This is a genomic window from Actinokineospora spheciospongiae (assembly GCF_000564855.1).
Classification (GTDB): domain Bacteria; phylum Actinomycetota; class Actinomycetes; order Mycobacteriales; family Pseudonocardiaceae; genus Actinokineospora; species Actinokineospora spheciospongiae.
Map to the genome: position 1 here is coordinate 56,654 of NZ_AYXG01000103.1, position 57,061 is coordinate 113,714.

55 protein-coding genes (2 of these 55 cut by a window edge) are annotated in these 57,061 nt (G+C 73.6%); 34 read left to right on the plus strand and 21 right to left on the minus strand.

The window, feature by feature from the left end; genetic code table 11:
• The 9 genes from UO65_RS14760 to UO65_RS14800 form a co-directional block, all read left to right on the plus strand.
• Positions 1–413, plus strand: the 3' portion of a protein-coding gene (locus UO65_RS14760) for a hypothetical protein (protein ID WP_035282942.1). It extends 151 nt beyond the left edge of the window; only the last 413 of its 564 coding nucleotides appear in the window; its start codon lies off the left edge, out of view; the stop codon is at positions 411–413.
• Between the two features lie 109 nt (positions 414–522).
• A complete protein-coding gene (locus UO65_RS14765) occupies positions 523–1,008 on the plus strand; it encodes an Asp23/Gls24 family envelope stress response protein (protein WP_035282943.1) in 486 nt (161 codons plus the stop codon).
• A gap of 5 nt (positions 1,009–1,013) precedes the next feature.
• A complete protein-coding gene (locus tag UO65_RS14770; RefSeq protein WP_035283035.1) occupies positions 1,014–1,310 on the plus strand; it encodes a hypothetical protein in 297 nt (98 codons plus the stop codon).
• A complete protein-coding gene (locus UO65_RS14775; protein WP_035282944.1) occupies positions 1,307–1,561 on the plus strand; it encodes a hypothetical protein in 255 nt (84 codons plus the stop codon). The genes UO65_RS14770 and UO65_RS14775 overlap by 4 nt, the downstream gene beginning before the upstream one ends.
• Before the next feature lie 24 nt (positions 1,562–1,585).
• Entirely contained in the window at positions 1,586–1,765 is a 180-nt protein-coding gene (locus UO65_RS14780; RefSeq protein WP_035282946.1) for a hypothetical protein, read from the plus strand.
• The gene (locus UO65_RS14785) at positions 1,762–2,097 is read left to right on the plus strand and encodes an Asp23/Gls24 family envelope stress response protein (protein ID WP_035282947.1); all 336 of its coding nucleotides are present in this window, start codon (positions 1,762–1,764) and stop codon (positions 2,095–2,097) included. The genes UO65_RS14780 and UO65_RS14785 overlap by 4 nt, the downstream gene beginning before the upstream one ends.
• A 4-nt stretch (positions 2,098–2,101) precedes the next feature.
• The gene (locus UO65_RS14790; protein ID WP_035282948.1) at positions 2,102–2,638 is read left to right on the plus strand and encodes a DUF6286 domain-containing protein; all 537 of its coding nucleotides are present in this window, start codon (positions 2,102–2,104) and stop codon (positions 2,636–2,638) included.
• 34 nt (positions 2,639–2,672) lie between these two features.
• Positions 2,673–3,269 (plus strand): hypothetical protein, encoded by a 597-nt coding sequence (locus UO65_RS14795; RefSeq protein WP_035282949.1) that lies wholly within the window; start codon positions 2,673–2,675, stop codon positions 3,267–3,269.
• Positions 3,270–3,288: 19 nt separating this feature from the next.
• Positions 3,289–4,389 carry an ATP-dependent DNA ligase gene (locus UO65_RS14800; RefSeq protein ID WP_035282950.1) on the plus strand — a complete coding sequence of 367 codons (1,101 nt, stop codon included), beginning with the start codon at positions 3,289–3,291 and terminating at the stop codon, positions 4,387–4,389.
• Positions 4,390–4,465: 76 nt separating this feature from the next.
• Here UO65_RS14800 and UO65_RS14805 read toward each other — a convergent pair whose 3' ends face one another.
• Positions 4,466–5,296: an SDR family NAD(P)-dependent oxidoreductase gene (locus tag UO65_RS14805; protein ID WP_035282951.1), complete on the minus strand. Its 831-nt coding sequence runs from the start codon at positions 5,294–5,296 to the stop codon at positions 4,466–4,468.
• A 58-nt stretch (positions 5,297–5,354) separates the two neighbouring features.
• Between UO65_RS14805 and UO65_RS14810 the strand changes: the two genes are divergently transcribed.
• A complete protein-coding gene (locus tag UO65_RS14810; RefSeq protein WP_035282953.1) occupies positions 5,355–6,011 on the plus strand; it encodes a TetR/AcrR family transcriptional regulator in 657 nt (218 codons plus the stop codon).
• Positions 6,012–6,065: 54 nt separating this feature from the next.
• On the opposite strand, the gene UO65_RS14815 is transcribed toward UO65_RS14810, so the two are convergent.
• Positions 6,066–6,977 (minus strand): EamA family transporter, encoded by a 912-nt coding sequence (locus tag UO65_RS14815; RefSeq protein WP_035282954.1) that lies wholly within the window; start codon positions 6,975–6,977, stop codon positions 6,066–6,068.
• 136 nt (positions 6,978–7,113) lie between these two features.
• Here UO65_RS14815 and UO65_RS14820 point away from each other — a divergent pair, with 136 nt between their 5' ends.
• Complete coding sequence (locus UO65_RS14820) at positions 7,114–8,646, plus strand: alpha/beta fold hydrolase (protein WP_052021183.1); 1,533 nt, start codon at positions 7,114–7,116, stop codon at positions 8,644–8,646.
• A gap of 182 nt (positions 8,647–8,828) precedes the next feature.
• Positions 8,829–9,068 carry a hypothetical protein gene (locus UO65_RS14825; RefSeq protein ID WP_233427582.1) on the plus strand — a complete coding sequence of 80 codons (240 nt, stop codon included), beginning with the start codon at positions 8,829–8,831 and terminating at the stop codon, positions 9,066–9,068.
• Here UO65_RS14825 and UO65_RS14830 read toward each other — a convergent pair.
• Entirely contained in the window at positions 9,065–9,877 is an 813-nt protein-coding gene (locus UO65_RS14830; protein ID WP_035282959.1) for an endonuclease/exonuclease/phosphatase family protein, read from the minus strand. The two genes, UO65_RS14825 and UO65_RS14830, sit on opposite strands and share 4 nt — an antisense overlap.
• Before the next feature lie 42 nt (positions 9,878–9,919).
• Positions 9,920–10,129, minus strand: coding sequence for a hypothetical protein (locus UO65_RS14835; RefSeq protein ID WP_035282961.1), 210 nt, complete (start codon positions 10,127–10,129; stop codon positions 9,920–9,922).
• Positions 10,130–10,260: 131 nt separating this feature from the next.
• On the opposite strand from UO65_RS14835, the gene UO65_RS14840 reads away from it, so the two are divergent.
• The gene (locus UO65_RS14840; protein ID WP_219994455.1) at positions 10,261–10,953 is read left to right on the plus strand and encodes a DUF6319 family protein; all 693 of its coding nucleotides are present in this window, start codon (positions 10,261–10,263) and stop codon (positions 10,951–10,953) included.
• A 24-nt stretch (positions 10,954–10,977) separates the two neighbouring features.
• Here UO65_RS14840 and ligD read toward each other — a convergent pair whose 3' ends face one another.
• Positions 10,978–12,030: a non-homologous end-joining DNA ligase gene (gene ligD / locus UO65_RS14845; protein WP_035282963.1), complete on the minus strand. Its 1,053-nt coding sequence runs from the start codon at positions 12,028–12,030 to the stop codon at positions 10,978–10,980.
• Between the two features lie 163 nt (positions 12,031–12,193).
• Between ligD and hisS the strand changes: the two genes are divergently transcribed.
• From hisS to UO65_RS14885, 8 genes are all read left to right on the plus strand, one after another.
• A complete protein-coding gene (gene hisS / locus UO65_RS14850) occupies positions 12,194–13,459 on the plus strand; it encodes a histidine--tRNA ligase (RefSeq protein ID WP_035283037.1) in 1,266 nt (421 codons plus the stop codon).
• Between the two features lie 35 nt (positions 13,460–13,494).
• A complete protein-coding gene (locus UO65_RS14855; RefSeq protein ID WP_035282965.1) occupies positions 13,495–13,836 on the plus strand; it encodes a hypothetical protein in 342 nt (113 codons plus the stop codon).
• Positions 13,837–13,887: 51 nt separating this feature from the next.
• Positions 13,888–14,322 (plus strand): peptide-methionine (R)-S-oxide reductase MsrB, encoded by a 435-nt coding sequence (msrB, locus tag UO65_RS14860; protein ID WP_035283038.1) that lies wholly within the window; start codon positions 13,888–13,890, stop codon positions 14,320–14,322.
• A 255-nt stretch (positions 14,323–14,577) separates the two neighbouring features.
• On the plus strand, positions 14,578–15,525 hold the full coding sequence (locus UO65_RS14865) for a TIGR04222 domain-containing membrane protein (RefSeq protein WP_035282967.1): 948 nt from the start codon (positions 14,578–14,580) through the stop codon (positions 15,523–15,525).
• 36 nt (positions 15,526–15,561) lie between these two features.
• A complete protein-coding gene (locus UO65_RS14870; protein WP_035283039.1) occupies positions 15,562–16,362 on the plus strand; it encodes an MbnB/TglH/ChrH family RiPP precursor modification enzyme in 801 nt (266 codons plus the stop codon).
• Complete coding sequence (locus UO65_RS14875; RefSeq protein WP_035282969.1) at positions 16,359–16,688, plus strand: hypothetical protein; 330 nt, start codon at positions 16,359–16,361, stop codon at positions 16,686–16,688. The genes UO65_RS14870 and UO65_RS14875 overlap by 4 nt, the downstream gene beginning before the upstream one ends.
• Positions 16,689–16,814: 126 nt before the next feature.
• Complete coding sequence (locus UO65_RS14880) at positions 16,815–17,285, plus strand: hypothetical protein (protein WP_035282971.1); 471 nt, start codon at positions 16,815–16,817, stop codon at positions 17,283–17,285.
• A gap of 142 nt (positions 17,286–17,427) precedes the next feature.
• Positions 17,428–20,595 carry a S8 family peptidase gene (locus tag UO65_RS14885; protein ID WP_035282973.1) on the plus strand — a complete coding sequence of 1,056 codons (3,168 nt, stop codon included), beginning with the start codon at positions 17,428–17,430 and terminating at the stop codon, positions 20,593–20,595.
• A gap of 51 nt (positions 20,596–20,646) precedes the next feature.
• Here the strand turns inward: UO65_RS14885 and UO65_RS14890 are convergent, their stop codons facing one another.
• From UO65_RS14890 to UO65_RS14905, 4 genes are all read right to left on the minus strand, one after another.
• Entirely contained in the window at positions 20,647–21,900 is a 1,254-nt protein-coding gene (locus tag UO65_RS14890) for a CoA transferase (RefSeq protein WP_035282975.1), read from the minus strand.
• The gene (hemQ, locus tag UO65_RS14895; protein ID WP_035282977.1) at positions 21,897–22,589 is read right to left on the minus strand and encodes a hydrogen peroxide-dependent heme synthase; all 693 of its coding nucleotides are present in this window, start codon (positions 22,587–22,589) and stop codon (positions 21,897–21,899) included. The genes UO65_RS14890 and hemQ overlap by 4 nt, the downstream gene beginning before the upstream one ends.
• Before the next feature lie 67 nt (positions 22,590–22,656).
• Complete coding sequence (locus tag UO65_RS14900; RefSeq protein ID WP_035282979.1) at positions 22,657–23,895, minus strand: helix-turn-helix domain-containing protein; 1,239 nt, start codon at positions 23,893–23,895, stop codon at positions 22,657–22,659.
• A gap of 1,030 nt (positions 23,896–24,925) precedes the next feature.
• Positions 24,926–25,663, minus strand: a complete 738-nt coding sequence (locus UO65_RS14905; RefSeq protein ID WP_035282981.1) for a maleylpyruvate isomerase family mycothiol-dependent enzyme — start codon at positions 25,661–25,663, stop codon at positions 24,926–24,928.
• A gap of 41 nt (positions 25,664–25,704) precedes the next feature.
• Between UO65_RS14905 and UO65_RS14910 the strand changes: the two genes are divergently transcribed.
• On the plus strand, positions 25,705–26,640 hold the full coding sequence (locus tag UO65_RS14910; protein WP_035282983.1) for a MerR family transcriptional regulator: 936 nt from the start codon (positions 25,705–25,707) through the stop codon (positions 26,638–26,640).
• A gap of 182 nt (positions 26,641–26,822) precedes the next feature.
• Here UO65_RS14910 and hemG read toward each other — a convergent pair whose 3' ends face one another.
• Positions 26,823–28,295, minus strand: coding sequence for a protoporphyrinogen oxidase (hemG, locus tag UO65_RS14915; protein ID WP_052021186.1), 1,473 nt, complete (start codon positions 28,293–28,295; stop codon positions 26,823–26,825).
• Between the two features lie 4 nt (positions 28,296–28,299).
• Positions 28,300–29,394 (minus strand): uroporphyrinogen decarboxylase, encoded by a 1,095-nt coding sequence (hemE, locus tag UO65_RS14920; protein WP_035283040.1) that lies wholly within the window; start codon positions 29,392–29,394, stop codon positions 28,300–28,302.
• Positions 29,395–29,668: 274 nt separating this feature from the next.
• Here hemE and UO65_RS14925 point away from each other — a divergent pair, with 274 nt between their 5' ends.
• A complete protein-coding gene (locus tag UO65_RS14925; RefSeq protein ID WP_035282985.1) occupies positions 29,669–30,232 on the plus strand; it encodes a DUF3000 domain-containing protein in 564 nt (187 codons plus the stop codon).
• A gap of 19 nt (positions 30,233–30,251) precedes the next feature.
• Here UO65_RS14925 and UO65_RS14930 read toward each other — a convergent pair whose 3' ends face one another.
• The 3 genes from UO65_RS14930 to UO65_RS14940 form a co-directional block, all read right to left on the minus strand.
• The gene (locus tag UO65_RS14930; RefSeq protein ID WP_035282986.1) at positions 30,252–31,256 is read right to left on the minus strand and encodes an asparaginase domain-containing protein; all 1,005 of its coding nucleotides are present in this window, start codon (positions 31,254–31,256) and stop codon (positions 30,252–30,254) included.
• Positions 31,257–31,370: 114 nt separating this feature from the next.
• Positions 31,371–33,788, minus strand: coding sequence for a M14 family zinc carboxypeptidase (locus UO65_RS14935; RefSeq protein ID WP_411431360.1), 2,418 nt, complete (start codon positions 33,786–33,788; stop codon positions 31,371–31,373).
• Positions 33,789–34,019: 231 nt separating this feature from the next.
• Complete coding sequence (locus tag UO65_RS14940) at positions 34,020–35,186, minus strand: dipeptidase (protein ID WP_084175595.1); 1,167 nt, start codon at positions 35,184–35,186, stop codon at positions 34,020–34,022.
• 242 nt (positions 35,187–35,428) lie between these two features.
• Here UO65_RS14940 and UO65_RS14945 point away from each other — a divergent pair, with 242 nt between their 5' ends.
• The 3 genes from UO65_RS14945 (at position 35,429) to UO65_RS14955 (ending at position 38,735) form a co-directional block, all read left to right on the plus strand.
• The gene (locus UO65_RS14945; RefSeq protein WP_035282988.1) at positions 35,429–36,145 is read left to right on the plus strand and encodes a response regulator; all 717 of its coding nucleotides are present in this window, start codon (positions 35,429–35,431) and stop codon (positions 36,143–36,145) included.
• 165 nt (positions 36,146–36,310) lie between these two features.
• Positions 36,311–37,555, plus strand: coding sequence for an HRDC domain-containing protein (locus UO65_RS14950; RefSeq protein ID WP_035282989.1), 1,245 nt, complete (start codon positions 36,311–36,313; stop codon positions 37,553–37,555).
• A gap of 4 nt (positions 37,556–37,559) precedes the next feature.
• Entirely contained in the window at positions 37,560–38,735 is a 1,176-nt protein-coding gene (locus UO65_RS14955) for a cytochrome P450 family protein (protein WP_035282990.1), read from the plus strand.
• Positions 38,736–38,751: 16 nt separating this feature from the next.
• Here the strand turns inward: UO65_RS14955 and UO65_RS14960 are convergent, their stop codons facing one another.
• On the minus strand, positions 38,752–39,225 hold the full coding sequence (locus tag UO65_RS14960) for a nitroreductase family deazaflavin-dependent oxidoreductase (RefSeq protein ID WP_035282991.1): 474 nt from the start codon (positions 39,223–39,225) through the stop codon (positions 38,752–38,754).
• 128 nt (positions 39,226–39,353) lie between these two features.
• Here UO65_RS14960 and UO65_RS14965 point away from each other — a divergent pair, with 128 nt between their 5' ends.
• The 3 genes from UO65_RS14965 to UO65_RS14975 all read left to right on the plus strand — a co-directional run bounded on the left by UO65_RS14965 (position 39,354) and on the right by UO65_RS14975 (position 43,463).
• Positions 39,354–40,055 carry a TetR/AcrR family transcriptional regulator gene (locus UO65_RS14965; RefSeq protein ID WP_035282992.1) on the plus strand — a complete coding sequence of 234 codons (702 nt, stop codon included), beginning with the start codon at positions 39,354–39,356 and terminating at the stop codon, positions 40,053–40,055.
• 70 nt (positions 40,056–40,125) lie between these two features.
• Positions 40,126–41,355, plus strand: a complete 1,230-nt coding sequence (locus UO65_RS14970) for a thiolase family protein (protein WP_052021187.1) — start codon at positions 40,126–40,128, stop codon at positions 41,353–41,355.
• Positions 41,355–43,463, plus strand: a complete 2,109-nt coding sequence (locus UO65_RS14975; RefSeq protein WP_035282993.1) for a 3-hydroxyacyl-CoA dehydrogenase NAD-binding domain-containing protein — start codon at positions 41,355–41,357, stop codon at positions 43,461–43,463. The genes UO65_RS14970 and UO65_RS14975 overlap by 1 nt, the downstream gene beginning before the upstream one ends.
• A 59-nt stretch (positions 43,464–43,522) precedes the next feature.
• On the opposite strand, the gene UO65_RS14980 is transcribed toward UO65_RS14975, so the two are convergent.
• Positions 43,523–44,368 (minus strand): alpha/beta fold hydrolase, encoded by an 846-nt coding sequence (locus UO65_RS14980; RefSeq protein ID WP_035282994.1) that lies wholly within the window; start codon positions 44,366–44,368, stop codon positions 43,523–43,525.
• An 80-nt stretch (positions 44,369–44,448) separates the two neighbouring features.
• Between UO65_RS14980 and UO65_RS14985 the strand changes: the two genes are divergently transcribed.
• Genes UO65_RS14985 through UO65_RS14995 form a run of 3 tightly spaced genes read left to right on the plus strand, consistent with a single transcriptional unit; the run spans position 44,449 to position 46,346 of the window.
• Positions 44,449–45,051, plus strand: coding sequence for a TetR/AcrR family transcriptional regulator (locus UO65_RS14985; RefSeq protein WP_035282995.1), 603 nt, complete (start codon positions 44,449–44,451; stop codon positions 45,049–45,051).
• A gap of 54 nt (positions 45,052–45,105) precedes the next feature.
• Positions 45,106–45,972: a DUF72 domain-containing protein gene (locus UO65_RS14990; RefSeq protein WP_035282996.1), complete on the plus strand. Its 867-nt coding sequence runs from the start codon at positions 45,106–45,108 to the stop codon at positions 45,970–45,972.
• Positions 45,972–46,346, plus strand: coding sequence for an HNH endonuclease (locus tag UO65_RS14995; protein ID WP_035282998.1), 375 nt, complete (start codon positions 45,972–45,974; stop codon positions 46,344–46,346). The genes UO65_RS14990 and UO65_RS14995 overlap by 1 nt, the downstream gene beginning before the upstream one ends.
• A 3-nt stretch (positions 46,347–46,349) precedes the next feature.
• Here UO65_RS14995 and UO65_RS15000 read toward each other — a convergent pair whose 3' ends face one another.
• Positions 46,350–47,477 carry a sensor histidine kinase gene (locus UO65_RS15000; protein ID WP_035282999.1) on the minus strand — a complete coding sequence of 376 codons (1,128 nt, stop codon included), beginning with the start codon at positions 47,475–47,477 and terminating at the stop codon, positions 46,350–46,352.
• Positions 47,474–48,154: a response regulator transcription factor gene (locus UO65_RS15005; protein WP_035283000.1), complete on the minus strand. Its 681-nt coding sequence runs from the start codon at positions 48,152–48,154 to the stop codon at positions 47,474–47,476. Before UO65_RS15005 ends, UO65_RS15000 begins: the two co-directional genes overlap by 4 nt.
• Positions 48,155–48,198: 44 nt before the next feature.
• Here UO65_RS15005 and UO65_RS15010 point away from each other — a divergent pair, with 44 nt between their 5' ends.
• A complete protein-coding gene (locus UO65_RS15010) occupies positions 48,199–48,861 on the plus strand; it encodes a class II aldolase/adducin family protein (RefSeq protein WP_035283001.1) in 663 nt (220 codons plus the stop codon).
• Between the two features lie 52 nt (positions 48,862–48,913).
• Here UO65_RS15010 and UO65_RS15015 read toward each other — a convergent pair whose 3' ends face one another.
• From UO65_RS15015 to UO65_RS35830, 3 genes are all read right to left on the minus strand, one after another.
• Positions 48,914–49,174 carry a hypothetical protein gene (locus UO65_RS15015; protein WP_035283002.1) on the minus strand — a complete coding sequence of 87 codons (261 nt, stop codon included), beginning with the start codon at positions 49,172–49,174 and terminating at the stop codon, positions 48,914–48,916.
• An 82-nt stretch (positions 49,175–49,256) separates the two neighbouring features.
• A complete protein-coding gene (dxs, locus tag UO65_RS15020) occupies positions 49,257–51,176 on the minus strand; it encodes a 1-deoxy-D-xylulose-5-phosphate synthase (RefSeq protein WP_035283003.1) in 1,920 nt (639 codons plus the stop codon).
• A 219-nt stretch (positions 51,177–51,395) separates the two neighbouring features.
• A complete protein-coding gene (locus tag UO65_RS35830; protein WP_152552103.1) occupies positions 51,396–51,746 on the minus strand; it encodes a hypothetical protein in 351 nt (116 codons plus the stop codon).
• 3,183 nt (positions 51,747–54,929) lie between these two features.
• Here UO65_RS35830 and UO65_RS33345 point away from each other — a divergent pair.
• On the plus strand, positions 54,930–57,061 hold the 5' portion of the coding sequence (locus UO65_RS33345) for a hypothetical protein (RefSeq protein WP_052021189.1). The gene runs 1,198 nt beyond the window's last position; only the first 2,132 of its 3,330 coding nucleotides appear in the window; it begins with the start codon at positions 54,930–54,932; its stop codon lies beyond the right edge, outside the window.

The window sequence follows — 57,061 nt, forward strand, 5'->3', positions numbered from 1 at the left end:
CGGAGGACGACTGGGCGCGGGTGCGCGCGGCGGCCGCCGTGCCGCTGCCCACCCCGCCGGGGCTGGCCGAGCGGGCGCTGGCCGCGGTGCGGGCGGTGCGCGGTGCGGGCGGCGTCGTGGAGGTGGACCAGGAGGGCGGGGCGCTGCGGGTGTCCGAGCGGGTCGTCGCCCTGGCGGCTCGGGCGGCGGCCGCGGAGTACCTGGCGGACACGGGCGGCGGGCACCTGCGGTCCGTCACCACCGGACCCGGGACCGTCGAGTTGGGACTGGCCGTCCGGTTCGGCACGGCCATCGATCCGCTCGCCGAGCGGCTGCGCGCCCACGTCCTGGCGAGCCTGGCCCCGCACCTGGGTGAGCGGGTGCCGGTGGTCGACGTCCGGGTGGTCGATGTGACCCATCCCCCATCCGGGTGACTTGGCGAGAGTTGTCGGCGGGTGCGGGCATCTGACTGAGTGCACGGCCCCGAACGCAGCAGCGTCAGGGGCGGTGAGCCCTCAGCCCATTCGGAAGGAACTGCCGACGATGGCAACCACGAACCCGATCAAGCCCGACCAGGCCGCCGACACCTCCCCCGCCACCCGCACCGGCGTGGCCCCGGCCCGCCTGGCCGACGACCAGTCGCACGGCAAGACCACCATCGCCTCCAACGTGGTGCAGAAGATCGCGGGCATGGCGGCCCGCGAGGTGTCCGGTGTGTACGCGATGGGCGGCGGGGTCTCCCGGGCCTTCGGCGCGATCCGCGAGCGCATCCCCGGCGCGGGCACCGTGTCCACCTCCGGGGTGTCGGTGGAGGTCGGCGAGAAGCAGGCCGCGATCGACCTCGACATCGTCGTGGAGTACGGCGCGGGCATCGTCGAGCTGGCGCGGGCGGTGCGCCGCAACGTGATCACCGCCGTGGAGCGGATGACCGGCCTGGAGGTCATCGAGGTCAACATCTCGGTCAACGACATCCACCTGCCGGACGAGAACGGCGACGACGAGGCGCCCACCACGTCCCGAGTGGAGTGACGACCGTGGACCCGGCGGCCTCCCCCGGCGCGCTGGCCGACGCCATCGGCGCGGCCGTGCTGGCCGACCCCGCGGTGCTGCGGCTCGACGGCGGCGCGTTCGGCGCCGTCGCCACTGCGCTGCCCGGGCGGCGGGTCGTCGGTGTCCGGGTCGGCGCCCCCGGGGACCCGATCGAGGTTTCCGTGGTGCTGGCCCTGGGCACCACCGTCCCGGCCGCCGCCGCGCGGGTGCGCGGCGCGGTCCGGGCGCTGGCCGGGCCGGTCCCGGTCGACGTCCACGTCAGCGACGTGGACGTGCCGTGACCGACCCGCGCGAGCGGGCTGCCCGGCGCGAGTTCGTCCGCCGCGCCCACCCGGACGTCGGCGGCGACCACGACGAGTTCGTCACCGGACTGGCCCGCCTGCGGGCCGCCGCGGCCGATCAGTCCGATCCGGACGGTCGCAGGTGGGACGGTCCGGTCGTCGGGGACACCCGACCGGGTGGCGTGCGCGGTCTGACCGACCGGGTGCGCCGCTGGCACAGCAGGCGCTTCCGCAAACCCCGGGTCCGCTGACCCGCCAGGAACGAGTAGGGACACATGAACGCGACCCAGACCGGCATCTTCGCCGGCCTCATCCTGGGCCTGGCCGCCTCGCAGGGCTTCCTGGCCTTCGTCATCACCCTGGCCATCGGCTTCGTCGGCCTGGTCGTCGGCCGGATTGTCGACGGCGAACTGGACCTGTCCGACATGTTCGGCGGCCGGGGCAGGGACAGGTGATCGAGGTGGACGACCGGGGCACGCTGAGCATCGACCCGGTCGTGGTGCGCAAGATCGCCGAGCACGCGGCCGACGCCGCCCCCGGCACCACGGCGGTCAAGCGCAAGCTCATCGGCTCGCACGGCGCCACCGCCACCGTCGACGGCACCGGGGACACCGTGTCGCTGCGGGTGGACCTGGCGCTGCACTACCCCGCGGCGGTGCGCCAGGTCGTGGCGGACGTGCGCGCCGCGGTCACCGGGGAGGTCGAGCGGATCACCTCCTACCGGGTGCTCGGAGTGGACGTCACCGTCTCCGCGCTGCTGCCCGAGATCCGCGCGCGAGTGGAGTGAGGCAGTGCGCGTCTTCGTCCGAATCCTGAGCCTCCTGCTCGGCCTGGCCCTGGCCGCCGCGGGAGCACTGCTGGCCCTGGAGGTCGGCTGGACCTGGGCCCGTCCGGTGGACGGCCCGCTGCTGGTCCCCTGGCCCGCCTGGCGCGACCGGCTGGCCGGGCTGACCTGGCAGGACACCGAGGTCAGGGTCACCGCCTGGGTGGTCGCCGGGGCCGGTCTGGTGCTGCTGCTGGTGGCGCTGACCGCCCGGCGCAAGGACGTCGAACTGCTCGACCCGACCCCCGGCGTCACCGTCCGCACCTCACCGCGCTCGCTCGCCCGGATCGTCGGGACGCGGGTGCGCGCCGAGGAGAACGTCAGCGGCGCCTCCGTCACCGCCACCGCGCGCAAGGTGCGGGTGCGGGCGAGCAGCGGCCTGGAGTCCGAGGAGCAGTTGCGGCCCCGGTTGCAGGAGGTCGTGCGCACCACCCTTGAGGACCTGCCGCTGACCCGCAGGCCCCGGGTCAGCGTCGTCGTCGACTCGCCCCGGGACCGCTCGTGACCGCCCACCGCCCCGACCCACACCGGGAACGCCCATGAAATCGCCGTCCGTCGCCGCCCTGGCCCGCTCCTACCGCGCCGAGCGGGTCGTCACCGCGCTGATCGGCCTGCTGGCGCTGCTCGCGGGCGCCACCGCCCTGGTGGTGGGCCAGGGGTGGCTGGGGTCGTTCCGCGCGGTGCGGCCGGTGCTCGACCCGATCGCGCTGGACACCCTGGGGAACTGGCAGACCCACGCCAGGGTGGGCGCGATCGTGCTCGGGGTGCTGCTGCTGGTGCTGGGCCTCCTGCTGGCCGCCCGGACGCTGCGGCCCGAGCGGCACCCGGACCTGGCGCTGGACCGCTCGGTCGGTTCCGGCCTGGTGGTGACCGCGTCGGCCATCGCCGAGGCGATCGCCGTGGACGCCGAGCAGGTCGACGGGGTCAGCCGGGCCAGGGCCACCGTGGTCGGCGACCCCGAGGAGCCCGCGCTGCGGCTGAGCGTGTGGCTGCACGAGGGCACCCGGCTCAAGGACGTGTGGCGCGAACTGGACGGGTCGGTGCTGACCCGGGCCCGCGAATCGCTCGGCGTGGACACCCTGCCGACCGCGGTCCGCGTGGAACTGGGCACCGCGGAGCGGCAACGGGTGCGCTGAGCGGGGCTCGCAGGGCAGGATGTGCCCCGTGGCGCTCCCGCTGACCCCGCCGGTCCAACCCATGCTCGCCAAGCCGTCGAAATCCATCCCGGACGGCGCGGACCTGGTGTTCGAGCCCAAGTGGGACGGCTTCCGCTGCCTGGTCTTCCGCGACGGCCCCGAGGTGACCCTCCAGTCGCGTTCGGGCAAGCCGCTCAACCGCTACTTCCCCGAGGCGGTGGCGGCCCTGTCGACGGCCCTGCTCGACCGGGTCGTCCTCGACGGCGAACTGGTCGTCGACCGCGACGGCCGCCTCGACTTCGACGCCCTCTCCGAGCGCATCCACCCCGCGAAGAGCCGGGTGGACCTCCTCGCCGAGCAGACCCCCTCCCGCTTCATCGCCTTCGACGTCCTCGCCCTCGGCGACGCCGTCCTCCTGGAAACCCCCGCCGTCGAGCGCCGCCGCACCCTGGAAGACCTGCTCACCCCCACCGGCTCGGTCCACCTCACCCCGGCCACCACCGACGCGGACCTGGCCCGCCAGTGGTTCACCATCTTCGAGGGCGCGGGCCTCGACGGGGTGATGGGCAAGCCGAACGGCCCGTACACGCCCAACAAACGCACCATGCTCAAGTTCAAGCACGCCCGCACCGCCGACTGCGTGGTCTCGGGCCTGCGCTGGCACAAGGACACCGAACCCGGCGAGGCGGTCGGGTCGCTGATGCTGGGCCTCTACGACAACACCGGCGCCCTCAACCACGTCGGCGTGGTCGGCTCCTTCACCGCCGCCCGCCGCCGGGAACTGGCGGTCGAGATGGCCGAACTGATCCCCGGCGGAGCCGAGGCCCACCCCTGGTCCCAACCGGACAACGGGGCGTCGCGGATGCCCGGGGCCATCAGCCGGTGGCGGACCACCGAACAGCCCTGGGTCCCCCTGCGGCTGGAGCGGGTGGTGGAGGTCGCCTACGAGCACACCGAGGGCGGCTACCCCAGCCGCTTCCGCCACACCGCCCAGTTCCGCCACTGGCGCCCCGATCGCGAACCGTCCTCCTGCACGTACGAGCAACTGGAAGAACCGGCCACCTACGACCTGGAGTCAGTCCTGCGCGGCGAGGTCAGGGCCAGAGAACAGGGCTCCTGAAAAAAACCGCCAGCCCGGGCACCAGCCGGCCGCCCGCGAACGAGACGAGTCGCAGCCTCGACTTCTGGCAACAGGCTCAGAAGTCCGCACCGCGCGAGAGCTTCTCGTTCGCGCGCAGCTCGGCGAGTGCGTTCTCGTGCATCGCGACGACGACGTCGTAGCCGGAGTTGCCGAGCACGATCCGTCGCGGCGGAACGGGTGCGTTCATCGCGCTGATCACGGCCCGCACCCCGCGTTCGGGGTCGCCCTCCTGCTTGCCGTTGTGGTCCACGAACGCCGCCTTGACGCCCTCGACCATCGGCACGTGGGCGTCGACGGTCTCGTTGACGGGCTCGTCCTGGAAGCCCGCGAAGGCCTTGGTGCGAAACGCTCCCGGCTCCACGACGAGCACGCGCACACCGAACGGCTCGACCTCTTGGCGCAGTGCCTCCGACAGCCCTTCGAGGGCGAACTTCGCCGCCGAGTAGTAGCCGAACCCCTGCGTGCCGACGAGGCCCGCCACCGACGACATGTTCACGATCCAGCCGTCGCCGCGGGTCCGCATGCCTGGCAGGACCGCGCGCAGCACCTCGACCACGGCGAACAGGTTGAGGTCGAACGTGCGGCGGACCGTGTCATCGGGGGCGCCCTCGACCGAGCCGAACCAGCCGCGGCCCGCGTTGTTGACGAGCACGTCGATCCCGCCGAACCGCTCCTCCGCCGCCTCGACCGCCGCGCGCACCTGTTCGGCATCGGTGACGTCGAGCTGGAGGACCAGCACGCGGTCGCCGTACGGCTCGGCCCATTCCCGCAGTTCAGCGGGCCGTCGCGCGGTCACCACCACCTGATCGCCCTGTTCCAGCGCGGCCTCGGCGTAAACCAGGCCGAACCCTCCCGGCGTCCCACCCGTGATGAACCAGGTCCTCATGGACTTCTCCTTTCGCTATATCAGTCAATGTAGCGGTACATGCGCTAATGTAGCAACCATGCAGAACGCACGGGATCGCCTCCTGCTCGCCGCGGCGGAGTTGCTGGAGGGCGGCGGCGCGGTGTCCACGCGGGCGGTGTGCGAACGCGCAGGCGTGCAAGCGCCGACGCTGTACCACCACTTCGGCAGCAAGCAGGGCCTGATCGACGCCGTGGTGAACCACGGCTTCACCCAGTACACGGCGGTCGAGAGCTCCGGCGACCCGCTGGAGGACCTGCGGACGGGCTGGGACCGGCACGTGCGGTTCGGGCTGGAGCACCCGACGTTCTACGGCCTGCTCTACGGTCGCGCCGAGCCGGGAAAGCCCTGTGCCGTCACGGCTCCCGCGCACGCCGCGTTGCGGGAGCGGTTCACCGAGGCCGCCGCGCGCGGCCTGCTGAAGGTGCCCGCGGACGACGCCGCGGAGCAACTGCTCGCCGCGAACGTCGGCATCACGCTGACCCTGATCACCCAGCCGGAACCGGACTTCGGACTGTCCGGACGCCTCCGCGAGACCGTGCTGGCAGGCGTGCTGCACACACCGTCAGCAGGCACCCCGGCCACCCGCGCGAGCACCGCGCTCACCCTGCGCGCCCTGGCCGCCGACGACCCAGGCGACCTCACGCCGGGCGAACGCGCGCTGCTCGGCGAACTGCTGGACCGCTTGGCCCGTTAGAGCACGCGACATCCCCCCGTCGGGCCGCGCGTCCTCGTCGCCATCTCAGGTTCCTCAAGCATCCGGAGAACGCGCATACCGCGTCGCCCCGGCAGAAGCAGCGACAACACAGCAGATCGCCACCCACTGGTACGGCGCCAGCGCCTCCCGCAACACCACCAGCCCGGCGATCGCCGCGACCGCCGGTTCCAGGCTCATCAGCACGCCGAACACCCGCGGCGGGATCTTGCGCAGCGCCTCCAGCTCCAGCGAGTACGGGATCACCGACGACATCAGCGCCACACCGAGCCCGACCAGCAGGACCGTCGGGGACAGCAGCCCGGCGCCCGCGTCCAGGGCCCCGATCGGGAGCACGACCAGCCCGGCGACGCCCATGGCCAGGGCCAGGCCGGTGCCGTCGGCGCTGGCGCGGCCCAGGGCGGCGCCCAGCAGGATGTACCCGGCCCAGCACAGGCCCGCGCCGAGGGCGAGCAGCAGGCCCACGACGGACACGTCGCCTTCGCCGCCGCGGGCGAGGAGGACGACACCCGCGCCCGCCAGCAGCGCCCACAGGGCGTCGAGCCAGCGGCGGGAGCCCGCCAGGGCCAGGGTCAGCGGTCCCAGGAACTCGACGGTGACGGCGATGCCCAGCGGAATCCGGTCCAGGGCGAGGTAGAACAGGGTGTTCATCGCCGCCAAGACCACGCCGTAGCCGACGACGACGGTGAGGGTGCGGCGGTCGACGCGCAGCGAGGGGCGCCAGATCAGCAGCAGGACCGCCGCGGCGAAGACCAGGCGGAGGGCGACCACGCCGGTGGCGCCCGCGGTGGCGAACAGGTGCTTGGCCAGGGCGGCGCCGATCTGGACGCTGACGATGCCCAGCAGGACCTGCGCGGTGGGCGGGATGGCGCCGGTCAGCCGCGGGGTGGCGGTGGCCGGCCACGCCAGCGGGCCGCGCGGGGTCCGCTCCACCTGTGCGAACACCACAGCCGCACGCTCCTCTCCACCGCCCGCCCCGGGCGCAGTCATCCTATGTCTGGGTGTTCACGGGGGTCTCACCTGCGTGGTGACAGGCTCGACGGCGAACATGGGACCGCTGCGTGGGAAGAGGGACGGGCAACGCGTGAGGGTCGGACGCTGGACCTGGCTGGTGCCACTCGCCCTGCTGTCCGCCTGCACGGCCGGACCGTCGACCCGCCCCGGCATCGTCGTCAACGACGGGGTGCAGCAGCAGGCCCCGCCCGTGGCGCAGCCGAGCGGCCCGGCGCCGCTGCCCGAGCTCGGCACCCCCGCCAACGCGAAGATCCGGTGGTCCCCCTGCGCCGCGGAGATCACCGCGACGCTGCCGCGGACCACCCTGCCGACCGAGTGCGCCCGGGTCAGCGCGGTCCTGGACTCGCCGTCCCTGCCGGGGCAGGGGCTGGCCCGGCTCCAGGTGCTCAAGATCGGGTCCGGTCCGGTGCCGGTGGCGGTGTTCAACGACGTCGACGGGGTGCCGGGGACGGTGTACGCGGCCCGGCTCGCCGCCGCCCTGCCGCCCGCGCTGCTGACCGAGGTTTCCCTGGTCGGGGTGGACCGGCGCGGCACCGGGGGCAGCGACCCGGCGCGCTGCGTGCCGGAGGAGACCCGCACCGGCATCGTGGGCCTGGACCCGAGGGAACTCGACGTCGAGGCGGCGGTGGACCAGGCCAGGACGGCGGGGCAGCAGTGCTCGATCACGCTGGAGGTCCGGTTGCAGGCCCTGGACACCTGGCGCAGCGCGGGCGACGCGGAGACGCTGCGGGTCGGCCTGGGCATGACCCGGCTGCACGCCATCGGCCACGGCGAGGGTTCGCGGGTGCTGTCGGTGTTCGCCGAGCGCTACCCGGACCGGGTCGGCAGGCTGGTGCTGGACGGCCTGCCCGACCCGAACCCGGACGCCAAGATCGTGCTCGAGGGCGTGGCCGAGGGGGCGGACGCGACCTTCGGGGCGTTCGCCGAGGACTGCGCGGCCCGCGGCTGCGAGCTGGGCAACGCCAGGGCCGCGCTGACCGAGATCCTGGACCGGGCCGAGACCGACCCGCTGAGCACCCCGGACGACATCGGGATCACCCCCGGCGTCGTGCTGCGCGTGCTGCTCGCGGGCCTGTCCGACCGCCAGTCCTGGCCCACCCTGTCCCGCGCCCTGGCCGACCTGCGGTCCGGGAACACCTCGGGGGTGGCCGCCGCCATCACCCCGGTGCTGCGGGAGACCGAGAACCGGGCCGCCACCTTCGACGCCACGCTGGTGACGCGGTGCAACGACACCAAGTCGCGGTTGGCCACCGAGCAGTTGACCGCGGCGGCGAAGGACTGGAACACCCGCTTCCCGGTGTTCGGCGCGCTGACCGCGCAGTGGCTGGCGGTGTGCAGCCCGTGGCCGATCCCGTCGCGGGAGCTGCCGCAGCCCTCGGCGCGCACCGCGCCGCCGATCGTGGTGCTGGGCACCGCCACCGACCCGGTGACCCCGCTTTCCGGCACCGACCACGCCGCGCAGCAACTGGCGACGGCGTCCCTGGTGACCTGGCAGGGCGCGGGCCACGGGGCGCTGGGTTCCTCGGCGTGCGCCACCGAGGCCGCCGCGGCGTTCATCACCGAGGGCGCGGTGCCGCGCGACGGCACCGTCTGCCCGCCCTGACCGCCCTCCCCCGCGGACCCGGTCCCGGGTCGCACCGTCGCCCTGTGGACAGCCGAACCCGATCCGTCACCCCGGCGCACCGCGCGGTGGCACCCGCTGGTCCGATCGGTGGATGACCGCTCCCGGCCGTGTTGCACCCCTGGAATCGTCCGCCGCCGCGCCTACACTGCTCAGCGACGGCCGTGACGGAAGGGAGGTTCACCATGTCGGACGCGTACCTGGTCCGGTATGTCGGCGGTCCTCTCGACGGGCGCGTGGACACGCTGCCCGGGCTGCCGGACGAGCCGAGGGAGACGGTCACGCACGTGCACCTGCACGGTGGCCCCAAGATCGTGCACCACTACGACCTGCACTACGCGCTGGAGTACGGCTGCGAGTACCGGCTGCGCGAGGCGGAAGAACGCGACCTGGCCCAGGACTAGGAACCCAGGACCAGGTCGGCCAGCACGGGCCGGTGGTCGGAAGCGGCACTGTCCACGACGGTCGCCGATGCCACCCGCACGCCCGGGGACACCGCGACGTGGTCGAGCTTCTTGGCCGGGGCCCCGGCGGGATAGGTCGGGCCGGTGGGGGCCGAGCGCAGCGCGGTCCACAGGGGTGCCAGTTCGGGTGCGCCGGGTTCGGCGTTGAGGTCGCCCAGCAGCACCTTCGGGTCGTTCGCCCGCGCCAGCACCCGCAGGGTGTCCGCCACCTGGGCGGCCCGGACCGAGGGGTCGGGGCGGTGGTCCAGGTGCGTCGAGTAGACGTGCACCGGGCCGCCCCCGGTCAGCACGACCGCCTCGGCGAAGCCGGGCATCGGCATCGGGGGCAGGGTGGGGTCCTGTGTGGACAGGCGGGTGATCTCGTGGTTCTCCGTGCGCAGTACGGGCAGCGCGCTCAGGACGGCCACCCCGTAGCGGCGGCGCGGGGTGCCCGGCTCGTCGTAGATCGGGGCGAAGAACACCCGCAGGCCGGTGCGGCGGGCCAGTTCGCGGGCCTGGTCGGCGAACCCGCTGCGCTCGGACCAGTGCACGTCGACCTCCTGCAACCCCACCACGTCCGGGCGGGCGGCGCGGATGGTGGCCGCCACCCGGTCGAGGTCGAGGCGGCCGTCGGCGCCGATGCCGGTGTGGGTGTTGAAGCTCAGCACCCGCAGCGCGACCGGTCGGTGCGCGGAGCCCGCCGGGGTGGTGCCCGCGGCGGCCGGGGTGGCGGCCAGCAGGGTGAGCAGGGTGATCAGGAGCGCGCGCACGGGGGCCTCCGGGTGATCGGTGGTCCCCCACCATGCGACGCCTCAGCCCGCCGGGGCAACGACCGGCCCGGAAATGATGAGCAAACACAGCGCGCACCGCGGCCCGGCCTCGCCGCCCGCCAGGTCCGGCGGGGCGGCGTGGGTGCAGGACGCGCGGTAGTGCTGGTGCGCGAGCCGGGTGTTGGGCGCCACCGGGAAGGCGTGCAGGACACCGTCGTAACAGCTTCGCCACCACAGGTACCTGATCCTCATCTCCGGGAACCTAGGTTCGCGGGCGGAACCCGGCGAATCGGACCACGCGAACGGGTGTCGCCCGCCGGCCGGAACTGTCGGGGGGTCCGGGCAGACTGTCCGTGATCATCGAGCGGGGAGTGAGGGCGGACATGGCGAAGCCAGTGTCGACAGGAGCGCAGTCGACAGGAGCGCAGTCGACGGGAGCACCGTCGGCGAGAGCGCTGTCGGCGGAGGACATCGAGGGCCTGCGGGCAGCCCTGGCGGGGGGCAAGCCCACGCCGGTGTGGTTCACCGAGGCCGCGGTGGGCGTCGACCCGGGGGCCTCGGCGAAGGTCGTCGCGTTCGACGAACCCGCCGAGGGCGACTACATCCAGGTCCGGCCCACCGGGTCGCGGGACGTGCTGTCCTTCTCCCCCGCCGAGCTGACCACGGTGAAGCCCGCCCCGAAGCCCAAGCCCGCGCCCCGGCCCGCGGCCGCACCGCAGTTCGCACCGCCGTCCGGGGAGGTGGTGGTGGGCATCGAGGGCGGCGCGGAACCGCCGAAGCGGCAGCCGTCGCCGTCGCGGTCCCGCAAGCAGCAGCCGGTGGAGATCACCGTGACGCTGCACTCCACGCCCGAGGGCGAGTGGACGGTCGACGTGCTGGTCGGCAAGAAGCGCACGGTCCGCTGGGTCCCGGTGCCCGCGGGCGAGGTGGGGCGGCTGGCCAAGCACCTGCCGAGCGAGGTCGGCGAGGCCATCGGGGTGGCGCTGGAGGCGGCCAAGGAGCGCCAGGAGCTCCGGGTGACCCAGCTCAAGGCCGAACTGGAGGCCGCCCAGCGCGCCCTGCGCGACCTCGGCTGACCCGGGGCGGCCCACCCGGGCGACCTACTCGGTGTCCGGGCGGGCCTTGGAGGGCTGCACCCGCTTGGGCTCGCCGGGCATCTTCGGGTAGTCCGGCGGGTAGGGCAGGTCGCCCGCGCCCTGCCGGTCCGACAGCTCCAGCAGCGGTTCGAGCGAGAACGCGTTCCCGGTGATCGCCGCGTGCGGGTCGCCGACCTCGGCGAAGCGGGCGGGCACGGTGCGCACGGTGAAGTCCTCCGGGCTGACCCGGGGCACCTCGTCCCAGGTCAGCGGCGTGGAGACGAGGGCGCGCGGGGTGGGGCGGATGGAGTAGGCGGAGGCGATGGTGCGGTCGCGGGCCATCTGGTTGTAGTCGATGAACACGCGGCTGCCGCGCTCCTCCTTCCACCAGCTCATCGTCACCCGATCGGGCATCCGCCGCTCCAGCTCGCGGCCGAGGGCGATCAGCGCCCGACGCGCCTCGACGAAGGTCCAGCGCGGCTCGATCGGCACGTAGAGGTGCAGACCGCGCCCCCCGGAGGTCTTCGGGAACGCCTCCATCCCCAGCTCCGCCAGCAGCGCGCGGGCCTCCCCGGCCACCACCACGGCGTCGGCGAAGTCGGTGCCCGGCTGCGGGTCGAGGTCGATCCGCAACTGGTCCGGGGAATCGGGGGCGGCGCGGGTGACCGGCCACGGGTGGAAGGTGAGCGTGCCCAGGTTCGCCGCCCAGGCGACCACGGCCACCTCCGTCGGGCACACCTCGTCGGCCGGGCGACCGCTGGGGAAGGTGATCCGCGCGGTCTCGACCCAGTCGGGGGCGCCCTTGGGAGCGCGCTTCTGGTAGAACGCGTCGCCCCGCTGGTCCTGGCGGGTGGAGAGCTGCGCGCCCTCGACCACCCCGCCCGGCCAGCGCTCCAGGGTGGTCGGCCGGTCCCGCAGCGCGCCCAGGACGCCCTCGCCCACCGCGAGGAAGTACTCCACCACCTGGAGCTTGGTCACGCCCAGCTCGGGGAAGTACGGCTTGTCCGGACTGGACACCCGCACCTTCCTGGTGCCGTGCGGGCCATCGACCTCTAGCTCGACCGCGGGAGTCGCCATGCGGGGCAATCTACGGGTGCCCACCGACAGACGCGCGGGAAACCCGCAACGCGCGGATCGGCCAGCACGACCTCAGCCTGCGGAAACAAACTGGCGCGGCCTCGCTAAAGTGCACGTGCACGTTATGTATGCGACTTTCGAGCGAGGAAACCACCCGGTGAAGATGGACAACAGCCCCGCCAGGGGCACCCGTGACCTGCTGCCCGCGACCGTGGCCGTGCGCGACCACGTGCTGGCCACCATCACGGAGGTCTACCACCGGTTCGGCTACCAGCGGATCGAGACGCCCGCCCTGGAGGGCATCGAGCGGCTCTCCGGCGGTCAGGGCGGGGAGAACGAGAAGCTGATCTACCGGGTGCTGCGCCGCGGCCTGGACGAGACCGTCGCCGCGGGCACCGAGGTCAAGGACCTGGTCGACCTGGGGCTGCGCTACGACCTCACGGTCCCGCTGACCCGCTTCTACGGCAACAACCACGCCGCGCTGCCGACGCCGTTCCGCTCGTTCCAGTTCGGCCCGGTCTGGCGCGCCGAGCGCCCGCAGAAGGGCCGCTACCGCCAGTTCAACCAGTGCGACATCGACATGATCGGCGAGGAGAGCGTGCTCGCCGAGGTGGAGCTGATCGAGGCGACGACCGAGGCGCTGGCCGCCGCGGGCCTGGGCGGCACCACCGTGCGGGTCTCCGACCGGCGGTTCCTCTCCGCCCTGGCCAGGGCCGCCGACCTGCCGGAAGAGGCGTGGACCGGCCTGTTCATCACCCTGGACAAGCTGGACAAGATCGGCTGGGACGGCGTGCGCGCCGAGCTGCCCGAGCGCGGCCTGGACACCGCCCGCATCGACCGGTTGCAGGAGACCATCGTCGGCCTGCGCGGGGTGGACCCGGCGAAGCTGGGCGACACCCTGGCCGACACCGTCCCCGGCCTGCCCGACGAGGTGGTCGCCGACCTGGCGCAGACCGCCGACGCCCTGGCCGCGCTGGCCGGGACCAGGCCGGTGAGCTGGGAGTTCGACCCGACGCTGGTGCGCGGCATGGGCTACTACACCGGCCAGATCTTCGAGATCACCCACCCGGCGTCGTCCGGTTCGGTGGCCGGTGGCGGGCGCTACGACCGGCTGGTCGGCCGCTCGCTGGGCAAGGACGTCCCGGCCTGCGGGTTCTCCATCGGCTTCGAGCGCATCGTGGACCTGATCGACGCGGGTCCGCGCACCGCGGCGGTCGCCGTGCTCTACGAGGCGGACGTGCCGCTCACCAGGGTGACGAGCCTCGCCAGGCAACTGCGCGCCGAAGGGACCGCGGTGTCCCCGGTCCGCAGGCGCGGGAAGTTCGGCGCCCAGCTCGGACGGCTCCAGGAGTGGGGTTTCACCTCCTTCGCGCACCTGCGCGCCGACACCGGGGACACGCCTGAGCTGCGTGCTCTGGGCGACGGGTAGCCGACATTTCGCCGCTGCCGAGCTACCCTCGGAGCATGGTCTCGACAGGCACCCAGGGCGCGTCGTCCGAGGACGACCGCCGCCCCGGGGCGGACACCGGGCGCCAGGACCGCTTCCACGACGACCTCGTGGGGCTGGACCCGGCCGACCCCGAGGCGCGCGCGTTCGCCGAGCACCTCGACCGGGTGGAGAAGGTGCGCCCCGGCTACACCGTCGAGGGCTACCTGGGCGGGGTGCGCGACTTCGCCGAGGGCGCGAACCGGCTCGGCGGGCACCACCGGCTCACGGCGGGAATCCTGGTGGCCCTGATCCTGTTGGGAGTGGTGGTCGCCGCCTGGGATGCGCTGGTGTTCATCCTGGGTGTGCTGTTCGGCTGAGCGGCCGAGGACTTGCGACCGGGAACTTGGAGGAGACACATCGTGGTCGGCATGAAGCCCGTCGTCGGGGCCACCCCCCGGGTGGTCAAGTCGGAGCAGGAGTGGCGCGCGCAGCTCGACCCGCGCGAGTTCGCGGTGCTGCGGCAGGCGGGCACCGAGCCCGCGTTCACCGGTGAGTACACCGACACCAAGTCCACCGGCGTCTACGAGTGCCGGGCGTGCGGGGCGGAGCTGTTCCGCAGCGACGCGAAGTTCGAGTCGCACTGCGGGTGGCCGTCGTTCTTCTCCCCGCTGGCCGGGGAGAGCGTGGTGCTGCGCGAGGACCGGGCGCACGGCATGGTCCGCACCGAGGTGCTGTGCGCGAGCTGCCACAGCCACCTCGGCCACGTCTTCGAGGGCGAGGGCTACCCCACCCCGACGGACCAGCGGTACTGCATCAACAGTATCTCCCTGCGCCTGGTCGAGGACGGGAACCCGACCGGCTGAGCGCAGCCGTCCACCGATCCCGCGTCCGGTCCCCGGGCGCGGGATCGGTGCTTTCGGGGAAAGCCTAAATCCATCTCACGTGCCCCTTAAATCTTGCTCAAGTCACCTTGTGCCCGCGCTCACACCGGGTTGAGCATGGGGCACCGCCGGATCGCACGAACCGGTGGAACGGCAAGGGAAAGGGCACCACTCGGGCGTTGACCGATGCGGGTGGGCGACCGGGTTCGACCACTTCCCTGGGCAGGGGGGATCGACATGGGAGAAACGTGGGGGATAACCGGACCTGACTTCCTGCGCGGCTACGCCGTCGCCTTCGCCGTCGCGGTGCTGTGCTGGGTGGCGGTGCGGCTCATCGCCCGCTCCGGCCCGCGCAGCACCTCGGCCGACGCCTCACCGCACAGCCTGCTGACGCTCGACGAGCTGGCCTACCTGGCGGGCGGCCCGAGGCGGGTGGCGGAGACGGCGCTGGCGCGGTTGCTCGACGGGGGCCTGGTGCGGCCCAGCCGCTCCGGGCAGGTCCAGGTGGTGGCGGGGGCCACCAGCGCGAACCGGGTGGACCGGGCGCTGCTGTCGGATGCCGGGGGCTTCCGGCATCGGACGGTGCGGGTCCTGATCGACAAGGTGGGTCGGAGCGGCGCGGTGGACGACGTCCGCGCGGCGCTGACCGGCAAGGGGTTGCTGGTCGATCAGGGCCCGCGGTACCGGGTGGGGTCGGTGCTGGCGCTCGGTCTGCTGTTCGCGGTGGGGGTCGCGCGGTTGGTCGCAGGAGCGGCGGGCGGGCGCCCCTTCGGGTGGCTGCTGCTGTTCCTGGCGGTCACGCTGCTCACCTGGGTCGTGCTGGCCAGGCGACCGCTGCCGACGACGACCCACGCCGGGCAGCGGGTGCTGGCGGAGGCCGGGGCCGTGCGGGTCGGGGAGGACTCGGGTGCGGCGCTGCTCGGCGGTGTCGCGGGCCTGGTGGCGTTCGGCGGCTTGGCGGCGTTCCCCGACGCCGAGGTCAGCTCCGTCCTGGAGCTGAAGCTGGTGGCGGCGCAGTCCTACGGCGGCGTCGCGGGTGCGGCCGGGTCGAACTCGACGTGGAGCTATTCCGACGCCGGGTCGACGACGGGCTTCGGCAGCGGTGGAGGGAGCGGCTGCGCGAGCTCGGGTGGCAGTGGCGGTTGCGGTGGCGGTGGCTGCGGCGGGGGAGGCTGCGGCGGCTGACCCGCGGGCGTCACGGGGAGGGGCACAATGGGCGGCATGGGAGAGCTGGGGATCGGCATCGGCTGGCGGTCGGAGATCGACCTGACCGTGGAGCGGCTGCCGGGTGTCGACTTCGTGGAGGTCGTGGCGGAGAACCTGCACCGCGACCACCTGCCGGAGTCGGTGCGCATCCTGCGCGGGCGCGGGGTTCCCGTGCTCCCCCATGCCGTCTCGCTGTCCCTGGGCGGGGCCGACCCGGTCGACCCCGCCCGGGTCGGCCACCTCGCCGAGGTGGCCGCGATGCTGGACGCCCCGATGGTCAGCGACCACGTGTGCTTCGTGCGCGCGGGCGGGTTGGACTCCGGTCACCTGATGCCGGTGCCGCGCACCCGCGAGGCGCTGGAGGTGTTGGTGGACAACGTGAAGACCGCGCAGGCCGGGCTCGGGGTGCCGCTGGCGCTGGAGAACATCGCCGCGCTGCTGCGCTGGCCGGACGCCGAGCTGACCGAGGCGCAGTTCCTCACCGAGCTGACCGAGCGCACCGACTGCCTGCTGCTGCTGGACGTGGCGAACATGTGGGCCAACGCCCGCAACCTGGGCGAGGACCCGGTGGCGCTGCTCGACGGGCTTCCGTTGGAGCGCCTGGCTTACGTGCACGTCGCGGGCGGGGTGGTGCGCGACGGGGTCTACCACGACACGCACGCCCACCCGGTGCCGCCGGAGGTGCTGGAGCTGCTGGGCGAGCTGTGCCGCCGGGCCTCGCCGCCCGGGGTGCTCCTGGAGCGCGACGACCGCTACCCCGCCGACGCCGAACTCGCCGCCGAACTGGCCGCGATCCGCGCCGTGGTGGCCGGGTGAGCGCGCGCGAGCGGCTGGCCGCGCGGCAGGCGGAGCTGTTGGCGGCGCTGCTGGCCGACGGCCCGGCGCCCGCCGGGTTCGACGCCGAGGCGCTGCGGGTGGAGGCGGATGCCCTGCTGGCCAAGCGCCGCCGCGTGGTCGCCCTGATCGACCCGGAGGTCGCCGAGTCCTGCGGTGAGGACTTCGCGCCGCTGTTCGCCGAGTACGCCAGGGGGAACCCGCGCCGCGACGGCTCCCGGGCGCGGGAGGACGCCGCCGCGTTCGCCGCGTGGGTCGAAGCGCGCCGCCCGAAGCGCCGGTGGTGGCAGGGTAGGAGACGGGGCTGAACCCGTTGGTATTCGGCCGAATGGCTTCCCGGCACCGATTCGGGGACCCCTCCCTGGAAATCCCGGTAGGGTGACCTTGCGGCTTGGGCTCGAACACCGCAGCGCACCCGCACTGGGGAGGACTGGATGCGGCACCTCTGCTGGGTCGCCCTCTGCTTGCTCGCGCTGACCGGCTGCGGTTCCGGCCCCGGGGGCGGTGAACGCGCCTGCACGCTCATCGGCGGCCGGACCGGGATCGGCGTCGTGGTGGACCCCGGGGCACCGGTCCTCGACACCCCCGCGCTGCTGACCCTCTGCGCCGACGGGCGGTGCCGGGACGTGCCCGTGCCGCTGGAACCGGCGACCGGCACCGGGGCGAGCGGGTGCTCCGGCGGGGTCTGCTCGGCGCAGGTGGCGCCCACGGGCGGTCAGGTGGGTTTCGCCGAGGTGGACGGGCTGAGCGAGCAGCCGCTGGAAGTCACGCTGACCGCCGGTGACCGCGAATTCCGGACCACGGTCACCCCGGCGGCGGTGTACCCGAACGGTCCCGACTGCGGCGCCGCGGGCGTGCAGGGCCGGGTCGGGCTGACGGCCGCGGGCAACCTCACCAACCGCTGACCCGTTCAACCGTACGGCGGATTGTGAACTATTCCCCCAGTGCATAGTTTCTTTCCCACAGGGGGCTCGATATCGGGGGGAATCTTTTTCATCACCGGTCATCCGGTCCTTTGGTCCTGTCCGCTCACGACCGGAGGTACCCGTGCGAAGTCGCACACCAGTACTCGCCGCGACCACCGCGGCACTCGTCCTCGCAGGCCTGCCCGCCACCGCCGCTCCCGCGGCGGCGGCCACCGGCCCGGCCGACCCGGCCCGCACCGTGACCCTGCTCAGCGGTGACCAGGTCTTCCTCGCAGGCCCGGACGCCCGGCCCGAGGTCCGGCCCGCCGCCGGGCGCGAGCACGTCGCGTTCCGGGTGCGCACCACGGGCGGCCACCTGCACGTCGTCCCGGCCGACGCGCAGGCGCTGCTGTCCTCGGGCAGGCTCGACCCGCGGCTGTTCGACGTCACCGGCCTGCTCGAGCAGGGCTACGACAACCGCCGCGGCGACCTGCCGCTGATCACCACCGGTCCGGCCCCGCGCGCGGCGGTCGCCGGGGTGCGCACCGTGCGCGACCTGCCCGCCTCGGGCGGCCGCGCGCTCAGCGCCGACAAGTCCGCGCTGGCGGGTTCCTGGCGCGCGCTCGCCTCGACGGGCCGGGTCTGGCTCGACGGCAAGGTCACCGCCACCCTCGACCGCAGCGCCGCGCAGATCGGCGCGCCGCAGGCCTGGCAGGCGGGGGTGACCGGCGAGGGGGTGACGGTCGCCGTGCTCGACACCGGCGTCGACCAGACCCACCCGGACCTGGCCAGCCGCGAGGTCGGCGAGCACAACTTCAGCGACGCCGCCGACGCCGTGGACCGGTTCGGCCACGGCACGCACGTCGCCTCGACCGTCGCGGGCACCGGCGCGAAGTACCGGGGCATCGCGCACGGCGCGCGCCTCCTCGACGGCAAGGTGCTCAACGACTTCGGCTCCGGCCAGGAGTCGTGGATCGTGGCGGGCATGGAGTGGGCCGTCGCGCAGGGCGCCGACGTGGTCAACCTGAGCCTCGGCGGCTACGACACCCCCGAGGTGGACCCGCTGGAGGAGGCCGTCAACCGGCTCTCGGCCAGTTCCGGAACCCTGTTCGTCATCGCCGCGGGCAACAGCGGCGCGGCCAAGACGATCGGCTCACCGGGCAGCGCCGACGCCGCGCTGACCGTCGGTTCGGTCGACCGCGAGGACGCGCTGTCGGAGTTCTCCAGCCGCGGCCCGCGCGTCGACGGCGCCGTGAAGCCGGACATCACCGCGCCGGGCGAGGACATCGTGGCGGCGAAGGCGGCCGAGGCGATCATCGGCGACCCCGCCGAGGACGGCTACATCGCGCTGTCGGGCACCTCGATGGCCACCCCGCACGTGGCCGGGTCCGCGGCGCTGCTCGCCCAGCGGCACCCGGACTGGACCGGGCAGCAGCTCAAGGCGGCGCTGACCGGCTCGGCCAGGCCGACCCCGGGCCTGAGCTCGTTCGCCCAGGGCTCCGGCCGGGTCGACGTGCCCGCCGCGCTGGCGGCGCGGGTCACCACGGAACCGACGTCGGTCAGCTTCCCGACCGCGGTGTGGCCGCACGCCGACGACGCCCCCGCCACCGGGGAGCTGACCTACCGCAACGGCGGCACCGAGCCGGTCACCCTGGACCTGACCGCTGACGTCGTCGGCCCGGACGGCAAGGCGGCCCCGGCGGGCATGTTCACCGTCACCCCGGCCCGGCTCACCGTCCCCGCGGGCGGCACCGCGACGGCCACCGTCGGCGTGGACACCCGCGTCGGCGCGGTCGACGGCCTCTTCGGCGGCTCCGTCGTGGCCACCGGCGGCGGGACGACCACCCGCACCGCGGTCGGCGTCGACCGGGAGGTCGAGAGCTACGACGTCGCGGTGACCCTGATCGGCCCCGACGGCAAGCCGACCGGTGACGCGAGCGCCAGCCTGTTCGGCTACGACGACCCCGGCTTCCACGACGGCGCCAGCCCCACCGGCACCTTCACCCTGCGGGTGCCCAAGGGCCGGTACGCGTTCGACGCCTTCTTCTCGTCGGAGGCGGACCGGACCCTGCGGACCGTGGTGCAGCCCCTGCTGGAGGTCACGAAGGACACCGCGGTCGTCGCCGACAGCCGCACCACCAGGCCGATCGACGTCACCGTCCCCGACGCCGGGGCGGAGCAGCGGCTCGGCGCGATCGGGTTCACGGCGAGGACCGAGCGCAGCAGCTTCGGCAGCTTCACCCTGGTCGACTCGTTCAGCTCGATCCGCACCGCGCGCCTGGGCCCGAAGCCGCAGGGCATCGCGGTGAACTCCGCTGTCGAGGGCACGTACACCAGTGACAAGGGCTTCTACAACCTGTTCTACGGCGTCCCGGGCGACTACCCCACCGGGTTGACCAGGCACCCCCGGGCGGCCGAGCTGGCCACGCTCAAGACGACCTTCGGCAAGACCGCGCCGGACGCCACCCTGTCGTGGAGCGCCTACGCCTCGACCCCCGGTGACCTGTCGTCGGGGTTCGTCCTGATCTCCCCGGCGTCGCTCAGCGGGACGACCCAGTTCGTCAACACCGACGACGGCGTGCGGTGGGCCGTGAACGCCTACTTCGAGGGATCGCTGCCGGTCGAGTACTGGAGCCCGCCGCTCACCCTCCGGGCGGGCCGCACCACCGAGCGGCGGATGCACGTGGGGATCTTCGGGCCCGACGTGAAGTCCGGCGCGAACTCGGGGTTCCTGCGGGGCGGCGACTACCTGTTCGCGCGTCCCGGCCTGGTCTCCGACGGCGCGGGCAACTCCGGGTTCAGCGACTTCACCGGCACCACGACGCTGTCCAAGGACGGCAAGGTCATCGGTGAGAGCGCGGAGGGCGGGTACGGGGTCTTCGAGGTGGGCGACGCCTCCGGCACGTTCGAGGTGGCCACGACCGGCGACCGCGACCCGGCCTACGGCTTCGCCACGCACGTCGACGCCAAGTGGACCTTCCGGTCGAGCCCCGAGCAGGAAGCCATCCAGCTCTCCGCGGTCCGCTTCCACGGCGCGCTCGACGCCGACAACGCGGCACCGTCCGGGCGCTACTACCTGCCGGTGGCCCTGGAGCGGGAGACCGGTCAGCCCGACCTCGCGAAGAAGCTGACCGTGGACGTCTCCTACGACGAGGGCAAGACCTGGTCGCGGGCGCAGGTGATCGCCAAGTCGCTGGTGGTGCTCGACCACCCGAAGGGCGCCGGTTCGGTGTCCCTGCGGGCCTCGGCCGAGGACCACCGCGGCAACTCGGTCGAGCAGACCGTGATCCGGGCGTACAAGGTCAAGTAACCGCAGCACGGGGGGCGGCCCACCCGGACCGGGTGGGCCGCTCCCGCGCTGTCACCACCACTGGGCCGGGTCGGCACCCGGCGTGCGGGGAGCGCTGTCCCACCGCGGCGGCGACCCGGGCAACCCACCGGGGACCCGCACGTGCCGGAGCCGCCCGAACGCGCTGTCCACCTCGGACAGGTACGCGTCCACCGGGCCGCCGTGCTCGGTCGAGTCGATCCGGCCCAGGCCGTCGAGCCAGTGCGCGGTGCGGGCCAGCGAGACCCGCACGTGCCAGGTGCCGCCCTCGACGGCCCGCCTGCGCAGCGCGGTGATCACGCCGAACGCGGCCAACCAGCCGGTGCCGTGGTCGAGGGCCTGCGCGGGCAGCGGGACCGGCTCGTCCGCCCCGGCCGCGATGCCGGTGGCCAGTTGCACCAGGCTGTCGAACCCGCGCCGGGTCCGCCACGGTCCACTGTGGCCGTAGGCGCTCAGGCTGACCAGGATCGCCCCCGGCGGCAGGTCGCGCTCACCGAAACCCTTGGCGGCCAACGAATCCGGTCGGAAGGACTGGACCAGGACGTCGCCGTCGGCCAGCAGCGCGCGCAGCACCGCCCGGTTCTCCTCGGCGCGCAGGTCGAGGTGGGTGGTGCGCTTGCCGAACCCGGTGTCCACGGCCAGCGGGTGCGCGGTGGGCAGGTGCGCGGCACCCACGTGCAGCACGTCGGCACCGTGCGCGGCCAGCGTGCGCCCGCACACCGGGCCCGCGATGACGTGGGTCAGGTCGAGCACCCGCACGCCCGCGAGCGGCCGGTCGGCCCTGGGCAGCGGGCGCGCGGACCCGTCGCCGACCCGGTCCACCGCCACCAGCGGTTCGGCCGCCACCGCGACCCCCTGCGGGTGCCCGCGCCACCGCGCGGCGGGCCGCAGCGCGGCGGCGGCGCCCCCGGCGGCCAGCACCAGGTCGGCGACCTGCTCGGCCGGGCGCCGCAGCACCCCGGCCGCGACGTCGTCGCCGAGCACCGACCGCGCGGCCGCCTCGTGGTGCGGGTGGTTGCAGTGCAACCGCACCCAACCGTCGGCGGCCCCGTAGTCGCCCGACAGCGGCGCCCACACCGGGCCGGGCGAGGCGCCGTCGACCAGCAGGTGCCGCTCACTGCGGAACGACTCCACCGCGTGCAGCAGGTCGACCGACACCGGACCGGGGTCGGTGCCGCGCTCGCGCAACAGCTCGGCCGCCGCCCCGGTCACCCGCCGCACGCACCAGGCGGCGGCATGGGCGACCCGGAACGGGCCCGCGACGACGCGCTCGCCCGCGCCGGTCACGGCAGGTTGGTGACCAGCTCCGCCGGGGGCACGCGGGTGCCGGTGTAGAACGGGACCTCCTCGCGCACGTGCCGCCGCGCCTCGGTGCCGCGCAGGTGGCGCATCAGGTCCACGATGCGGTGCAGCTCGTCGGCCTCGAACGCCAGAATCCACTCGTAGTCGCCCAGCGCGAACGAGGCCACGGTGTTCGCCCGCACGTCGGGGTAGTCCCTGGCCTCCTTGCCGTGGTCGGCGAGCATCCGGCGGCGGTCCTCGTCCGGGAGCAGGTACCACTCGTAGGACCGGACGAACGGGTACACGCAGATGAACTTGCGCGCCTCCTCACCGGCCAGGAACGCCGGGATGTGGCTGCGGTTGAACTCCGCGGGCCGGTGCAGCGCCACCTGGCTCCACACGGGCGTCGACGCCCGGCCCAGCGCGGTGCGGCGGAAACCGGTGTAGGCGGCCTGCACGTCTTCGACGGCCTCCGCGTGCCACCAGATCATGTAGTCCGCGTCCGCCCGCAGCCCGGCAACGTCGTACACCCCGCGCACCACCACCCCCTTCCCCTCCAGGGCGTCGAGGTACTCGGTGGTCTCCGCGGCGGCGTCCGCCCGGTCCTCGGGCAGCGTGCCCGCGTCGACCCGGAACACCGACCACATGGTGTACCGGATGGTGTCGTTCAGCTCGGCGTAGTTGAGGCGCGACATGCGCCCATCGTCGCACTCCCCCGACCCGGCCCGCCGCCCCAGGTGGCCAGGATCGCCACCGCGGCGCTCAGCGCTCGTCGAAGAACCGCGCGGCCTGCTCGCGGATGCGCTTGAGCCGCTTGGAGACCGGGCTGTGACTGCGGTAGCCCAGGATGCCCGCCACCTCGGTCAGGTTGGTGTAGCCGCTGCGCAGGAGCACCACGACCTGCCGGTCCCGCTCGTCGAGCAGGGCCATGAAGTCGCCGAAGACCACCCGGTCCTCGACCTCGGTCTCCGGCCCCTGCACCGGGATGGTGTCGGTCAGCTCCACGAACCGCACCTTGACCTTCGACCGCTTCCGGTAGAGCTTGCGCTCGAAGTCCTCCCTGGCGAAGGTCCACCGCTCGCTGAAGTCGTCCTCCACCCGGTTCGCCCGCACCGCCTCCAGGATTCCGCGCAGCCTCCCGTCGTGGTCGGCGGCCTCCACCGTGCGCACCACGGTCTCCGCCGCGTCCTCCTCACCGCGCCACAGGTCGGCGCCCACCCGCGGGTTCGCCAGCACCACGTCGTCGGTCAGGGTGCCGTCGGCCAGCGGCAGGGGCACGGCCGGGACACCGTTGTCGACCACCGGCAACCCGCGCAGGATCTCCTGCATCACCCGCGTGATCGGGGGCAGCCAGAAGTCCAGGTTGTGCGCCAGCAGCCGGATCGGGTCGACGGGGGTGAACCCGCTGATCGGCGAACCCGGCATGAGGTGGCGCCACACGGTCGCCGCCCACGCGCGCGACAACCGCGCCTCGAAGTCGGCGGGCAGGTACCGGTCGACGCTGCTCGACTCCGCCAGGAACGGCCACTGCCCGCTGCCCAGCAGCGGCAACCCGTGCCGCTCCACGGCGCGGCGGGGCAACAGGTGGAACAGCGGCGCGTACTCGTGGTACCGGGTCCTGGTGCGCGGGATGAACATGACGTTCGCGTCCCCGCTCCCGGCCACCCGCCGCAACTCGACCGGCAGCTCGTCCGTGCCGACGAGCAGCCCGCGGTACTGGGCGGCCTCCCACAGCAGGTTCCACTGCGAGATCGCCCCGGCCAACTCCAGGCTGTCCGCGGCCACCACCGGGACCGTGACGTACTCCGGGGGCTTGGGGTCCCTGGCCCGGATGACCGCGCGGAACAGCGACCCGGCGGAGAGGTTCCACAGCCGGGGGTACTCGTCGGGGGTCGCCCGCTCGGGGTCTTCGAGCAGGTCCTCGCGCCGCAGGGCCTCGATCTCGTCATCGGACAGCAGGGGGTCGTCGGTCATGCTCACGTCCTCGGCGGGGGTGCTCATAACACCTTCACGACAACCGACCCCGATTCCGTTCCCGTTCCCGTCCCAATCGAACACTGCCCCTGTGGACAACTGTTCGACAGCCCCGGGGGATCGGGGCAAGCTCACAGCGGGCCACGAACCCGTGACAGGACGAGCACCGATCTGAGACCCGCAGGAGGAGAAACGAAACAGAATCACAACTGCACAGCGAGTCGTGCGCGCGGATGCCCCGGCCTGTGGGCGGTAACCACCGAGCCGCCGCAGCCCGCCAGGCATCGCCGCGCCACCCGGCGGAGCCCCGGACGGCCCGGGGGCGCGGCACTGGGCGAGACGCACCCGGCGGCGGGGTGTGGCGCATCACCCGACGGGAGCCCCCGGCCGATCACACACGGCGCCACCTGGTGCGGCACCACCGGGCGAGGTGCGTCCATGCCCGGCGGGCAGGGCGCCACCGCACCAGGCGCACCCGGTCGGCGAGGTCCACCACAACCCGGCCAGCCAGGTTGCGGCACCACCAGGCGAGGTGCGTCCATGCCCGGCGGGCAGGGCGCCACCGCACCAGGTGCACCTGGTCGGCGAAATCCACCACAACCCGGCCAGCCAGGTTGCGGCACCACCAGGCAAGGCGGGTCCATGCCCGGCGGGCAGGGCGCCACCGCACCAGGCACACCCGGTCGGCGAAATCCACCACAACCCGGCTAGTCAGGTTGCGGCACCACCAGGCGAGGTGCCTCCATGCCCGACGGGCAGGGCGCCACCACACCGGGCACACCCGGTCGGCGAAATCCACCACAACCCGGCCAGCCAAGTTGCGGCACCACCAGGCGAGGCGGGTCCGGGCGAGGCGGGTTCCGGCAGTGGTGCGCTGGGCGCATCGCGGTCCGGGTGGCCCTGCCCTGGGGTCCGCCGCTTCGCCGGTGTGCCCGGCGATCGGGTTCTGCCACGTGCCTGCCCGGTGGACCGGGACGGGGCCGGGAACGTCGGCGGGGTGGTGCACCGTGCGCCGCATCGGTGCGCACGGGCCTTGCGCTTCGGAACGGTACCGCGCTCACGCCGCCGTGTGCGCCAGCCAGTGGTCGGCCAGGGCGCGGTCGCCGGTGATGGTGATCCGACCGGCAGGCAGCCGCCGGGTGAGCACCAGCAACAGGTCCCCGACGGGGCCTGCCAGTGTCGCGTCCGCGGTGTCCGCGGCACGTGCCCACCGCACGCCTTCGGGGGTGCGGGTGACCAGCCAGCCCGAGCCGGTGTCGGGGTGGACCAGCAGGGTCTGGCCGGTGCCGCGCAGTACTGAGAAGGCCGGTTTCAGCGTTGGCGCGACCGGGTCGGACAGCACCTCCAGCCACTCGCTGATCGCGTCGGCCGCGAGGTCCGGCGCCACCTCGAACGCGGTGCCCGTGGCGAGCGCCGCGTCCGCGTGGTGCACGGTCGTGTCGTGGAGCATCCGCCGCAGCCAGAACGTCGCCGGTCGCGGGCCGAAGAAGGTCCACACCGGACTCTCGGCGGCGGTCAGCACCGCGTCGGTGAGGTGCGCGGCGCCTTCGTGCAGCCAGTCGGACCACCCGCCGGGCGAGCCGGGGTCCGCGTCGAACGGGTCCGGCACCGGGGTCGGCCCGGACCGGATGACGTCCGCCGCCCAGCGGTGCGCCTGGCCGATGTGTCCGACCAGCACCCGCAGCGGCCACTCCGGGCACGTGGGCACCCGGGCCTCCGGGTCGGCGCCGGTCACCGCCTCCGCGAACCCGGCGGTGTGCTCGTGCAGTCCCTGGGCAAGTCGCGCGGTTTCCATGGTCGTACCGTAGGAACTCCACTCGACTGGAGATTCCACCGATGGTGACCGGCGACACACTCGGGATCGGCGACCTGGCGCGGCGGACCGGCGTGCCCGTCCGCACGATCCGCTTCTACTGCGACGAGGGGCTGCTGGCGCCCGCGCGCAGCGTCGGTGGGCACCGCCGGTTCGACCCGACCGCGGTCGGCCGCCTGAACCTGGTGCGGCGGCTGCGCGGGCTCGGGCTGGGCCTGAAGTCGATCACGGACGTCCTCACCGGGCAGCGTTCCCTCGCCGACACCGTGGCCGCCGAGCGCGCCGCGCTCGACCGCGAGGTGGCGGCGCTGGCCTGGCGGCGCTCGGTGCTCCGCGCGGTCGAGGAGGCGCCGCCCACCGACCGCGCCGCCCGGCTCGAACTGCTGTGCGCGGTGGCCGACGGGTTCGCCGCGCACGACGTCCTCGTCCGCCTCTGGCGCCCGATGACCACCGGCCCGATCCCACCGGACACGGCCCGCATGTTCCTCGACATCAGCGCGCCGCGACCGCCGGAGCTGCCGACCCCGGCTCAGGTCGTCGCGTACGCCGAGCTGGTGCTGCTCGCCACCGACCGCGCGCTGGCCACCCGGCTGCGGGCCAGCACGCTGGTCGACCACGACCGCATCGCCGACCTCGGCGCCCTGCACGCCGCCGTCGGCGCGGCCTGCGAGCTGGCGTTCCCGCAGGTGGCGGTCGGAGCTCGGCCGCAACCGGGTCCCGCACTCGACCTGTTCGTCGCGGCCCACGCCGCCGCGCTGGGCACCGGCGACACCCCGGGGTTCCGGCGCGCGCTGAACCGCCGCACCGCCGCCGACCGGCACCCGCGGTTGCGCCGCTACTGGCACCTCGCAGGCGAGATCACCGGCGAACCCGCGCCGGTCGGTGTCACGCACACCTGGCTGCTCGACGCCCTGGACCGCTCGGTCAGCCGAGGCTCCCCGGCCGCGTCGGCGCCCTGAACGACACGAACAGGTCGAACCCGCACTCCCGCTCGGGTACCGCACCCCGCCCACCGGCACCGCGACGACCGACGCGTGGTCATCCGACCGCGAGTCACCGCGGGGAAGGCGTTCAGCGAGGACGGGCACCGCTCGTCGCCGACAGTGCGGGCGAGGCAGGCCCGGCAGACCAGGCCGCCGCGTCAGCGGGCGGGGTGGACCCGGGTGGCGAGGTGTGCCGCGATCCGGTGCGCGGCGGCGTCGCCCGTGGCGACGCACGCGGGGATGCCCACTCCGTGCAGGGTTGCGCCTGCCACGGCGAGGTCGGGGTGGTGGGAAACCGCGCGTTCGATCTCCTCGACCAGCCCGGTGTGCCCGACCGCGTACTGCGGCAGCCCGCCACCCCAGCGGGTCACCGCGGCGTCGACCGGTGGGGCGGTGACCCCGGTCAGCTCCACGAGGTCGGCGCGCACCAGCCGGACCAGTTCGTCGTCGTCGGCGTGCAGGGCACCGGGGTCCCCGTGCCTGCCCACGGACCCGCGCACCACCACGACGTCGCGGTCGGCCAGGTGCGGCCACTTGGTCGCGGAGAAGGTGAAGGCCTTCACCGCGAACCGGGTGCCGTCGAGCCGCCGTTCGCCCGCGCCGAGCAGGACCCCGGAGGTGCCGGGCAGTTCGGCGCCCCCGGGCAGCGCCACGGCGACCACGGCCATCGAGGCGACCTCGACCCGCCCGTAGGCGGCGGAGGCGGCGGGCACCGGTTCGGCCAGCAGGCGCCGCGCGGCGGGTGCGGGCACGGCCAGCACGACCGCGTCCACGTCGAGCACCGGGTCCTCGGGGGCGTGTGCCGGGGTCGCCGCGCCCAGGTGCAGCCGCCACCCGTGCTCGCGGCGTTCGAGCGCGCGCACCGGGACGCCCAGCCGCAGGTCGGCCGCGGCGGAGTCGACGAGCCGGTCGACGAGGGTACCCAGGCCGGTGGCGACGGTGCCGAAGACCGGTCCCCCGGTCGGCACCGGGGTGGCGGTGGCAGCGGCGGCGGTCAGCGACGGGGCGCCGTCGTCGAGGGCCTTGGCCAGGCCGGGCATGGTGGCGCGCAGGCCGAGGCCGTCCACGCTGCCCGCGTAGACACCGCCGAGCAGCGGGTCGACCAGCCGGTCCGGCAGTTCGTCGCCGAAGCGGTCGCGCAGCAGGGCGCCGAGGGCGGCGTCGCCGTCCCAGTCGACCGGTGGCAGCCCGGGTTCGGCGGCGACGCGGCGCGCGCCCTCGTCGGTGAGCAGGTCGGCGACGGCGTCGGCGGCCGTGGGCACCCCCATCACCGTGCGGCCGGGGATCAGCCTGGTGACCCCGCCCGCGCGGACGGTGGACCGCGCCTTGGCCGGGTGCACGACCTGGTCGGCGAGGCCCAGCTCGGTGAGCAGGTCGGTGACCTCCGGCCTGCGCGCCAGGTAGGCCTCCGCGCCCACGTCGTACCGCACCCCGCCCACCTCGGCGGTGCGCAGCTTGCCGCCCACCCGGTCGCCCTGCTCGACGACGACGACCTCGGCGGCCGGGCCGAGCAGGGCGCGCAGCCGGTGCGCGGCGGTGAGCCCGGAGATCCCGGCCCCCACCACGGCGACCCGCGGCGCGCGCCCCGCTCCGCCGGTCGCGCCACCGGGCCCACCGCGACGGCCGGTCACCGGGTCACTTCCCGGGGGTGAGGGTGTGCAGGTAGGTGACGAGGCGGGTCAGGACGTCCGGGTCGGTGTCCGGCAGGACCCCGTGCCCGAGGTTGAAGACGTGGCCCGCGGCCGCCCGGCCCTCGTCCACGATGCGGGTCGCCTCGCGCCGGACGACGTCGTCGCCCGCGAAGAGGGTGGCCGGGTCGAGGTTGCCCTGCACGACCACACCGCCCCGGCCGGTCTCGGCCTCGACGCGGCGGGCGGCCTCGTCCAGCGGGGTGCGCCAGTCGACGCCGACGACGTCGGCGCCCGCCTCCCGCATGGCACCGAGCAGGGCACCGGTGCCGACGCCGAAGTGGGTGCGCGGCACGCCCGCGTCCGCGAGCCCGCCGAGGACCTTGGCCGAGTGCGGCAGCACGTACTCGCGGTAGTCGCGCGGGGACAGCGCCCCGGCCCACGAGTCGAAAAGCTGCACGGCGTCCACCCCGGCGGCCACCTGCGCGCGCAGGAACGTCAGCGCGATGTCGGCGAGCCGGTCGAGCAGCGCGTGCCAGGTCCCGGGGTCGGCGTACATGAGCGCCTTGGTCCGCTCGTGGTTGCGGCTCGGACCGCCCTCGACCAGGTAGGAGGCCAGGGTGAACGGCGCCCCGGCGAACCCGATCAGCGGCGTCTCCCCCAGCGCGGCGACCAGCAGCCGCACCGCCTCGGCCACCGGCTCGACCTGCCCGGCGTCCAGCTCGGGCAGCCCGGCGACGTCGGCGGCCGAGCGGATCGGCTCGGCCACCACCGGCCCGGTGCCCGCCACGATGTCCAGGTCCACCCCGGCCGCGACCAGGGGCACCACGATGTCGCTGAACAGGATCGCCGCGTCCACGTCGTGCCTGCGCACGGGTTGCAGCGTGATCTCCCGGACCATCTCCGGGTCGAAGCAGGCGGCCAGCATCCCGGTCCCGGCCCGCAGCTCCCGGTACTCCGGCAGCGACCGCCCCGCCTGGCGCATGAACCACACCGGCACCCGCCGGGGCACACCCCCACGAGCGGCCACCAGGAACGGAGCGTCCACGAGTTCCCGGCGGCAGGCAGCGGGCGCCGAGGCCGGGTGAATGAGTTCAGTCATCGCCTCCCCATCGTCCCACGCCCGCCCGCCCCGCTCTGCGCGGAGGTCCCCCACCACCAGCGGCACTGCCCGGCCCACCGGGTCTGCCTGCTGTTGAAAAGCCGAACTTGCGCGCCCCCCGCCGGCATTCGACCGCGCACGACGAGAAGACCGTTGCTCCTGTGACAAAGGGGACAGATGGTGCACAGTTGTACTGACGGTGGTGGAAACGGGCCGGGGGCGCTCGGCGCGGCGTACGACCTCACCGACTCGGGTGGTCCTACAGTTACCAGTCGTGACCGGAACGTCGACTGCGCCTGAGTTGTTCGTCCAGGCTGTCGAGGCGCTGAAGTCATTGCGGCCTCGGGCCGAACTGACGCTGGCCGAGGTGCGGCCCCCGCAGCGGCTGGCACCGTACGCGTTCGCCCTGACCGCCGAGGCCACCGGCCCCGCCGACGTGCACGCCACCGGCAGGCTCATCCTCCTGCACGACCCCGACGGCCAGGAGACCTGGGACGGGGTGCTGCGGTTGGTCGCCTACGTCCGCGCCGAACTGGACGCCGAACTCGCCGACGACCCCCTGCTGCCCAACGTCGGCTGGTCCTGGCTCACCGACGCCCTGGCAGCCGCCGAGGCCGACTTCACCGCCCTGGGCGGAACGGTCACCGACACCTCCTCAGCCCGCTTCGGCGACATAGCGGGCCCCGCCCGCACCGACGACCTGGAACTGCGCGCCTCCTGGACCCCCCGGAGCCCCGACCTGGCCCCCCACGGCGAGGCCTTCTGCGACCTGATGGCCAGCGTGGTCGGCCTCCCCCCGGTCGGCGTCACCCTCTTCAGCCAACGCCACGGCGACTGACCACCAGGCTCAAGCCCGCTCACAGACCGGCGAAGTAAGCCCTGGCCGCGGCAACACCCCCGCCAGAGGCAAGAGCGGCCATGAGCGCCACCCGCGCCTGAGCAGGCCGCAACCCGCAGGCACTGATCGCACCGACCCGCCCGGCCAGGTCCACCGCGTCCATCCCCAACACCCCGGGCGGCCCACTCACAGCCGACGAAGCCACCTCCCAACCCGCGAACCCCGTCGAGTGCGCCCGGGAGGCCACCACCACCGGGATGTCCCACGACAGCAGCTCCCGGATCGGCATCAGCAGCTCCACCGGCACGTTCCCCCGCCCGGTCCCCTCGACCACCACCCCGAGCGCCCCCGCGTCGGTGACCGCGGTCAGCAGCGAGGTGGGCATCCCCGGGTACGTCTTGACCAGTGCCACGTTCGTCTCCGGCAGGTCGGTGATCACCGGCGGCCGGGGTGGTGCCCCGCCGGTGAGCACGACCCGGCCGCCCGCGATGTGGCCCAGGCGCGGGTGCGGTGCCGAGGTGATCGATGGCGAGCGGGTGGTGTCGGCGAGGTGGGCCCGGCGGGCGGCGTGCAGTTCCCCGTCCAGGCACAGGACCGCGCCGAGGCCGGGGGTGACCGGGTCGGCCGCCGCGGTGAGGGCGGCGGCGAGGTTGATCGGGCCGTCGGTGGCCGGGTCGTCGAGGCAGCGGGTGGCGCCGGTGAGGACGACCGCGCCCAGGTCGGCGGCGGGGCCCAGCAGGACGTCGGTGAGGAAGGCCGTTTCCTCGATCGTGTCGAGGCCGTGGGTGATGACCACGCCGTCGTAGCCGTCGTCGAGGAGGGCGCTGCGGGTGCGGCGGGCGAGCAGGAGTTGGGTGCCGGGGCTGGTGTCCCAGGAGGGTTCGGCGCGCACGTCCTCCACCTCGGTGCCCTCGGGTGCGGCGACGCGGGTCAGGAGTTCGGCGCCGTCGGCGATGCGGGGCGGTGAGCTGTGGCGGAGCTGGGCGAGGGTGTCGCCGGTGGCCAGCAGGAGGAGGCGGGGCATCAGGTGTTCCCCGCCCCGGCGTCGAGCGGGCGGGCGTTGATCTCGGGCAGGGGGCACCTCCGGGCGACGGGCTGGCACCCCACATATACCCCTGCGGGGTGCCAGCCCGTGGCCTCAGCGGCGCTTGCCCGCCCGCGCCGTGCCGGAGCAGACCTCGCCGACGTCGACCGTCTGGCCCCGGTCGACGTAGACGTCGGCCAGGCCGACGATCCGGCCGCGCTTGTCCGCGCAGGTCAACTGGTAGGGCTCCTTGGGCCCGTAGGTGGCGGGGACCGGTGAGGCGAACTCCACCCGCAGGCCGGTGTAGTCGTCCGGCGCGGTCGGGTCCGCCTGGTCGTAGTTGACCAGCACCGCCGTGTAGTCCCCGGCGGGCGGGTCGTAGAGCACGGCGTTCTCCGCGGTGGTGCCGCCGCTGGCCGAGGAGGAGACCAGGTTGCCCGCCGCGTCGTAGACGTAGAGGTCCCAGTCGGTGTTCTCGGTGGCCCAGCTCGTGGAGACGGTCAGCTTCCCGTTGTCGACCGCGGGCAGGCCGTCCACGTGGAACGGGATGACCTCGGCGGTGGGGTCGTTCGGGAAGTCCTGGTTGCGCGGCGGGACGCCGGGCGGGTTGGCCAGGGCGATGGGGGCCTGGGCGGGGCCCTTCGGGTCGCGGCCGTAGCGGCCCGCGACGTAGGGGCGGGTGGACGGGTTGACCGCCCAGCTGAACCGGCCGCCGGTGGAGTCCAGCGAGGAGGTCAGCGTGTCGGCGACGTACAGCGGCGGTCCGACCGTGCCGTCGGGGTTGAGCACCGGCGAGGTGGGGGTCTGGAACGCCTTGCGCAGGGTCAGCCGGTGGCCCTTGGGCGCGGAGCCGACGAGCGTGGAGTGCGCGGCGGGGTCGGCGGCGTTGCCCAGCATGTCCAGGAACGCCTGCCGGTTGCCGCCCTTGCCCGCGCCCGCCGCGGGGGCCAGGCCCGCGTACTCGGCGACGACACCGGTCTCGAACGGCGGGTGGAACTCGGTGCTGCCGATCTCGAAGGTGAAGCCGAAGCCGCCGGTGGCGAAGTACGACCAGTCCTCTGTGGAGCCGGTGGTGTCGTAGAGGGCCCAGGACGGCTGGCTGGTGTAGCCGTTGCGGGAGGCCATCCGGTCGCCGAGCGCCTTGTACACCGGTTCGTCCAGCGGCGGGCGGACGGCGGCGACGCCGGGGACGCGCAGGACCAGGTTCGAGTAGGTGTGCAGGGTGATCAGGTTGGTGACCTGCCGGGTGGAGACGAGCCAGCGGACGTTGCGCGTCTCCGGCTCGGAGAACGGCCCGCTGCCGCGGAAGGTGTCGCTGCTCCAGTTCGCCGACGCGCCCGCGCCACCCCAGAAGCCCGCGTAGTTGCGGTTGGGGTCGGTGCCGCGGGTGCGACCGGCGGGGTTGGCCGCGCACACACCGGTGCGGAATTGCGCGGGCGAATCGTTGACATTGCAATTCTTGCGCTTCATCTCGTAGTCGAAGCGGCTGAAGTCGCCCTTGGGCTCGGCCTCGCGGGAGATGGAGAAACCGTCGACGTTGACGACGGGGACGACGATGTTGCGGGTCTTGCCGACGAGGGCCTTGGTCGCCCCGCCCGCCTTGTAGCCGTTGACCAGTTCGACGGCCCACTCCATCGCGTGCTCGCCCGCGGGCCACTCGCGGGCGTGGTGCACGCCCATGACCACGTTGACCGCCTTGCCGTCGTTCGGCGCGTCGAGGCCGGTGGCGATCTCCAGGCCGACGACGTCGCGGCCCTCCCAGCTCGGTTCGGGCAGCGTGAAGGCGCGCACGAGCCGGGGGTTGGCCCGCGCCAGCTCCTTCGCCTCGAACTGGTAGTCGTAGAGGTGGCGGTAGCTCGTGCGGCCGGACGGGAGCGCCGACCGGGGCGCCTTGGCGGCGTAGGCCCGGTCCTGCCGGGCGTTGGCCACGGACTTGGCCGAGAGGTCCGCCTGGACGACGCTGCTGCGCAGGCCGCTGTCGGCGAGGGTCTTGCGGTCGGCGTCGTCGGCCAGCACGACCTCGACCCCGGTGGCGTCGGCCTTCTCGGTGACGTCGAGGTCGAGGCCGAGCAGGGTGTCCTTGTCCGCCTTGGTCGGCGTCTGCACCCGCACGACCTGGGCGGCGCTCGGGCCGCCCTGCGGGGTCAGCGCCAGGAAGTCGACGCCGAGCTTCACCGTGCGGGTCGAGCCGCCGTAGCGGCAGGCCTGCACCAGCAGCTTCTGCCCCGCAGCGACGAACCCCTCGGCGAGTTCGACGTCGCGCAGCCCGGCCGACGCGGCCAGCACCGCGCCGCTGACCTGGTCGAACACCGCCAGGTCCCAGTCGCCCGCGCCCGCGGCGGCCGCGGTGAGCCGGGCTTGGAGCAGCCCGTCGACGCCTGCGGTCACCTCCCGCCGGTCGACCCCCCGGGTGCCCGGCGGCAGGGGCTTGGCGAAGCAGGAGCGGGCGACCGCCTGGTCGGCCCGCAGGATGTTGTCCGCCGCGGTGGCGGTGGTGGCCGCGACCGTGCTGAGACCGGCGACCAGCGCCAGCCCCAACCCGACCGCGAGGCCCGTCCGCCCGCGCCTGACCGATGCCCTCACTGCGCACTCCCCTCCGGAGCCCCGGGTCCGGTGAGGGCTCCGGAGGCGACGCTGTCACGGGCGGGGGGAGCGCGGGTCCTTACCCGTTGCCAGTTGTCGGCCCGCTGGGCCGAACGGCCCACGCGGAACAGGGGGCTCTCTGTGCATTGGTGATGACTCCGGGTTATTAACTTTTGCCAGTTAAGAGTGTGCGCGGGCCACCTCTTCGGCCGAGCGGAGCACACGTAGGACGTTACGCCCTGCAACTTTTTCGCAGTCCGCTTCGCTCCACCCGCGGTCCAGCAGGAGGCCGAACAGGGCGGGGTAGGTGCCCACGTCGGCCAGTCCCCGGGGCAGCCGGGCGCAGCCGTCGTAGTCCCCGCCGATGCCCACGTGGTCGATGCCGACGACTTCGCGGGCGTGCTCCAGGTGCGCCACGACGTCCGCCGAGGTGGCTTCCGGCTGCCTGTCCCGACCGCTCCAGGAGGCCAGGAACCGCTCGCGCGCCGCCAGGTCGGCGTGCTTCTCCCCGGCCGCGGCCATCGCCTCGGCCAGTTCGGTGTCCCAGTCGGCGATGGCGGTGGAGACGAACCTCGGCACGAAGGTGACCATGACCACACCCCCGTTGCCGGGGAGGCGTTCCAGCACGTCATCGGGCACGTTGCGGGGGTGGTCGGTGACCGCCCGGCAGGACGAGTGGCTGAACACGACCGGCGCCGCGGAGACGTCCAGGGCGGCGTTCATGGTGGTGTCGGCGACGTGCGAGAGGTCGACGAGCATCCCCAGCCGGTTCATCTCGGCGACGACCTCCTCCCCGAAGTCGGAGAGGCCGCCCGCCCGCGGGTCGTCGGTGGCCGAATCGGCCCAGGCGATGCTGTCGTTGTGTGTCAACGTCATGTATCGCACACCGAGGCGGTGCAGTGCGCGCAGGGCGCCGATGGACTCGGCGATGCAGTGCCCGCCCTCGGCACCGAGGAGCGAGGCGGTCCGACCTGAGGCGAACACGGATTCCGCCTGGTCAGCGGTGGTGGCCAGGGCCAAGTGGTCGGGGTGGCGGTCGATCAGCGCGTGCACGATCTCTATCTGTTCCAGCACGGCGGTGACCGCGGCGTGACCTTCGAACTGGGCGGGCACGTAGACCGACCAGAACTGGCCACCCACCTGGCCTCGGCGCAGCTTGATCAGGTCCGTGTGCAGGTCAGGCTGTTCGACGGTGAGGTCGGTGCCGGTGACGGCCGCCCGCGGATCGGGGCCCGTCCGCTCGCGCAGCGCCCACGGGAGGTCGTTGTGCCCGTCGATCAGCGGGGAGCGGGCGAGGAGCGCGCGAACGCGGGCGTCGGCGGAGTTGTGCACTACCGGTGACCCCATTTCATCGAGTGCTGAGTCGAATCCGTTACGTCACCGATCAGAGACTCACCCGATCGTGTGACCGAACCGGCCCTCAGTCACAACCCATTCGGATACTTACCCGATTGATCGTCCCGCTAACCCGCTTGGGCGGCTAGGCTGCCTTCGTCGACACCACTTTCGGTCCAACGGCGGCGCGGCTGTTTGGTCGAAAGTCCCAGTGCCGGTCGGGGGGCAACGACCGACTCCAGGGAGGTAGTGACGTGGCTGCCGTCGGCTTAGGTCAGGCCGTTCGAACCACGCCTGCCGGCTCTTTGCCGGCGAACATGGTCCCGCACCCGCGGGAGGAGCTGTTCTCAGTGCTGGTGGTCGACGACCACCCACTGTTGAGGGAGGCGATAGCTGCTCGGCTCACGCAGATGGGCGCGGGCACAGTGCACGAGGCCGCCACGGTGGCCGAGGCAAGGGCGCGCGCACAGGCCACCGGCCCGTGCGACCTCGCGATCCTGGACCTCGGACTGCCGGACGGCAGCGGGATCGAACTGGTCACGGAGCTCCGCAGCCACGGTTGGCCGCGGATCGTCGTACTGGCTTCGTCCGACGACCCGTACGCGGTGCGGTCGGCCTTCCAGGCAGGCGCTCAGGCCTACCTGCTGAAGTCCGCTTCACCGGTCGTGGTGACCGACGGGGTCCGCCGGGTGCTCGAGGGCGGCGTCTACGCCGACCCGAGCGTCGCGCCGGTCCTCGCCACGGGAACCAGGGTCCCTGGCACCGACAACACCCCGCGTGAGCTGTCGGCACGCGAGGTCGAGGTGCTCCAGTTGGTCGCGGACGGTCAGTCCAACAAGGAGATCGGCGAGGCGCTGAACCTCTCGGCGCTCACGGTGAAGTCTCACCTGTCGCGGATCGGCCGCAAGTTGGGCACCGGCGACCGGGCACAGATGGTCGCGCTCGCGATGCGGGCAGGCGTCATCCGCTAGACAACAGCAGTCGTGTGGCTGGGCTGGGCATGGCCCAGCCACACGACTGCTGCTGATCTGGCAGCCCGCGTACCGCTCCGTCGCCGAACCGACGCCGAATCACAACCGGACACGGCTGTTGATCTGCCCGCGGTGACCGGTCGCCGTGCCGTAGGGTGATCGGCCGTGACTACCCCCGCCTCAGGACCGTCCGGGTCCGAACCGCCTGCTCCGGTGCTGCTCACCGAGCCTGCGGAGGGCACCCCCGACGTGGTTGCCGACCTCGACACCCTCGAGCGTGCCGCCCGTCGCATCGCCGCCGGGACCGGCCCCATCGCCGTGGACACCGAGCGCGCCTCCGGCTACCGCTACTCGCAACGCGCCTACCTCGTGCAGGTCCGCCGCGAGGGCGCGGGCACCTTCCTGATCGACCCCGTCGCCGTGGACGACCGGGTCGAACCGCTGGTCGAGGCGCTGGGCACCGGCGAGTGGGTGCTGCACGCGGCCTCCCAGGACCTGCCCTGCCTGGCCGACCTGGGCCTGCACCCGGCCAAGCTGTTCGACACCGAGCTGGCGGGCAGGCTCGCGGGCTTCGAGCGGGTCGCCCTGGGCACCCTGGTCGAGCTGCTGCTGGGCTACCACCTGGAGAAGGGCCACGGCGCGGCCGACTGGTCGCGCAGACCGCTGCCGGTCGACTGGCTCAACTACGCCGCCCTGGACGTCGAGCTGCTGGTGCAGCTACGCGACGCGCTGGAGGCCGAGCTGCGCGAGCAGGGCAAGCTGGAGTGGGCGCTGGAGGAGTTCGAGGCGCTGCGCACCGCCCCGCCCGCCCCGCCGCGCAAGGAGCCGTGGCGGCGCACGTCGGGCATCCACAGCGTGCGCACCCAGCGCGGGCTGGCGGGCATCCGGGCGCTGTGGGAGGCCCGCGACACCCTCGCCCGCGAACGCGACATCGCCCCGGGCCGGGTGCTGCCGGACAGCGCGATCATCCAGGCCGCGTCGGTGAACCCCGCCGACGAGTCGGCGCTGTTGCAGCTACCGGTCTTCAAGGGCCGGGCGCAGCGGCGGCAGGTGGGCACCTGGATGCGCGCGCTGCGCACCGCCGCCGAGCTGCCCAAGTCCGAGCTGCCCGACCCGGCGCCCGCGACCGACGGCCCGCCACCCGCCAACCGGTGGGCGGACAAGGACCCGGAGGCCGCCGCCCGGCTGTCCGCGGCCCGCACGGCCCTGGGCAAGATCGCCGAGGAGAACCGGCTGCCGGTGGAGAACCTGCTGCAACCCGACCTGCTGCGCCGCACCTGCTGGACCCCGCCCGCCGACCTCGACGTCGAGGCGGTCACCGAGACCCTGCACGCGGGCGGCGCCCGCACCTGGCAGACGAACCTGGTGGCCGAGGCGGTGGCGACGGCACTGCGGGCCACGGCAAGCTGAGGGCGTGGAGCCCGCAGCCGAGCTGAGCCCCGAGTTCTTCGCCGACCCGCACCGGTTCTACCGCCGGTGGTCCGGGGGTGGCCCGATCCACCGGGTCCGCTTCCCGGACGGCCGGGTCGGCTGGGTGGTGACCGGGTACGCCGAGGCCCGCGCGGCCCTGGCCGACCCGCGGCTGCGCAAGTCCGGGGCGAACGCCCGGTGGATGGCGTCGGTGCCGGGCGGGCCGCCGATGCCGCCCGGGTCCCCGCGCAACACGCACATGCTCGACGCGGACCCGCCGGACCACACCCGGCTGCGCAGGCTGGTCACCAAGGCGTTCACCCCGGGCGCGGTCGAGGCGCTGCGGCCCCGGATCAGCGAGATCACCGAGGGCCTGCTCGACCGGATGTCCGGCGAGGTGGACCTGCTGCCCGCGTTCGCGCTGCCGCTGCCCATCACCGTGATCGGCGAACTGCTCGGGGTGGCCGAGGCCGACCGCGTGGAGTTCCGCAGGCTCACCGACGCCATGGCCCAGGGCCCGTCCCCGGAGACCATCACCCCGCTGATGACCTTCCTGTCCGCGATGGTCGCCGCCAAGCAGGCGGCCCCGGCCGAGGACATCCTCTCCGCCCTGATCCGCACCCGCGACGACGAGGACGGCCTCGACGACCACGAACTGACCAGGATGGCGTTCCTGCTGCTGTTCGCGGGCCACGAGACCACGGTGAACCTGATCGGTAACGGCGTGCACGCGCTGCTGCGCGCCCCCGACCGGCTCGCCGCCCTGCGCGCCGACCCGGCGCTGGTGCCCGCCGCGGTCGAGGAGTTCCTGCGCCACGACGGCCCGGTCGGCTTCGCCACCCTGCGCTACGCGGGCGAGGCGCTGGAGATCGCCGGGGTCGGGGTGGCCGAGGGCGAGTTCGTCCACGTCGCCCTCACCGCCGCCAACCGCGACCCGGCCCGCTTCCCCGACCCGGACACCCTGGACCTGACCCGCCCCACGGCGGGGCACCTGGCGTTCGGCCACGGCATCCACCACTGCCTCGGGGCGCCGCTGGCCAGGGTGGAGGGTCAGATCGCGTTCACCGCGCTGCTGACCCGCTTCCCGCGCCTGCGCCTGGCGGACCCGGACTTCACCGCCGAGTGGGTCGAGGGTTTCCGCATCCGCGGCCTGCGGAGCCTGCCGGTCGTCGTGGACTGAGGTCCGGTGTGGACCCTCAGGACACGGTGGTGATGCGGAACGCCGGGTGCTTGGGGCCCGCGGCGAGCAGTTCGTCCTCGGTGGACCTGTGGGTGAGGCCGTCGAAGAAGGCGCCGGTCTCGAAGGCCCAGCGCTTGAGGTAGGCGCGCAGCAGCGGCGGCTTCGCGGCGTCGTCGAGTTCGACGGCGGTGAACCTCTGGACGGTCTTGCCGACGCGCAGTTCGCCCTCGCCCGCGGCGCGGAGGTTGCGGACCCACTGGGTGTGGCCCCGGGGGGCGATGAGGTAGCAGGCGCCCTCGAACTGGAGCAGGTTGACCGGGGTGGAGCGCATCTCGCCGCTCGTGCGGCCGCGGACCGACAGGACCCGGGAGCCCCAGACGTTGACGCCGCGCTTGACCAGGAAGGCGACGACGTCGTCGAAGTGCAGGGCCCGGGCGATCCGGCCGGGGCGCAGGTAGCGGGCCTGGGCGTTCTCGTTCGCCGTGGTCATGGTCGTCTCCTCGGTCCAGAGCGAGAGCACTGCTCTCGGTGTGCTCCCAGTGAACCGCCCGGCCGACCCGAAGTCAAGAGCAGTGCTCTCATCTGCGAGCACCGCTCTCACATGTCACACTCGACCGCATGACTGCCGGACAGACCGCGCGGGAACGGGCCAGGGCCGAGCTGACGGGCGCGATCAAGGACGAGGCCCGGCGCCAGCTCGCGGTCGACGGCGCGCACCAGCTCTCCCTGCGCGCGGTGGCCAGGGCGCTCGGCATGGCCTCCTCGGCCATCTACCGCTACTTCCCCAGCCGCGACGAGCTGCTGACGGCGCTGATCATCGACGCCTACGACGCGCTGGGCGAGGCCGTGGAGGCGGTGGAGCCCGTGGCGGAACCGGCGCTGTGGTGGCACGCGGTGTGCACCGCCGTGCGCGGCTGGGCGCTGGCCAATCGGCACGAGTACGCGCTGATCTTCGGCTCCCCCGTGCCCGGCTACCGCGCCCCGCACGACACCGTGGCGCCCGCCGCGCGCATCCCGCTGGCCCTGGTGCGCGTCGCCGAGGCGGCGGACCTGCCGGACGGCGACCTGCCCGCGGAGCTGCGCGCGCAGGTGGAGCACGTGCTCGGACTGGCGGGCTCGACGCTGACCCCGGGGGCGATGGCGCGGGTGATGATCACCTGGACCCAGTTGTTCGGGATGATCGGCTTCGAGCTGTTCGGCCAACTGGTGGGCAGCGCCGACCCGGCCGACGCGTTCTTCGACCACACCGTGCGCGAGATGGCGGCGTTCCTGGGGCTCCGGTCGCCGAATGTGGCCCACGCCATAGGGCCACAGCCGTAGTTACCAGTGGGTAACAAGGGCTAGAGTGGTGTTACCAACCGGTAGCCAATCCCGACTAAGGAGCACCCTCGTGGCCGCACCCGCTGCTGACGCAGCCGCGCGCGCCGTTCGGAACGTGGTCTTCGTCGACGGTGTCCGCACACCGTTCGGCAAGGCAGGCCCGAAGGGCATCTACGCGGAGACCCGTGCCGACGACCTCGTCGTCAAGGTCATCCGTGAACTGCTGCGCAGGCATCCCGAGCTGCCCCCGGAGCGGGTGGACGAGGTCGCCGTCGCCGCGACCACGCAGATCGGCGACCAGGGCCTGACCATCGGCCGCACCGCCGCGCTGCTGTCCGGCCTGCCCAAGACCGTCCCCGGCTACGCCATCGACCGGATGTGCGCGGGCGCGATGACCTCGGTGACCACCCTCGCGGGCGGCATCGCCTTCGGCGCCTACGACATCGCCATCGCGGGCGGCGTCGAGCACATGGGCCGCCACCCGATGGGTGAGGGCGTCGACCCGAACCCGCGGATCGTGGCCGACAAGCTCGTCGACCCGACCGCCCTGGTCATGGGCCAGACCGCGGAGAACGTGCACGACCGCTTCCCGCGGCTGACCAAGGAGCGCTGCGACGCCTACGCCGCGCGCAGCCAGGAGAAGTACGCCGACGCGGTGAAGGCGGGCAAGATCGGCCCCGAGCTGGTCCCCGTCTCCACCCGCTCGGCCGAGCTGGGCTGGGGCCTGGCCACCGAGGACGAGCCGCCGCGGCCGGGCACCACGGTCGAGCAGCTCGCCGCCCTCAAGACCCCGTTCCGCCCGCACGGCCGGGTCACCGCGGGCAACGCGGCGGGCCTCAACGACGGCGCCACCGGCTGCATCCTGGCCGAGGAGGAGACCGCCAAGGAGCTGGGCCTGCCGATCGGCATGCGCCTGGTGGGCTACTCCTTCGTCGGCGTCGAGCCCGAGGTCATGGGCATCGGCCCGGTCCCGGCGACGGAGAAGGCGCTCAAGCGGGCGGGCTTGTCCATCTCCGACATCGGCCTGTTCGAGCTGAACGAGGCGTTCGCCGTGCAGGTGCTGGCGTTCCTCGACCACTTCGGCATCGATGACGACGACCCCAGGGTGAACCTGTGGGGCGGCGCCATCGCCTGCGGCCACCCGCTGGCCTCCTCCGGCGTGCGGTTGATGACGCAGCTCTCCCGCCAGTTCGCCGAGCACCCCGAGGTCCGCTACGGCCTGACCTCGATGTGCATCGGCATCGGCATGGGCGGCACCGTGATCTGGGAGAACCCGCACTACACCGGGGGCGACAACTGATGCTGACGCAGGAGCAGGCCGAGAAGGCCTTCCCCGACGAGGTCGTGACCAAGGCCGTCACCCGCGTGGTCAAGGTGCCGGGCCTGGACAAGCCCGTCGCGCTGATCACCATCGACAACGGCTTCGACCACACCCGACCCTCGACCTTCGGGCCGCAGAGCCTGGTGAGCCTCAACGCCGCGTTCGACGCGGCGGTGGCGGCCGACCCGGCGGCGATCGCGGTCACCGGCAAGCCGTTCATCTTCGCCGTCGGCGCCGACCTGTCCGGCGTGGAGCAGATCGCGGACCGCTCGCTGGCCCTCGACATCGCCCAGACCGGCCACGACGTGTTCCGCCGGTTCACCGAGTCGAAGATCCCGACCTTCGCGTTCGTCAACGGCGCGGTCATGGGCGGCGGCCTGGAGCTGGCGCTGTCCTGCCACTACCGCACCCTGTCGGAGAACACCGCGGCCATCGCGCTGCCCGAGGTCTTCCTCGGCCTGTTCCCGGGCTGGGGCGGCACGCAGCTGCTGCCGAACCTGATCGGCCCGGACGCGGCCGTGACGGTGATCTTCGAGAACGCGCTGTCGCAGAACCGGATGCTCAAGCCGAAGCAGGCCGCGGAGCTGGGCATCACCGACGCGCTGCTGGGCTCGGCGGACTACCTGGAGCAGTCGCTGCTCTGGGCCGCCGACGTGGTCAACGGCAAGATCACCCCGGCCCGCCGCGAGATCGACCGCGGCGCGGGGTGGGACGCGGCCGTCGAGCGCGCCAAGGCCATCGTGCACGGCAAGACCAAGGGCGCGTCCCCGGGCGCGCAGAAGGCCCTGGAACTGCTGGAGATCGCCCGCGACAACGACCTGGACGCGGGTTACGCGGCCGAGACGCAGGCGCTGGCCGACGTGCTCATGACCGACCCGCTGCGGGCCGGGCTGTACTCGTTCAACCTGGTCCAGAAGCGCGCGCGCAAGCCCGCGGGCGCCCCGGACAAGTCGCTGGCGCGCAAGGTGGGCAAGGTCGGCATCGTCGGCGCGGGCCTGATGGCCTCGCAGATGGCGCTGCTGTTCGCCCGCCAGCTCAAGGTGCCGGTCGTGCTGACCGACATCGACCAGGCCAGGGTCGACAAGGGTGTGTCCTACGTGCACACCGAAATCGACAAGCTCCAGGGCAAGGGCCGCCTGAGCCCGGACGCCGCCAACCGCCTCAAGGCGCTGGTGACCGGCTCGCTGGACAAGGCCGCCTTCGCCGACGCCGACTTCGTCATCGAGGCGGTGTTCGAGGAGCTGGGCGTCAAGCAGAAGGTGTTCGCCGAGGTCGAGGAGCACGTCTCGGCCGAGTGCGTGCTGGCCACCAACACCTCGTCGCTGTCGATCACGGACATGGCCGCGGGCCTCAAGCACCCCGAGCGCGTGGTCGGCTTCCACTTCTTCAACCCGGTCGCGGTCATGCCGCTGCTGGAGATCGTCCGCGCCGAGAAGACCGACGACGCCACCCTGGCGACGGCGTTCGCGACCGGCAAGTCGCTGAAGAAGTCGTCGGTCCTGGTCAAGGACGCCCCGGCGTTCGTGGTCAACCGGCTGCTCACCCGCTTCATGGGCGAGGTCGTCAAGGCGATCGACGAGGGCACCCCGTTCGAGGTGGCCGACAAGGCGACCGAGCCGCTGGGCCTGCCGATGAGCCCGCTGGTGCTGCTGCAGCTCGTGGGCGCCCCGGTGGCCCTGCACGTCGCGGAGACCATGCACGGCGCGTTCCCGGACCGCTTCGGCGCCAGCCCGAACATGAAGAAGTTCGTGGACGCGGGCAAGTCCTCGGTCTACGTCTGGGACGCCGCGGGCAACCAGTCGGTCGACCCCGAGGTGCAGGCGCTCTGGGAGTTCGGCTCGGTCGAGCTGACCTCGGAGGAGGTGCGCCGCCGCGTGCTGGAGGGCGTGGCCGAGGAGATCCGGATCATGCTCGACGAGGGCGTGGTCGCCGAGGCGCAGGACATCGACCTGTGCATGATCCTCGGCGGCGGCTGGCCGTTCTGGCTGGGCGGCATCACCCCGTACCTGGACCGCGAGGGCATCTCGGAGAAGGTCAACGGCAAGCCGTTCCTGGCCCCGGGCGTCGCCTCGGTGCCGGTGGCGTGACGCGGTAGGACAGCACTGGGCCCCCGGCTTCCGGCCGGGGGCCCAGTCTTTCAACCAGGTCATCCCACGTCTTCCAGGATGCGGGCGGTGACGAGCCCGGGCTCCTCCAGGGACAGGGAGTGGGTCGTGCCGGGCACGATCTCCACGCGGATGCGGGGGTTGACCGCCTCGAAGCGGGCGAGCACCTCCCGGGAGCGGTGGACGACGCTGCGCTCGCCGAGGACGATCCGGGTGGGCACGGCGATCGAGCGCAGCTCGTCGTCGGTGAACACGTGCTGCGGCGGCAGGTGCATCCGGTACTTGAGACCGCGGGACAGCAGCGGGCGCAGGGTCCGCCGCACCGCCGGGTCGCCGGGGGTGGTCAGGCGCAGGACCGCCTGCGGGGCGAGCGACCGGAGCAGTTCGGCGAGGCCCCAGAGCATGAACCGCTTGCCGAGCACGGAGAACCCCGCGGGCTCGAACGCGGTGACACCGGCGAGCCCGGCCGACGAGCGGGCGGCCAGGTTCAGCGCGAACCAGCCGCCTCGGGAAACCCCCGCCAGGTGCACCTCCTCGTGGCCGAGGCCCGCGAGGACGTCGGTGAGCCAGTCCGCGCAGGCCTCGGGGGTCTGGACCGGGCGCGTCTGCGTCGAGCGCCCCGGTTCGCCGATGGTGTCAACGGCGTACACCGGGTGCCGCGCGGCCAGGTCGGCGATGTGCGGGTACCACGACAGCGACGTGCCGAAGATGCCGGACAGCAGCACGACCGGCGTGCCGGGGCCCGCGCCGCTCCGCCGGACGCGGGTGGTGCCGAAGCGGGTGTCGACATCCAGTTCCCCGGCGGGAACGGGCCACTCCCGCAGCACGGTGTCGTAGGCGGCGAAGTAGCGCTCCCGCGCCTTCTCATCGGTGAACTCCCCCAGCACAGCCCCTCCTCATTTTTTATGGTGCAACTGCACTATAACAGTGCGTGCACGGCCGGACCAGGGTATGGCAGAGTGACCGCGTGCCCAAGCGCGTCGACCACCGGCAGAGAAGGCACGAGATCGTGGCGGCGCTGTACCGGATCGCCGCGGCCCAGGGCCTGCCCGCGGTCACGTTGCGTGCGGTCGCCGCCGAGGCGGGCATCTCGATGAACCTGGTGCAGTACTACTTCCCCACCAAGGAGGAGATGCTGCGGTTCGCCTGGCAGCGGATGGTCGAGCTGAGCGGTGAGCGCGCCGGGGAGGGCGTCCTGCGGGCGCTGCGGACCGGGGACGAGCGCGCTGTCGTGCGGGCCTACCTGTTCGGCGTCCTGCCGACCGACGAGCGCAGCCGCGTGCTGTGCGCGGTCCAGATCGCCTACTTCGCCGTCGACGTCACCCGCGGCGGCCAGGCGGGCGACGAGGAAGCACTCGGCCCCCACCTGGTCCGGGGACTGGCCGAGCAGATCGGACGAGCCCAGGCGAAGGGGACGGTCCCGGCGCACCTCGACCCGCGACTGGAGGCCGACACCCTCGCGGTCATGGCCGCCGGTCTCGTCAGCGGGATGCTGATCGGCGCCTACGACCTGGACCGGGCCACGAGCATCGTCGACTACCGGCTCGACCGGATCTTCACCGGCACCTGAGCCCGCTCCCGCGCACGTCGAGCGGTCCGGCACGCGGTGGCGCACCATGGGGGCATGGGCGGGAGAGTGCACATCGGGACGTCGGGGTGGGTATACCCGCCGTGGCGCGGTGTGTTCTACCCCGAGGGGCTGGTGCAGCGCAAAGAACTGGCCTACCTCGCCGGTCAGCTCGGCTCCGTGGAGATCAACGGTTCGTTCTACTCGCTGCAACGCCCGGAGAGCTACGCCCGCTGGCGCGACGAGACGCCGGAGGACTTCGTGTTCTCGGTGAAGGGCCCCCGGTTCATCACGCACATGAAGCGGCTCAAGGACGCGCACACCCCGCTGGCGAACTTCTTCGCCTCGGGGGTGCTGGCGCTGCGCGGGAAGCTGGGGCCGATCCTGTGGCAGACCCCGGCGAACCTGCCGTTCGAACCCGACGTGCTGACGGCGTTCCTCGGGCAGCTCCCGCGCAGCACGGCGGAGGCGGCGGCACTGGCCGAGGCGCACGACTCCCGGTTGGACGGTCGCGCGTGGACGGAGACCGACGCCGACCGCCCGGTGCGGCACGCGCTGGAGGTCCGCCACCCCGGCTTCACCACGGCCGCGTTCGTCGACCTGCTGCGCGCGCACGGCGTCGCCCTGGTCGCCGCCGACACGGCGGGCACCTGGCCGCGCCTGGAGGACGTGACCGCCGACTTCGCCTACGTCCGCCTGCACGGCGACACCGAGCTGTACGCCAGCGGCTACGGCGACGACGCCCTCGACGAGTGGGCCGCGAAGGTCCGCACCTGGCGCGACGGCGGCGACGTGGAGTCGGAGTTCACCGTCGCCGGTCCGGCCGGGGCCACCGGGCCGCGCGACGTCCACGTCTACTTCGACAACGACGCGAAGGTCAAGGCCCCCGGCGACGCGCGCGCCCTGGCCGACCGGTTCCGCTGATGCAGTCCCAGCAACCCGGCCGCGCCGAGCGGATGCGGCTGATCCTGACCAGGGACGGCCCCACCTGCGCCTGGTGCGGCCTGGACGTGTCCGGCCGCGTCCCCGCCACCACCGACCACCTGGTGCCGAGGGTCAAGGGCGGCCCGTCGTGGCTGGAGAACGAGGTCGCCGCCTGCCGCCGCTGCAACCGCCTGCGCGGGCACACCAGCCCGGCCGACTGGCTCGCCGAGTGCCTGCGCCGCGGCTGGCCCGCCGACGCCGAGCGCGTCAGCCGCGTCCTGCTGGCCCTGGAATCGGCCATCGCCGAGCGCGGTGGGCAGCGGCGGGCCCGCGCCTACCTCGACGCCCAGTTGCGCCGGGTGGCCAAGCGCTGAGGCTCAGACCGACGGGAAGGTTACCTCGACGCGGAGACCGCCGCCGGGGACGGGCTCGGCGGTGACGGTGCCGCCGTGCGCCCTGGCGACCGCGCGGACGATGGACAGGCCCAGGCCGGTGCCGGTGCCGATGCGGTCGACGGCGCCGCGGCGGAAGGGCTCGAACAGCTCCGGGACGCGGTCCGGGTCGATCGGCGGGCCGGAAGAGGCCACCGACAACGTCGTCCACTGCGGACCGCTGGTGGTCCTGGCATCGATCCAGCCGCCGTCGGTGTTGTGGCGGACGGCGTTCTCCAACAGGTTCCCGGCGACGCGTTCCAGCAGGGCGGCGTCGCCGAGGACGGTGGCGTGGCCGTGGTGGAAGGTGGCGGTGATGCCGCGGCGCTCGGCTTCGGCGCGGGTGGAGCGCCAGGCGCCGGTGACGACGGTGGCGAGGTCGACCGGGCCGGTGGCGCCCACCCCGAGGCCGTCGGTGCGGGCGAGCACGAGCAGGGCCTCGACGAGCTGGCCCGCGCGCAGGGTGGCCGCGCGGACCACGTCGGCCATGCGGCGCAGCTCCGCGGTGTCGGCGTCCGGGTCGGCCAGGGTGACGTCCAGCTCGGTGCGGATGACCGCGAGCGGGGTGCGCAGCTCGTGGCTGGCGTTGGCCACGAACTGCCGCTGCGCGGAGAACGCCGCCTGCAACCGGTCGAGCATCGCGTCGAAGGTGTCGGCCAGTTCGGCGACCTCGTCGCGGGCGCCGCGGTGGCCGATGCGCTCCTCCAGCGACTCCACCGACAGCCGCTGGGCGGTGACGGTGACCTCGCGCAGCGGGCGCAGCACGTGCCCGGTGATCACCCAGGCCAGCATGGCGGTGGCCAGCACCACGCAGACGAAGGCGACCGACCCGGCCAGCAGCACCCGCTCGCGGGCGTCGTCGGCGAGGGCTTCGGCGAGCCGTTCGGCGTCGACCCGGACGCCGTTGACCACCACCGTGCTCCCCTTCGGCAGCGACGGCACGGACGCGACGACCCCACCGGCGAGCAGCCAGCCCAGCCACAGCAGCAGCGCGCTGACCGCGGCGACCAGGCCGGTGGCGAGCAGGGTGATCCGGGCGCGCAGCCCCCGACCGCGCCGGGGTGCGGCCGTCACCCCCCGCTCTCGGCCGCCGACGCGGGCACCCGGTAGCCCGACCCCACCACGGTGTCGATCACGCCGGGGTCGCCGAGCTTCTTGCGCAGGGTCATCACCGTGACCCGGACGGTGGTGGTGAACGGGTCGGCGTTCTCGTCCCACACCCGCTCCAGCAGTTCCTCGCTGCTCACCACCGAGCCGCGGGCGGCCAGCAGCACCTCCAGCACGCCGAACTCCTTGCGGGTCAGCTCCACCGGCTTGCCCGCGCGCGCCACCGTGCGCCGCGCCGGGTCCAGCTCCACGTCGCCCGCGACCAGCACCGGCGGGGTGACCGGGGTCGCCCGGCGGGCCAGCGCGCGCACCCTGGCCACCAGCTCGGGGAACGCGAACGGCTTGGCCAGGTAGTCGTCGGCGCCCAGCGACAGGCCCTCGACCCGGTCGGCGACCGCGTCGCTGGCGGTGAGCATCAGCACCCTGGTCAGCGCCCCGGAGGCGACGATCTCCCGGCACAGCTCGTCGCCGTGCATGCCGGGCAGGTCCCGGTCCAGCACGACCACGTCGTAGCGGGTGACGGTCGCCTTCTCGTGGCCCTCGTTCCCGTCCAGCGCGACGTCGACGGCCATGCCCTCGCGCCGCAGGCCCCTGGCCACTGCCTCGGCGAGGGGTTCCTCGTCCTCCACGATCAGAATCCGCACACCACAACCGTGCCACACCCGCCCCCGGGGCGTCCCGATTGGGCATGATCGACCCCATGGTGCTGCGGGCGTTGCGCGAACAGGTGGCCTCCTCCTCCCGTCGGCTCGCCGCCGAGGGGCTGGTGCTGGGCACGGCGGGCAACGTCAGCGCCCGCCAGGGCGACCTGATCGCGATCACCCCCACCGGTGCCCGCCTGGCCGAGCTGCGGGCCGAGCAGGTCACCGTGGTCGACGCGGACGGCCACCCGGTCGACGGGACCCTCGCGCCGACCTCGGAACTGGACCTGCACCTGGGGATCTACCGCCGCTACCGGGCAGGCGCGGTGGTCCACACGCACGCGCCGATGGCCACCGCGATGTCCCTGGTGCTCGACGAGCTGCCGTGCGTGCACTACCAGTTGGTGGAGCTGGGCGCGACCGTGCCGGTGGCGCCGTACCGCACCTTCGGCACCCCCGAGCTGGCCGAGGCGGTGCTGGACGCGCTGGAGAACGGCACGGCGGCGCTGATGGCCAACCACGGTGGCATCGCGCACGGCCCGGACCTGGAGTCCGCGCTGCACCGGACGCTGCTGCTGGAGTGGGGCTGCGAGCTGCACTGGCGGGCGTCGTCGCTGGGCACCCCGAGGACCCTCGACCGGGCCCAGCGCGCCGAGTACGAGGCCCAGGTGAGCGCCAAGGCCTACGGGAGCACCCGCCCCCTCCGCTGAGCCCCTGAACCCGGCGGAGGTGCCCTCCCAGGACACCTCCGCCGGGTCGAGGTCAGAGGTAGGGGCGCGGTGCGGGCACCGGGCCGGTCAGGCCGTCGAGGGAGGCGTGGAGGGCCTGGCGGGCCCGGTCCCCGGTCGCCGTGTCGTGCGCCGCCTGGACGCTCGCGCGCAGGCCCGCCGGGGTGCGCCCCGCCGCGGTGGCCAGGTTCAGCACCGTGGTCAGCGCGCCGGCGGGCTCGGTGGGGTGCGCCGCAGCCGCCAAGAGAGCTTCGACCAGCGCGGGATCGATTCCATGTTCGATCGTCTCGTTCATGGGTACAACATGCCCTATGCCGGGTCCCGCGAAACAGGGCCACCAGGGTGCGGCCCCCGAGGGACCGCACCCGAGGAACGGGTCAGGCCGTGTCGGAGACCTTCGCCTCGACCTGGTCGCGCCCCAGCAGGTTCGACGCCCAGCCGGTGACCCGGCGGGCGACGTCCTGGGCGGTGAGGCCCAGGCGGACCAGCACCTCGTCGCGGGTGCCGTGGGCGTGGAACTCGTTGGGGATGCCCAGGTCGCGCAGCGGGACGTCCACGTCGTGGTCGCGCAGCAGGGCGGCCAGCGCCCAGCCGAACCCGCCGTGGCGGCCGCTGTCCTCCACCGTGACCACCAGGCGGTGGTCCGCGGCCAGCGCGGCCAGCTCGGTCGGCACCGGGGCAACCCAGCGCGGGTCGGCCACGGTCACGCCGATGCCCTGCGCGGCCAGCCGCTCCGCCGCCGCCAACCCCAGCTCGGCGAACGAGCCCACGGTGACCAGCAGGACGTCCGCCGACTCGCCCGCGGCGGGCCTGCGCAGCACGTCCACCGTGCCGATCCGCTCGACCGAGGCGATGTCCGCGCCCACGGTCGCCTTCGGGAAGCGCAGCACCGACGGCCCGTCGTCGATCGCCACCGCCTCGCGCAGCTCCTCGCGCAGGGTGGCCGCGTCGCGCGGGGCGGCGATGTGGATGCCCGGGATGACACCGAGGATCGACAGGTCCCACATGCCGTGGTGGCTGGCGCCGTCCGGGCCGGTGATGCCCGCCCGGTCCAGCACCACCGTCACCGGCTGCTTGTGCAGGGCCACGTCCATCAGCATCTGGTCGAAGGCGCGGTTGAGGAACGTGGAGTAGATCGCCACCACCGGGTGCAGCCCGGCCATCGCCATGCCCGCGGCGGAGGTGATCGCGTGCTGCTCGGCGATGCCCACGTCGAACACGCGGTCGGGGAAGCGCTCGGCGAACGGCGCCAGCCCGGTCGAGCGCAGCATGGCCGCGGTGATCGCCACCACGTCCTCGCGCTCGGCGCCGATCGCGGCCAACTCCTCGGCGAACACCGAGGTCCACACCGTGCCCTTGGAGGTGCGCGGCTTGCCGGTCACCGGGTCGATCGGGTCGGTCTGGTGCATCTGGTCGAGCACGTCGTTCTCGGCCAGCGGGTAGCCGTTGCCCTTGCGGGTCACCGCGTGCACGATCACCGGGCCGCCGAAGTCCTTGGCCCGGCGCAGCGCGCCCTCCAGCGACTCGAAGTCGTGCCCGTCGACCGGGCCCAGGTACTTGAGGCCGAGGTCTTCGAACATCGCCTGCGGGCTCAGCACGTCCTTGATGCCGCGCTTGGCGGCGTGCAGCGCGGTGTAGAGCGGCTTCCCGACGACCGGGGTGCCCTGAAGGACCCGCTTGCCGCCCTCCAGCGCGCGCTCGTAGCCGGGGCGCAGCCGCAGCGTGGCCAGGTGGTCGGCGAGACCGCCGATGGTCGGGGAGTAGGAGCGGCCGTTGTCGTTGACGACGATGACGACCGACCGGTCGGTGCCAGCGGCGATGTTGTTCAACGCCTCCCAGCACATGCCCCCGGTCAGCGCCCCGTCCCCGACGACGGCGACGACGCTGCGCCGCTCACCGCGCAGTTGGTAGGCCTTGGCCAGGCCGTCGGCGTAGGACAGCGCGGTCGAGGCGTGGCTGTTCTCGACGAGGTCGTGGTCGCTCTCGGCCCGGCACGGGTACCCGGACACCCCGTCCTGCTTGCGCAGGTCGTCGAACGCCTCGCGGCGGCCGGTGAGGACCTTGTGCACGTAGCCCTGGTGGCCGACGTCGAAGACGATCGGGTCGGCGGGCGAGTCGAACACCCGGTGCAGGGCGATGGTGAGTTCGACGACACCGAGGTTGGGACCGAGGTGGCCACCGGTCCTGGTCACCTTGTCGACCAGGAAGGAGCGGATCTCCACGCTCAGCCGGTCCAGCTCCTCGTGGGTCATGCGTCGCAGATCAGCCGGTCCGCTAACGGACTCGAGCAGGGTCACCCTGTCGTCACCTCGTCCTGTCGTCGATTCGCAGGCCCGCCATCCCGCCGGCTCGATCCAGCATACGAGTGTCCGGCGGCGGGGCTCGGCGAGGCGTGGCCCACATACCCCGATCCACACAGCTTCGTCACCCGTTCTGCCTATCCTCTTCAAGTGCCCATCGCGTTCGACACCACCGGCCTCCGGCAGGTCGACCAGTCGACCTGGCAGGTCGGCGGGTCAGACGACCTCGTCGTGCTCAGCTACTTCGACCTGGTGCCGGACCTGCCCGCCCCGCTGGAGGACCTCCCCGCGCTCCGCCGCGCGATGGCCCTGACCTGCGCGGCAGAGGGCGGAACACTCGTCGAGGCGTGGGCCCTGTTGATCGACACCTCCCCGGCGCTGTTCCAGATCGTGCGCATCCCGCACCCGTCCCGCGCGGGTGAGACGGTCTACATCGGCAGCTTCATCCTGCCCAAGGCGCAGTGCAGCGCGGTCCTCAAGCTCCAGTCGGTCACCGGTGCCGAGGGAGACGCCCGGGAACTGGCGGTCGCCCGCCTCATCGGCGACCACCCGCTCACCGTCCGGCACCCGTACACCCCCGACCTCCCCCAGGTCACCACCAGTTTCGCCGACGACGCGCAGTGGGACCCGCGGTTCCCCGACCACCCGCTGACCCGCATCCGGTCCTGGGCCCGCCACACGGTCGCGACGGCCAGGGTGCACCCCGGCTTCGCCCACCTACCCCCCTTCCACCCGGTGACGAACCACCCCCAGGCCACCCCGCAGGGGATCACCACATCGAGTGATCCAATTACGCAAGGTGGCGACCCTCGTCCCATCCCCGAGGGCGCCACCAAGGAACTCGCCACCGGCACCCCTGACCAGCCGGAATCCCCCGCGTCCCCCCGACCCGGCCACACCCCGCCTGCCGCAGGTCAGCTCCCCACGGGAACCGACCCCCACACCGACCGACCCACCACCGAACCGCCCGCGACCGGGCAGTCAACGGCCAGACAGCCAGCGGCCGGACAACCGACCCCAGCCACCGACCCAGCACCCCCCACAACCACAAAACCCAAGCCGACTCAGGCACCCCCACCCGCCGAGCACGACTCGACACGGGGAGCAACCACACCCGCGCCGCCCACCGAGGCGAACGCGGCACCGGCACCGGCCACGCCGCGAACACCAGCCGCCACGCCCACCCCGGCAACGCACACCACCCCGACCACTGAGCCTGCCCCGGCGACAGACGCCGCACCGGCCGCCGAGCCGGACCCAGTGCCCCACGTCACCCCAGTTCCCGAACCGGCCCCGGCGATGCCCGCCGCCCCGGCCAGCGAGCCAGCCTCAGCGGCAGCCTTCGCCCCAACTGCTGAGCCTGCCCAGGCGCCGCCCGCCACTCCGGCCATTGAGCCGAACCCGGCGACCGATGCCGTTCCGACCGCCGAGCCTGTCCCGGCATCGCGCACCACTCCAGCCGTTGAGCCGAACCCGGCGATGCAGGCGGCTCCAGCCATGGCATCCGATCCGGCGAAGCCCGTGGGCGAGGGCGCCCTGACGCCTGGCGCCCCGCAAGGGTCCGCCCAGCCGACCGAGGCCATCGCGTCTCCCGTGTCCGCTCAGGAGCCCGCAGAGGCGCCCACACCGGCCACCGCAGCCCCGGAAGACGCCGTCGCGCAGACGGGCAACCGGACGCAGCCCACCACGATCCACTCAGCCGCATCCACACCGGACCGCCCCGCACAGCCGAGCGAGGTCCAGCCACACACCGAGCAGCCCACGCAAACCCAACCGCAGGCTGACACACCGGGTGCCCACCAGCCCACGGCGTCCCCGCAACCCACGAGCGCAGCAGCCGAACAAGTCCCGCACCCACCGACCGCAGAGCCGCAGCCAACGGCGGTCATCCCCAGGCTTCCGCACCCGGGAAGCACCCCTGCCGCGCCTCCCCGCCCGACCACCCCCAGCGCAGCCCCACAGCCGCACCCAACCTCCAAGACACCCGGCGCCGCCCCGCAGGCCCCGGCAACGCCGAACACCCAGCACCCCCCGGCACCCCAAACAGTTCCCGCACCTCCGGGCGAGGTGGCCTCGAGCCACCACACCAACCCGACGAACCCAGCCCAAGCGGTGACAACCCCAGCGGCAACACCAATTCCGCCAAACCCACCGGCGCAAACCCCTTCTGCCGCACAAGCGACCCCACCGGCCGCGCCCCACCCGGCTGCCGTGGCAACACCCCAGGCGCCAACAACCCCCGCACCGCCGCCATCCCCATCCACGGCACTGCCCCCGGCCCCGGCTTCGCCACTGCCACTGCCCCCGGCTCCGGCTCCGGCTCCGGCTCCGGCTCCGCAGGCAACCGGAGTGGCTCCGGCCAACGCAACCCCGCCCGCACCAACCGGCGCACCCAGCACCCCGACGGCCCCCACAAACGCGACCTCACCTGCCGACCTGACCACCGCACTCCCCGCCACCCCGTCGGCTCCGGCCACCCCCGCGACTCCGGCCGCTCCGGAAAACACAGTGGCTCCCGCAGCAGGCAGGTCCGAACCGGAAGCCACAACCGATCCGGTCACCACCGCGCACCCCACGGCCGTCGCGAGCCCACCGGCAGCGAACCAGACGCCCCCGATCCCGTCCGCGCAAGCAACCCCGGCCGAACAGGCAGGAGCAGCCCAGCAGGCAGACCCAACCGCTTCGGCAGGATCGGCCGAGCAGCAGACCCTGCCCACCGAGCCGCCCGCCGACGCGGGACCGACCGCCGCGCAACCGCAGGCAGACATGTCGGTGAGCGCACCGACCCCGGAGGCCGCGGCCGCACTCGCCGCCGCCGCGGGTGGAGCCGAGCAGTCCGTTCCCCCCGGGTCGGCGGAGGAAGCAGCCGCCGGAGCGGCCGAGGACTACACCGGGCCGGACTTCACGCCGCGCCCGTTCCGGATCAACCCGCGGGAGTGGGAGAGCCGGATACCGTCGTGGCAGCCGTTCCGGACCCCGGACCTGGTGGCCCCCAGCATGGGCGCGGCCGAGCGCGAAGCCGCGGCCCGGGAAAAGGCCGCGCAGGAAGCCACGGCACAGCAGGCAGCCTCCGAGACAGCCGCAGACGAAGCCGCCGGGCAAGGGTCGCTCTCCGAGCAGACCCTGCGGATGCGGCCTGTGGCGCCGCAAGACGTTGCCACGCAGGCGATCCCCCAGCAGCCCACCGTAGACCCCACCTCAACGGCACAGACCGCCACCAACCAGGCGCAAGCACCAGGCACGCCAACCGCACAGGGCTCCCCACACCCAGCACAGACGACCGCAACCCCGACACCGCAGGCACTCCCGGACGAGGCGCGAGCACCGGGCACGCCGGCACAGACCACACCCCCGCAAGCCTCCCCGAACCAAGCGCCGGGTGTCCCAGAACAGACCACCACACCACAGGCGCCCCCGGCCCAAGCACAAGCACCGGGTACGCAGGCGCAGAGCACCACCACGCAAGCCTCCCCGAACCCAACACCAGCCTCAGGCGCTTCAGCCGCAGCGCAGACCACCCCAGCCCAAGCGCTCCCGAACCAAACGCAGGCGCCGGGTGTCGCAGCGCAGGCCGCCGCCTCGCAAGCGGCCCGGTCGCAAGCGCCGGACGCCGCCACCTCGCACCAGGTGCAAGCGCCCGGCACCCCGGCACCCTCGAACCAAGCGCAGGTGGCAGGCACCCCGGTGCCGCAGGCTTCACCGAGCCAGGCACAAGCGCCGGGCTCTCCGGCCCAGGCTGCGCCGAACCAGGTGTCGAACGCCCCGGCGGTCTTCCCGACCCAGACGCCCGCCTACCCGGGCGCTCCGGAGCAGCAGCACCCCTACGGCGTCAGCAGGCCCGGTCAGCCGAACCCGTTCCTGGCGGCCAACCTGCCCAACCCGTTCCACGACCCCGACGCCCCGAGCAAGGCCTTCCCCGCCACCCCGGTCGAGGAGCCCGAGCCGGACCAGGGCGAGGAGGGCGAGGGCAAGACGCGGTTCGGAATCCGCCAGCCCGCGCACCGCAAGCGGGAACGGGGGTTCCGGCAGTGGTTGGCCGTGGCGATCGGCAAGAAGCGCGGCAGGTCCGACACCGACGACGCCCCCGGGCAGTCGCAGGCGAACTCGACCAGCAACGCGATCCGGGCCACCCAGGTGGGCACGTTCTTCACCTCGGCGAAGCAGGCCCGCCCGCAGGTGGGCGAGCAACCGGTGACGCGGCCCAGTTGGGCGCTGCAACCGGGTGGGCAACCGGTGCCGGTGGTGCAGCTCGGGGATTCGCACCAGTTGGCCGAGGAGGCACTGCTCGCGGAGCCGGTGTCGAACGGGGAACCGCCCTCGGACCTGGCACCCCCGGTCGGGGTGCCGCCGCTGTCGGGCAGGAAGTCCCTGCCACCGGGGAAGTCGCCTGCGGAGGGGAAGTCGCCGTCGAGCGGGAACCCGCCGCCGGGCAGGAAGACGTCAGCGAGCGGGAAGGCGCCGTCGGGCGGAAAGGCACCATCGGCTGGGAAATCAGCGGCGGGCGGAACACCGTCGGGTGGGAAGTCGGCAACGGGTGGGAAGTCAGCGGCGAGCGAGAAGCCGGTGGCGGAGGGGGTGCCGGTGGCGGAGGGGAAACCGCCGCTGGTGTTGAAGGCCGGGAAGCAGGCGCCGTTGCCGGTGCGGCAGCGGGCGACGATCCCGTTGGCGTTGCCGCCCGCGCAGAAGAAGCAGTCGAAGCCCGCTCCGCCGGTCGAACCGGAGCCGGTTGAACCAGAGGAAGCCGGGCCCGCGCGGCCGTGGCACCCGTGGCGACCGGGTGGGGTGCGCATCGCGTTCCCCACGTCGACCGGTGACGTGCTGGGTGGGGACGGTGAGCAGGCGGGCTCGGAGCCGGAGGACCAGCAGCCCGAGAAGCAGCAACCGGAGAAGCAGTCGCCGCCCGCCGCACGGCCCGCGCGGGCGAGCGACCGGCGCAACCGGCCGTGGCACCCCCGGCAGGGGGAGCTGGTCCGCGACACCACGGACCGGCCCGCCCGCACCAAGGGCAAGGGCAAAGGCACCACCCCGCCATCCGACGCCGAGCAGAGCACCAAGCCGGGCGGCCGTGCCAAGACCGCGCGCTCGACCCCGGCCGACCAGCCCCAGCCCGAGGCGGACCAGTCGCCGACGCAGGTCCTGCGCCCCGTGCGGCTGTCCCGGTCCGACAAGGACAAGGCCGCCGACGCGCCCGAGGGCACCCGGAACCCCGATCGGGCGCGGAAGGCGGGCACGGAGGAGCCGCCCGCCCCGGTCCAGGAGACCGAGACCTCCAAGCGGGAAAAGCCGACGCCGCCGGTCCGGGGCACCCACCGGCGGACCAAGGCACCCAAGCGGAACGCGGACGGACCGACCGCAGGACCCGAGCGGCACAACGGGCACAACACCGACGGCCCCACCCCGCGCCACCTGTCCGCCAACGGTTCAGCACCGATCACCGGCCCCGAGCACGCGCCCGCCGCGAACGGACACGCACCGGACGCCGAGTTCCCGGCGGTGCGGGGGGAAGCACTCACGACGTTCCGGAACGGCTTCCGAGCCGAGCCCCGCCGCACCCCCGTGGAGGACACCCCGGCACCCGAGCAGACACCGGAGCCCACAAACCGAGAACCGGACGAGGCATCGCCCGCCGCCCCGGAGCAGGAACCCACACCGGACTCCACGACCGGGAGCCCCGCACCCACACCAGGCCCAGCGAACGACCAGGCCCCGGCGAACGACGAGCCGGAGCACGCGGGGAACCCGGCAACCAGCGAGTCCGACCCCACGGACGACCTGGTGACCGACGAGCCCACCCCGGCCCCGCAGTCCGATCGGAGCGATGCCGACCTGGCACCGGAGTCCGGCGGTGGCGAACCCAGCGCGGCTCCGGAGGCTGCCCGGAG

Coding starts and splice junctions, on each gene's coding strand:
- ligD (WP_035282963.1), bottom strand. CDS start 12,030: ATGGCGACTCCCGCGGTCGAGCTAGAGGTCGATGGCCCGCACGGCACC.
- UO65_RS14940 (WP_084175595.1), bottom strand. CDS start 35,186: ATGGGGTCACCGGTAGTGCACAACTCCGCCGACGCCCGCGTTCGCGCG.
- UO65_RS14900 (WP_035282979.1), bottom strand. CDS start 23,895: ATGAGCACCCCCGCCGAGGACGTGAGCATGACCGACGACCCCCTGCTG.
- msrB (WP_035283038.1), top strand. CDS start 13,888: ATGAAGCCCGTCGTCGGGGCCACCCCCCGGGTGGTCAAGTCGGAGCAG.
- UO65_RS14795 (WP_035282949.1), top strand. CDS start 2,673: ATGAAATCGCCGTCCGTCGCCGCCCTGGCCCGCTCCTACCGCGCCGAG.
- UO65_RS14835 (WP_035282961.1), bottom strand. CDS start 10,129: ATGAGGATCAGGTACCTGTGGTGGCGAAGCTGTTACGACGGTGTCCTG.
- UO65_RS14870 (WP_035283039.1), top strand. CDS start 15,562: ATGGGAGAGCTGGGGATCGGCATCGGCTGGCGGTCGGAGATCGACCTG.
- UO65_RS14995 (WP_035282998.1), top strand. CDS start 45,972: ATGCAGTCCCAGCAACCCGGCCGCGCCGAGCGGATGCGGCTGATCCTG.
- UO65_RS14780 (WP_035282946.1), top strand. CDS start 1,586: ATGAACGCGACCCAGACCGGCATCTTCGCCGGCCTCATCCTGGGCCTG.
- UO65_RS14910 (WP_035282983.1), top strand. CDS start 25,705: ATGGTGACCGGCGACACACTCGGGATCGGCGACCTGGCGCGGCGGACC.
- UO65_RS14800 (WP_035282950.1), top strand. CDS start 3,289: ATGTGCCCCGTGGCGCTCCCGCTGACCCCGCCGGTCCAACCCATGCTC.
- UO65_RS14855 (WP_035282965.1), top strand. CDS start 13,495: ATGGTCTCGACAGGCACCCAGGGCGCGTCGTCCGAGGACGACCGCCGC.
- UO65_RS15015 (WP_035283002.1), bottom strand. CDS start 49,174: ATGAACGAGACGATCGAACATGGAATCGATCCCGCGCTGGTCGAAGCT.
- UO65_RS14960 (WP_035282991.1), bottom strand. CDS start 39,225: ATGACCACGGCGAACGAGAACGCCCAGGCCCGCTACCTGCGCCCCGGC.
- hemQ (WP_035282977.1), bottom strand. CDS start 22,589: ATGTCGCGCCTCAACTACGCCGAGCTGAACGACACCATCCGGTACACC.
- UO65_RS14840 (WP_219994455.1), top strand. CDS start 10,261: ATGGCGAAGCCAGTGTCGACAGGAGCGCAGTCGACAGGAGCGCAGTCG.
- UO65_RS14765 (WP_035282943.1), top strand. CDS start 523: ATGGCAACCACGAACCCGATCAAGCCCGACCAGGCCGCCGACACCTCC.
- UO65_RS14865 (WP_035282967.1), top strand. CDS start 14,578: ATGGGAGAAACGTGGGGGATAACCGGACCTGACTTCCTGCGCGGCTAC.
- UO65_RS14965 (WP_035282992.1), top strand. CDS start 39,354: ATGACTGCCGGACAGACCGCGCGGGAACGGGCCAGGGCCGAGCTGACG.
- UO65_RS14905 (WP_035282981.1), bottom strand. CDS start 25,663: ATGGAAACCGCGCGACTTGCCCAGGGACTGCACGAGCACACCGCCGGG.
- UO65_RS15010 (WP_035283001.1), top strand. CDS start 48,199: ATGATCGACCCCATGGTGCTGCGGGCGTTGCGCGAACAGGTGGCCTCC.
- UO65_RS14880 (WP_035282971.1), top strand. CDS start 16,815: ATGCGGCACCTCTGCTGGGTCGCCCTCTGCTTGCTCGCGCTGACCGGC.
- UO65_RS14975 (WP_035282993.1), top strand. CDS start 41,355: ATGCTGACGCAGGAGCAGGCCGAGAAGGCCTTCCCCGACGAGGTCGTG.
- UO65_RS14805 (WP_035282951.1), bottom strand. CDS start 5,296: ATGAGGACCTGGTTCATCACGGGTGGGACGCCGGGAGGGTTCGGCCTG.
- hemE (WP_035283040.1), bottom strand. CDS start 29,394: ATGACTGAACTCATTCACCCGGCCTCGGCGCCCGCTGCCTGCCGCCGG.
- UO65_RS14930 (WP_035282986.1), bottom strand. CDS start 31,256: ATGCCCCGCCTCCTCCTGCTGGCCACCGGCGACACCCTCGCCCAGCTC.
- UO65_RS14990 (WP_035282996.1), top strand. CDS start 45,106: ATGGGCGGGAGAGTGCACATCGGGACGTCGGGGTGGGTATACCCGCCG.
- hisS (WP_035283037.1), top strand. CDS start 12,194: ATGGACAACAGCCCCGCCAGGGGCACCCGTGACCTGCTGCCCGCGACC.
- UO65_RS14810 (WP_035282953.1), top strand. CDS start 5,355: ATGCAGAACGCACGGGATCGCCTCCTGCTCGCCGCGGCGGAGTTGCTG.